This is a genomic window from Mesorhizobium sp. AR10, from assembly GCF_024746795.1.
GTDB lineage: Bacteria > Pseudomonadota > Alphaproteobacteria > Rhizobiales > Rhizobiaceae > Mesorhizobium.
This window is the reverse complement of the sequence record NZ_CP080524.1, coordinates 4,770,225-4,825,424: the sequence shown is the minus strand read 5'-3', so window position 1 is coordinate 4,825,424 and position 55,200 is coordinate 4,770,225. Positions and strand designations below refer to the sequence as shown.

58 protein-coding genes and 2 pseudogenes (2 of these 60 running past the window's edge) are annotated in these 55,200 nt (G+C 62.1%); 33 read left to right on the top strand and 27 right to left on the bottom strand.

Translation table 11 applies throughout. From position 1 onward, the window contains the following. Nucleotides 1-12, bottom strand: the 5' portion of a protein-coding gene (locus LHFGNBLO_RS26970) for a cystathionine beta-lyase (protein ID WP_258602324.1). 1,158 nt of this gene lie to the left of the window's left edge; only the first 12 of its 1,170 coding nucleotides appear in the window; it begins with the start codon at nt 10-12; the stop codon falls past the left edge of the window. Nucleotides 13-623: 611 nt separating this feature from the next. Here LHFGNBLO_RS26970 and LHFGNBLO_RS26965 point away from each other — a divergent pair. From LHFGNBLO_RS26965 to LHFGNBLO_RS26945, 5 genes are all read left to right on the top strand, one after another. After that, entirely contained in the window at nt 624-1,652 is a 1,029-nt protein-coding gene (locus LHFGNBLO_RS26965) for an amino acid ABC transporter substrate-binding protein (protein WP_258602323.1), read from the top strand. Between the two features lie 63 nt (nt 1,653-1,715). After that, nucleotides 1,716-2,903 carry an amino acid ABC transporter permease gene (locus LHFGNBLO_RS26960; RefSeq protein WP_258602322.1) on the top strand — a complete coding sequence of 396 codons (1,188 nt, stop codon included), beginning with the start codon at nt 1,716-1,718 and terminating at the stop codon, nt 2,901-2,903. Between the two features lie 4 nt (nt 2,904-2,907). Next, nucleotides 2,908-4,065, top strand: a complete 1,158-nt coding sequence (locus tag LHFGNBLO_RS26955; protein ID WP_258602321.1) for an amino acid ABC transporter permease — start codon at nt 2,908-2,910, stop codon at nt 4,063-4,065. 75 nt (nt 4,066-4,140) lie between these two features. Then, the gene (locus tag LHFGNBLO_RS26950; RefSeq protein ID WP_031252160.1) at nt 4,141-4,890 is read left to right on the top strand and encodes an amino acid ABC transporter ATP-binding protein; all 750 of its coding nucleotides are present in this window, start codon (nt 4,141-4,143) and stop codon (nt 4,888-4,890) included. 116 nt (nt 4,891-5,006) lie between these two features. Continuing rightward, nucleotides 5,007-5,675: a TIGR02117 family protein gene (locus LHFGNBLO_RS26945; protein WP_258602320.1), complete on the top strand. Its 669-nt coding sequence runs from the start codon at nt 5,007-5,009 to the stop codon at nt 5,673-5,675. On the opposite strand, the gene LHFGNBLO_RS26940 is transcribed toward LHFGNBLO_RS26945, so the two are convergent. Together LHFGNBLO_RS26940 and LHFGNBLO_RS26935 are read right to left on the bottom strand one after the other, a co-directional pair. Beyond that, entirely contained in the window at nt 5,666-6,889 is a 1,224-nt protein-coding gene (locus LHFGNBLO_RS26940; protein ID WP_258602319.1) for an FAD-dependent monooxygenase, read from the bottom strand. The genes LHFGNBLO_RS26945 and LHFGNBLO_RS26940 overlap by 10 nt on opposite strands. 19 nt (nt 6,890-6,908) lie before the next feature. Next, a complete protein-coding gene (locus LHFGNBLO_RS26935; protein WP_258602318.1) occupies nt 6,909-7,154 on the bottom strand; it encodes a zinc-finger domain-containing protein in 246 nt (81 codons plus the stop codon). Nucleotides 7,155-7,299: 145 nt separating this feature from the next. On the opposite strand from LHFGNBLO_RS26935, the gene LHFGNBLO_RS26930 reads away from it, so the two are divergent. Further along, nucleotides 7,300-9,501: an RNA degradosome polyphosphate kinase gene (locus tag LHFGNBLO_RS26930; RefSeq protein ID WP_258602317.1), complete on the top strand. Its 2,202-nt coding sequence runs from the start codon at nt 7,300-7,302 to the stop codon at nt 9,499-9,501. Continuing rightward, entirely contained in the window at nt 9,501-11,033 is a 1,533-nt protein-coding gene (gene ppx / locus LHFGNBLO_RS26925) for an exopolyphosphatase (RefSeq protein WP_258602316.1), read from the top strand. The genes LHFGNBLO_RS26930 and ppx overlap by 1 nt, the downstream gene beginning before the upstream one ends. 32 nt (nt 11,034-11,065) lie before the next feature. Here ppx and LHFGNBLO_RS26920 read toward each other — a convergent pair whose 3' ends face one another. The 3 genes from LHFGNBLO_RS26920 to fumC form a co-directional block, all read right to left on the bottom strand. Continuing rightward, the gene (locus LHFGNBLO_RS26920) at nt 11,066-11,488 is read right to left on the bottom strand and encodes a DoxX family protein (protein ID WP_258602315.1); all 423 of its coding nucleotides are present in this window, start codon (nt 11,486-11,488) and stop codon (nt 11,066-11,068) included. A gap of 249 nt (nt 11,489-11,737) precedes the next feature. Beyond that, on the bottom strand, nt 11,738-12,160 hold the full coding sequence (locus tag LHFGNBLO_RS26915) for a DoxX family protein (RefSeq protein ID WP_258602314.1): 423 nt from the start codon (nt 12,158-12,160) through the stop codon (nt 11,738-11,740). Between the two features lie 119 nt (nt 12,161-12,279). Further along, nucleotides 12,280-13,677, bottom strand: coding sequence for a class II fumarate hydratase (gene fumC / locus LHFGNBLO_RS26910; protein ID WP_258602313.1), 1,398 nt, complete (start codon nt 13,675-13,677; stop codon nt 12,280-12,282). A gap of 206 nt (nt 13,678-13,883) precedes the next feature. Between fumC and LHFGNBLO_RS26905 the strand changes: the two genes are divergently transcribed. Next, nucleotides 13,884-15,059, top strand: a complete 1,176-nt coding sequence (locus LHFGNBLO_RS26905; protein ID WP_258602312.1) for a GAF domain-containing sensor histidine kinase — start codon at nt 13,884-13,886, stop codon at nt 15,057-15,059. 157 nt (nt 15,060-15,216) lie between these two features. Here LHFGNBLO_RS26905 and LHFGNBLO_RS26900 read toward each other — a convergent pair. Then, a pseudogene (locus LHFGNBLO_RS26900) lies at nt 15,217-15,864 on the bottom strand (SDR family NAD(P)-dependent oxidoreductase); the annotation flags it as partial. Between the two features lie 122 nt (nt 15,865-15,986). Continuing rightward, the gene (betI, locus tag LHFGNBLO_RS26895) at nt 15,987-16,622 is read right to left on the bottom strand and encodes a choline-responsive transcriptional repressor BetI (protein ID WP_258602311.1); all 636 of its coding nucleotides are present in this window, start codon (nt 16,620-16,622) and stop codon (nt 15,987-15,989) included. An 82-nt stretch (nt 16,623-16,704) separates the two neighbouring features. On the opposite strand from betI, the gene choX reads away from it, so the two are divergent. Beyond that, nucleotides 16,705-17,643 (top strand): choline ABC transporter substrate-binding protein, encoded by a 939-nt coding sequence (gene choX, locus LHFGNBLO_RS26890; protein WP_258602310.1) that lies wholly within the window; start codon nt 16,705-16,707, stop codon nt 17,641-17,643. Further along, on the top strand, nt 17,640-18,467 hold the full coding sequence (locus LHFGNBLO_RS26885; RefSeq protein WP_258602309.1) for an alpha/beta fold hydrolase: 828 nt from the start codon (nt 17,640-17,642) through the stop codon (nt 18,465-18,467). The genes choX and LHFGNBLO_RS26885 overlap by 4 nt, the downstream gene beginning before the upstream one ends. A gap of 9 nt (nt 18,468-18,476) precedes the next feature. Here the strand turns inward: LHFGNBLO_RS26885 and LHFGNBLO_RS26880 are convergent, their stop codons facing one another. Next, complete coding sequence (locus LHFGNBLO_RS26880) at nt 18,477-19,277, bottom strand: NIPSNAP family protein (protein ID WP_258602308.1); 801 nt, start codon at nt 19,275-19,277, stop codon at nt 18,477-18,479. 148 nt (nt 19,278-19,425) lie between these two features. Between LHFGNBLO_RS26880 and LHFGNBLO_RS26875 the strand changes: the two genes are divergently transcribed. From LHFGNBLO_RS26875 to LHFGNBLO_RS26860, 4 genes are all read left to right on the top strand, one after another. Then, a complete protein-coding gene (locus tag LHFGNBLO_RS26875; protein ID WP_258602307.1) occupies nt 19,426-20,055 on the top strand; it encodes a TetR/AcrR family transcriptional regulator in 630 nt (209 codons plus the stop codon). Between the two features lie 177 nt (nt 20,056-20,232). Continuing rightward, nucleotides 20,233-20,562, top strand: a complete 330-nt coding sequence (locus LHFGNBLO_RS26870) for a PadR family transcriptional regulator (RefSeq protein WP_258602306.1) — start codon at nt 20,233-20,235, stop codon at nt 20,560-20,562. A 2-nt stretch (nt 20,563-20,564) separates the two neighbouring features. Beyond that, nucleotides 20,565-20,939, top strand: a complete 375-nt coding sequence (locus tag LHFGNBLO_RS26865; RefSeq protein ID WP_258602305.1) for a DUF1048 domain-containing protein — start codon at nt 20,565-20,567, stop codon at nt 20,937-20,939. Between the two features lie 96 nt (nt 20,940-21,035). Next, a complete protein-coding gene (locus LHFGNBLO_RS26860) occupies nt 21,036-22,169 on the top strand; it encodes a metallophosphoesterase (protein WP_258602304.1) in 1,134 nt (377 codons plus the stop codon). 59 nt (nt 22,170-22,228) lie between these two features. On the opposite strand, the gene LHFGNBLO_RS26855 is transcribed toward LHFGNBLO_RS26860, so the two are convergent. Beyond that, a complete protein-coding gene (locus tag LHFGNBLO_RS26855; RefSeq protein WP_258602303.1) occupies nt 22,229-22,408 on the bottom strand; it encodes a CsbD family protein in 180 nt (59 codons plus the stop codon). Between the two features lie 145 nt (nt 22,409-22,553). Between LHFGNBLO_RS26855 and LHFGNBLO_RS26850 the strand changes: the two genes are divergently transcribed. Together LHFGNBLO_RS26850 and LHFGNBLO_RS26845 are read left to right on the top strand one after the other, a co-directional pair. Further along, a complete protein-coding gene (locus tag LHFGNBLO_RS26850; protein ID WP_258602302.1) occupies nt 22,554-23,999 on the top strand; it encodes a patatin-like phospholipase family protein in 1,446 nt (481 codons plus the stop codon). Between the two features lie 21 nt (nt 24,000-24,020). Continuing rightward, nucleotides 24,021-24,680: a glutathione S-transferase family protein gene (locus LHFGNBLO_RS26845; RefSeq protein WP_258602301.1), complete on the top strand. Its 660-nt coding sequence runs from the start codon at nt 24,021-24,023 to the stop codon at nt 24,678-24,680. A 51-nt stretch (nt 24,681-24,731) separates the two neighbouring features. Here LHFGNBLO_RS26845 and LHFGNBLO_RS26840 read toward each other — a convergent pair whose 3' ends face one another. Next, nucleotides 24,732-25,361, bottom strand: coding sequence for a TetR/AcrR family transcriptional regulator (locus tag LHFGNBLO_RS26840; protein ID WP_258602300.1), 630 nt, complete (start codon nt 25,359-25,361; stop codon nt 24,732-24,734). 160 nt (nt 25,362-25,521) lie between these two features. On the opposite strand from LHFGNBLO_RS26840, the gene LHFGNBLO_RS26835 reads away from it, so the two are divergent. The 8 genes from LHFGNBLO_RS26835 to LHFGNBLO_RS26800 all read left to right on the top strand — a co-directional run bounded on the left by LHFGNBLO_RS26835 (nt 25,522) and on the right by LHFGNBLO_RS26800 (nt 30,112). Beyond that, nucleotides 25,522-26,508, top strand: coding sequence for an oxidoreductase (locus LHFGNBLO_RS26835; RefSeq protein ID WP_258602299.1), 987 nt, complete (start codon nt 25,522-25,524; stop codon nt 26,506-26,508). 25 nt (nt 26,509-26,533) lie between these two features. After that, a complete protein-coding gene (locus LHFGNBLO_RS26830; protein ID WP_258602298.1) occupies nt 26,534-27,124 on the top strand; it encodes a class I SAM-dependent methyltransferase in 591 nt (196 codons plus the stop codon). Between the two features lie 458 nt (nt 27,125-27,582). Further along, nucleotides 27,583-27,792 (top strand): cold-shock protein, encoded by a 210-nt coding sequence (locus LHFGNBLO_RS26825; protein WP_010915421.1) that lies wholly within the window; start codon nt 27,583-27,585, stop codon nt 27,790-27,792. Nucleotides 27,793-28,085: 293 nt separating this feature from the next. Next, nucleotides 28,086-28,313 (top strand): hypothetical protein, encoded by a 228-nt coding sequence (locus LHFGNBLO_RS26820; RefSeq protein WP_258602297.1) that lies wholly within the window; start codon nt 28,086-28,088, stop codon nt 28,311-28,313. Beyond that, on the top strand, nt 28,313-28,720 hold the full coding sequence (locus LHFGNBLO_RS26815) for a hypothetical protein (protein WP_258602296.1): 408 nt from the start codon (nt 28,313-28,315) through the stop codon (nt 28,718-28,720). Before LHFGNBLO_RS26820 ends, LHFGNBLO_RS26815 begins: the two co-directional genes overlap by 1 nt. A gap of 1 nt (nt 28,721) precedes the next feature. Continuing rightward, nucleotides 28,722-28,886, top strand: a complete 165-nt coding sequence (locus LHFGNBLO_RS26810) for a hypothetical protein (protein ID WP_258602295.1) — start codon at nt 28,722-28,724, stop codon at nt 28,884-28,886. A 95-nt stretch (nt 28,887-28,981) separates the two neighbouring features. Continuing rightward, the gene (locus LHFGNBLO_RS26805) at nt 28,982-29,281 is read left to right on the top strand and encodes a YkgJ family cysteine cluster protein (RefSeq protein ID WP_258609913.1); all 300 of its coding nucleotides are present in this window, start codon (nt 28,982-28,984) and stop codon (nt 29,279-29,281) included. Between the two features lie 219 nt (nt 29,282-29,500). Continuing rightward, the gene (locus LHFGNBLO_RS26800) at nt 29,501-30,112 is read left to right on the top strand and encodes a LysE family translocator (RefSeq protein ID WP_258602294.1); all 612 of its coding nucleotides are present in this window, start codon (nt 29,501-29,503) and stop codon (nt 30,110-30,112) included. 16 nt (nt 30,113-30,128) lie between these two features. Here LHFGNBLO_RS26800 and LHFGNBLO_RS26795 read toward each other — a convergent pair whose 3' ends face one another. Together LHFGNBLO_RS26795 and LHFGNBLO_RS26790 are read right to left on the bottom strand one after the other, a co-directional pair. After that, entirely contained in the window at nt 30,129-30,515 is a 387-nt protein-coding gene (locus LHFGNBLO_RS26795; protein ID WP_258602293.1) for a nuclear transport factor 2 family protein, read from the bottom strand. Between the two features lie 16 nt (nt 30,516-30,531). Continuing rightward, nucleotides 30,532-30,984, bottom strand: coding sequence for an OsmC family protein (locus tag LHFGNBLO_RS26790; protein WP_258602292.1), 453 nt, complete (start codon nt 30,982-30,984; stop codon nt 30,532-30,534). 133 nt (nt 30,985-31,117) lie between these two features. Between LHFGNBLO_RS26790 and LHFGNBLO_RS26785 the strand changes: the two genes are divergently transcribed. Further along, nucleotides 31,118-31,729, top strand: coding sequence for a TetR/AcrR family transcriptional regulator (locus LHFGNBLO_RS26785; RefSeq protein WP_258602291.1), 612 nt, complete (start codon nt 31,118-31,120; stop codon nt 31,727-31,729). A gap of 76 nt (nt 31,730-31,805) precedes the next feature. On the opposite strand, the gene groL is transcribed toward LHFGNBLO_RS26785, so the two are convergent. From groL to LHFGNBLO_RS26770, 3 genes are all read right to left on the bottom strand, one after another. After that, entirely contained in the window at nt 31,806-33,461 is a 1,656-nt protein-coding gene (groL, locus tag LHFGNBLO_RS26780) for a chaperonin GroEL (protein ID WP_258602290.1), read from the bottom strand. A gap of 63 nt (nt 33,462-33,524) precedes the next feature. Then, nucleotides 33,525-33,821 (bottom strand): co-chaperone GroES, encoded by a 297-nt coding sequence (gene groES / locus LHFGNBLO_RS26775; protein WP_006203049.1) that lies wholly within the window; start codon nt 33,819-33,821, stop codon nt 33,525-33,527. A gap of 260 nt (nt 33,822-34,081) precedes the next feature. Then, on the bottom strand, nt 34,082-34,708 hold the full coding sequence (locus tag LHFGNBLO_RS26770; RefSeq protein ID WP_258602289.1) for a TetR/AcrR family transcriptional regulator: 627 nt from the start codon (nt 34,706-34,708) through the stop codon (nt 34,082-34,084). Between the two features lie 125 nt (nt 34,709-34,833). Between LHFGNBLO_RS26770 and LHFGNBLO_RS26765 the strand changes: the two genes are divergently transcribed. From LHFGNBLO_RS26765 to LHFGNBLO_RS26750, 4 genes are all read left to right on the top strand, one after another. Next, nucleotides 34,834-36,027 carry an MFS transporter gene (locus LHFGNBLO_RS26765; RefSeq protein ID WP_258602288.1) on the top strand — a complete coding sequence of 398 codons (1,194 nt, stop codon included), beginning with the start codon at nt 34,834-34,836 and terminating at the stop codon, nt 36,025-36,027. 13 nt (nt 36,028-36,040) lie between these two features. Then, nucleotides 36,041-37,321: a D-arabinono-1,4-lactone oxidase gene (locus LHFGNBLO_RS26760; RefSeq protein WP_258602287.1), complete on the top strand. Its 1,281-nt coding sequence runs from the start codon at nt 36,041-36,043 to the stop codon at nt 37,319-37,321. Next, on the top strand, nt 37,318-38,457 hold the full coding sequence (locus LHFGNBLO_RS26755; RefSeq protein ID WP_258602286.1) for an alanine racemase: 1,140 nt from the start codon (nt 37,318-37,320) through the stop codon (nt 38,455-38,457). The genes LHFGNBLO_RS26760 and LHFGNBLO_RS26755 overlap by 4 nt, the downstream gene beginning before the upstream one ends. A gap of 63 nt (nt 38,458-38,520) precedes the next feature. After that, nucleotides 38,521-39,456 carry a helix-turn-helix domain-containing GNAT family N-acetyltransferase gene (locus LHFGNBLO_RS26750; protein ID WP_258602285.1) on the top strand — a complete coding sequence of 312 codons (936 nt, stop codon included), beginning with the start codon at nt 38,521-38,523 and terminating at the stop codon, nt 39,454-39,456. A 7-nt stretch (nt 39,457-39,463) separates the two neighbouring features. Here the strand turns inward: LHFGNBLO_RS26750 and LHFGNBLO_RS26745 are convergent, their stop codons facing one another. From LHFGNBLO_RS26745 to LHFGNBLO_RS26715, 7 genes are all read right to left on the bottom strand, one after another. Then, a complete protein-coding gene (locus tag LHFGNBLO_RS26745) occupies nt 39,464-40,153 on the bottom strand; it encodes a hypothetical protein (RefSeq protein WP_258602284.1) in 690 nt (229 codons plus the stop codon). A gap of 75 nt (nt 40,154-40,228) precedes the next feature. Next, nucleotides 40,229-41,062 carry an AraC family transcriptional regulator gene (locus tag LHFGNBLO_RS26740; protein ID WP_258602283.1) on the bottom strand — a complete coding sequence of 278 codons (834 nt, stop codon included), beginning with the start codon at nt 41,060-41,062 and terminating at the stop codon, nt 40,229-40,231. Nucleotides 41,063-41,178: 116 nt separating this feature from the next. Further along, nucleotides 41,179-42,198, bottom strand: coding sequence for a LacI family DNA-binding transcriptional regulator (locus LHFGNBLO_RS26735; protein WP_258602282.1), 1,020 nt, complete (start codon nt 42,196-42,198; stop codon nt 41,179-41,181). Nucleotides 42,199-42,267: 69 nt separating this feature from the next. Further along, complete coding sequence (locus LHFGNBLO_RS26730) at nt 42,268-43,377, bottom strand: ABC transporter ATP-binding protein (RefSeq protein WP_258602281.1); 1,110 nt, start codon at nt 43,375-43,377, stop codon at nt 42,268-42,270. A gap of 33 nt (nt 43,378-43,410) precedes the next feature. Next, entirely contained in the window at nt 43,411-44,292 is an 882-nt protein-coding gene (locus tag LHFGNBLO_RS26725; protein ID WP_258602280.1) for a carbohydrate ABC transporter permease, read from the bottom strand. Further along, nucleotides 44,285-45,211: a carbohydrate ABC transporter permease gene (locus LHFGNBLO_RS26720; protein WP_258602279.1), complete on the bottom strand. Its 927-nt coding sequence runs from the start codon at nt 45,209-45,211 to the stop codon at nt 44,285-44,287. The genes LHFGNBLO_RS26725 and LHFGNBLO_RS26720 overlap by 8 nt, the downstream gene beginning before the upstream one ends. Before the next feature lie 152 nt (nt 45,212-45,363). Next, nucleotides 45,364-46,665 (bottom strand): ABC transporter substrate-binding protein, encoded by a 1,302-nt coding sequence (locus tag LHFGNBLO_RS26715; RefSeq protein WP_258602278.1) that lies wholly within the window; start codon nt 46,663-46,665, stop codon nt 45,364-45,366. 486 nt (nt 46,666-47,151) lie between these two features. Here LHFGNBLO_RS26715 and LHFGNBLO_RS26710 point away from each other — a divergent pair, with 486 nt between their 5' ends. Then, nucleotides 47,152-47,382: a hypothetical protein gene (locus LHFGNBLO_RS26710; RefSeq protein ID WP_258602277.1), complete on the top strand. Its 231-nt coding sequence runs from the start codon at nt 47,152-47,154 to the stop codon at nt 47,380-47,382. 22 nt (nt 47,383-47,404) lie between these two features. After that, a complete protein-coding gene (locus tag LHFGNBLO_RS26705) occupies nt 47,405-47,725 on the top strand; it encodes a hypothetical protein (protein ID WP_258602276.1) in 321 nt (106 codons plus the stop codon). A 265-nt stretch (nt 47,726-47,990) separates the two neighbouring features. On the opposite strand, the gene mcrC is transcribed toward LHFGNBLO_RS26705, so the two are convergent. From mcrC to LHFGNBLO_RS26690, 3 genes are all read right to left on the bottom strand, one after another. Continuing rightward, nucleotides 47,991-49,076 carry a 5-methylcytosine-specific restriction endonuclease system specificity protein McrC gene (mcrC, locus tag LHFGNBLO_RS26700; RefSeq protein WP_258602275.1) on the bottom strand — a complete coding sequence of 362 codons (1,086 nt, stop codon included), beginning with the start codon at nt 49,074-49,076 and terminating at the stop codon, nt 47,991-47,993. A 62-nt stretch (nt 49,077-49,138) separates the two neighbouring features. Further along, nucleotides 49,139-51,400: an AAA family ATPase gene (locus LHFGNBLO_RS26695; protein WP_258602274.1), complete on the bottom strand. Its 2,262-nt coding sequence runs from the start codon at nt 51,398-51,400 to the stop codon at nt 49,139-49,141. A gap of 371 nt (nt 51,401-51,771) precedes the next feature. Beyond that, nucleotides 51,772-52,812, bottom strand: coding sequence for an aminopeptidase (locus LHFGNBLO_RS26690; protein ID WP_258609911.1), 1,041 nt, complete (start codon nt 52,810-52,812; stop codon nt 51,772-51,774). Between the two features lie 244 nt (nt 52,813-53,056). Here LHFGNBLO_RS26690 and LHFGNBLO_RS26685 point away from each other — a divergent pair. Together LHFGNBLO_RS26685 and LHFGNBLO_RS26680 are read left to right on the top strand one after the other, a co-directional pair. Beyond that, a pseudogene (locus tag LHFGNBLO_RS26685) lies at nt 53,057-53,330 on the top strand (ABC transporter substrate-binding protein); the annotation flags it as partial. Between the two features lie 287 nt (nt 53,331-53,617). Further along, the gene (locus LHFGNBLO_RS26680) at nt 53,618-54,235 is read left to right on the top strand and encodes a sce7726 family protein (RefSeq protein WP_258602272.1); all 618 of its coding nucleotides are present in this window, start codon (nt 53,618-53,620) and stop codon (nt 54,233-54,235) included. On the opposite strand, the gene LHFGNBLO_RS26675 is transcribed toward LHFGNBLO_RS26680, so the two are convergent. Beyond that, a protein-coding gene (locus LHFGNBLO_RS26675) for a beta family protein (RefSeq protein WP_258602271.1) crosses the window boundary here: on the bottom strand, nt 54,177-55,200 show its 3' portion. Its footprint extends 62 nt past the window's final position; 1,024 of the gene's 1,086 nt are visible here — the last part of the coding sequence; its start codon lies off the right edge, out of view; the stop codon is at nt 54,177-54,179. The genes LHFGNBLO_RS26680 and LHFGNBLO_RS26675 overlap by 59 nt on opposite strands.

Sequence of the window (55,200 nt, the reverse complement as noted above, 5' to 3'; positions counted from 1 at the left end):
GTCTTTTGCCATTATCTCTTCGCCCTGTGGTGAGGCGCTAGCCATAGTGCGGCGGCATTGGCCGCGCAACCGCCGGGCACTCGCCAGGCAACTGACTTCGGATGTGCCAATTTTGAGCGCGCTGCCGGACGACTTGAGAATCGGCACCGATTTTCGCTGGGGATCATGCGCAGAATCAAAGCGCTGCAGGTGCCCGGTGTCGCCAACCTGCACCCCGCCAGACACCGGACTTCGGCCGCAAGTCTGCTGGTCGAGCCAAAGGACAGGCCCCTGCCAATTCATCATGACAAAAGGCAGTAACGCAGAGTAATGCCGAGGTCGGATTTCACAGCCGCGGCCGGAACTTGCGCTGATCGGACGTTGCCAATTTTGTTTGCGCGGCTTGCTAATTTCCTGGCGCTCTTGTCTGCAATTCAGGCATTTGCGGCAATTGGTTTTCAAACTCTTTCGGTTTCGGTCATTTCCCTTGACCTCACAGGAATAATCGCCTTCGATGCAGTTCGTGAATGGGAGGCAGCGCGTCGGTTACGATGCGGGGTTCCGGTAATGGGCCGGAATGGGAGCTGCGTTCACACGGGAAAAAGATCAGGGTTTGCCTGAAAACAGAAAAGGGTCTGTGGGTCATGAAAAAAATTGCATTCGGCATTCTGGGAGCCGCCGCGTTCGGGTTGATAGCTTCGGCCGCGTCAGCGGCCACGCTCGACGACGTCAAGGCGAAGGGCTTCATTCAATGCGGCGTCTCGACCGGTCTGGCCGGCTTCTCGGCGCCGGACGACAAGGGTGACTGGCAAGGCATCGATGCGGATTTCTGCCGCGCGGTCGCGGCCGCCGTCTTCGGTGACGGCACCAAGGTCAAGTTCACGCCGCTCAGCGCCAAGGAACGCTTCACTGCGCTGCAGTCGGGCGAGGTCGACATCCTGTCGCGCAACACCACCTGGACCATCAATCGCGATACAGCACTCGGCCTGAACTTCATCGGCGTCACCTACTATGACGGCCAGGGCTTCATGATCAACGCCAAGAAGCTGCCGGGCGTGAATTCCGCACTACAGCTTTCGGGCGCGGCCGTCTGCGTGCAGAGCGGCACCACGACCGAGCTCAACCTCGCCGACTACTTCAAGGCGAACAAGATGGAGTACAACCCGGTCGTCTTCGAAAAGCTGGAAGAGGTCAACGCCGCCTATGATGCCGGCCGCTGCGACGTCTACACCACCGACCAGTCGGGTCTCTACGGCATCCGCCTGACGCTCGGAGCACCCGCCGACCACGTCGTGCTGCCCGAGATCATCTCCAAGGAGCCGCTCGGACCGGCCGTGCGCCAGGGCGACGACCAGTGGTACCACATCGTCAAGTGGACCTATTTCGCGCTGTTGCAGGCGGAGGAACTCGGCATCACCAAGGCCAACATCGATGAGATGAAGACCTCTGAAAGCCCCGAGATCAAGCGTGTGCTCGGCCAGGAAGCCGATACCAAGATCGGTACCGATCTCGGCGTCTCCAACGACTGGGTCGTCAACATCGTCAAGGCCGTCGGCAACTATGGCGAGATGTTCGAACGCAATGTCGGTTCGGGCAGCCCGCTCAAGATCGCGCGCGGCATCAACGCGCTGTGGACCAAGGGCGGTCTGCAATACGCTCCGCCGATCCGCTGATCGAAATGTGATCCGGGAGGCAGATGATCTGCCTCCCGGTTTCTCTTTCCAGGGGATAGTCGAATGGCATCGCAGGAAATTCTTCGCGAGGAGCCAAGCCGGGCTTCTTTCGTCAACGATCCGAAAGTCCGCGGCATATTCTTCCAGGTCGTGGTTGTCGTCTTGCTGGTGTCGGGCGTCTGGTGGATTGTCCAAAACACCATCGACAATCTGGCGCGGCTTCACATTGCATCGGGGTTCGGCTTCCTCAGGGGGCGTGCCGGCTTCGACATTTCCGACACCGCGATCGCCTATTCGTCGGATTCGACTTATGGCCGCGCCATCGTCGTCGGCTTCATCAACACCCTTATTGTTGCCGGCGTCGGTATCGTCACTGCGACCCTCATCGGCTTCATCCTCGGCATTGGCCGCCTGTCGCGCAACTGGCTGATCCGCAAGATCTGCATGGTCTATGTCGAGATCTTCCGCAACATACCGCCGCTGCTGGTCATCTTCTTCTGGTATTCCGGCGTGCTTGCCGTGCTTCCCATACCGCGCGAGAGCATCAACCTGCCGTTCGGCTCCTTCCTCAACCAGCGCGGCTTCTATTTTCCGCGCGCTGTCTGGGGCGATGGCTCCTGGTTGATCTTCGTCGCTTTGCTTGTCGGCATCGCCATGGCGTGGTTCGTCGCCCGCAAGGCGCGTCAGCGGCAGATGGCCACCGGCCAGCAATTCCCGGTGTTCTGGACATCAGTGGCGCTTGTCGTCGGGTTGCCGCTGCTTGCCTACGCGCTGAGCGGTTTCCCGCTGACCTTTGATTTTCCAAAACAATCGACCTTCAACCTGACCGGTGGCTTCCAGGTCAAGCCGGAGTTCCTGTCGCTCTATCTGGCGCTGTCCTGCTACACGGCGGCCTTCATCGCCGAGATCGTGCGCGCCGGCATCATGGGTGTCAGCAAGGGCCAGACCGAGGCAGCCGGAGCGCTCGGCTTGCGACCTGGATCGATCCTGCGGCTCGTCGTCGTTCCGCAAGCGATGCGCATCATCATTCCGCCGCTGACCAGCCAGTACCTCAACCTGACCAAGAACTCCTCGCTCGCCATTGCCATCGGCTATCCCGATCTGACGGCGACAGCCGGCACGGTGCTGAACCAGACCGGCCAGGCGATCGAGTGCGTGTTGATCATGATGGTCGTGTACTTGGCACTCAGCCTGCTGACCTCCGCGGTCATGAATGTGGTCAACGCCAAGATGGCGCTGGTGGAGAGGTAGGGCCATGCAGGAACACGATACCTCCTGGGTTCGCACCGAAATGGCGTTGGCGCAGACGCCCCCGGCCGGCGTGCGCGGTCCGGGTGCCTGGGTGCGCCAGAACCTGATCGGCTCGGTTGGCGACACCATCCTGACCGTCATCGGCATCGCGCTGGTGGTGATGATCCTGCCGCAAGTCATCAACTGGGCCTTCATCAACGCCCAGTGGACCGGAACCGACCGCACTTTCTGCGCCACGGTGGCGCAAGGCGGCATCCAGCCGGACGGATGGTCCGGTGCTTGCTGGGCCTTCGTCAACGCCAAGTTCGGCCAGTTCATGTTCGGCCGCTATCCGATCGAGGAGCGCTGGCGGCCGATCCTCGTCGCCATCCTGTTCGTGGCGTTGCTGGTGCCGCTGCTCATCCCGCGCGTGCCGCACAAGGGGTTGAACGCCCTCCTGTTCTTCCTGGCGATGCCGATCCTTGCCTTCGTCCTGCTGGTCGGCGGCATGTTCGGCCTGCCGCATGTCGAAACGCCGCTGTGGGGCGGCCTGCTGGTGACGCTCAGCCTGTCCTTCGTCGGCATTGCCGCGTCGCTGCCGATCGGCATCGTGTTGGCCCTCGGCAGGCGTTCGAAGATGCCGATCGTCAAGACGCTGTGCGTCGTCTTCATCGAGACGGTGCGTGGCATCCCGCTGATCACCGTTCTGTTCATGGCCAGCGTCATGCTGCCGCTGTTCCTGCCGGCCGGCGTGACCTTCGACAAGCTGCTGCGCGCGCTGATCGGCGTGTCGCTGTTTGCCGCCGCCTACATGGCCGAAGTGGTGCGCGGCGGCCTGCAGGCCATTCCCAAGGGCCAGTATGAGGGTGCCGATTCGCTCGGCCTCGGCTACTGGCAGAAGATGAACCTGATCGTGTTGCCGCAGGCGCTGAAGCTGGTCATTCCCGGCATCGTCAACACCTTCATCGGCATGTTCAAGGACACCAGCCTTGTCTACATCATCGGCATGTTCGACCTGCTCGGCGTGGTCAAGCTGAACTTTTCCGATGCCAACTGGGCGACGCCGCAGACGGCCAGGTCCGGCCTGATCTTCGCTGCCTTCGTCTTCTGGCTGTTCTGCTTCGGCATGTCGCGCTATTCAATGTACACGGAACGCCGGCTCGACACCGGCCACAAACGCTAAGAACAAAAAGGGGAACCTGCCATGGCCACAGAAAATGCCGTCAGCGCGGAAGAGATCAAGGTCAACGCCGCCAAGATGCACATCTCCGACACCGATGTCGCCATCGACATCATCGCCATGCACAAATGGTATGGCGAATTCCACGTGCTGAAGGACATCAACCTGAAGGTGATGCGCGGCGAGCGCATCGTCATCTGCGGCCCTTCGGGCTCCGGCAAGTCGACAATGATCCGCTGCATCAACCGGCTGGAAGAACACCAGAAGGGCAAGATCATCGTCGACGGCAAGGAACTGACCAACGATCTGAAGAAGATCGACGAAGTGCGCCGCGAGGTCGGCATGGTGTTCCAGCACTTCAACCTGTTCCCGCATCTGACCATCCTCGAGAACTGCACGCTGGCGCCGATCTGGGTGCGCAAGACGCCGAAGAAGCAGGCCGAGGAAATCGCCATGCACTTCCTCAAGCGCGTCAAGATCCCGGAGCAGGCCAACAAATATCCGGGACAGCTTTCCGGCGGCCAGCAGCAGCGCGTGGCGATCGCCCGCTCGCTGTGCATGAACCCGCGCATCATGCTGTTCGACGAGCCGACCTCGGCGCTCGATCCGGAAATGATCAAGGAAGTGCTGGAGACAATGGTTGGTCTGGCCGAAGAAGGCATGACCATGCTTTGCGTCACCCACGAAATGGGCTTTGCGCGCAAGGTCGCCAACCGCGTGATCTTCATGGATCAGGGCCAGATCGTCGAGCAGAACACGCCGGCCGAGTTCTTCGACCATCCGCGCCACGAGCGGACAAAACTGTTCCTGTCGCAGATCCTGCACTGATCGATCCGACGCAGATCAAGAGAGCACGGCCACACCATGGCCGGGCTCTTTTGCGTTTATGGTCGAAAGTAGGTCGACTCGCATCTCGCCGCCAACTGATCGCAGGATAGGTTCTCATGAGGAAACTCGGGCGCATCCTCGCTACGCTGGTCGTCGCGGTTGCGCTTGCTGCGACGCTCGGCACGCTGGTGCCGCGACCGCTGTGGCGGGCCGCAGCCGCGGCACCCGCCGGCACGCGCCACATACTGGTACTGAAAAATCCAATCCACACCGACATCGCCATTCCGGTCGATGACGACGTGCGCAAGCGCTTCCATTTCCTGGTCAACGCCGGCATTCCCGCCGACAGTCCGGAGGTCCGCTACATCGTCTTCGGCTGGGGCGGCCGTGCCTTCTATCTGGAGACGCCGACCTGGTCCGAGCTGAAGGCGGTGCCGGTGATCAAGGCGCTGACTCTCGACACCTCGGTGATGCATGTCGATGTCGCCGGCGAGATCCCCGAGCCGCGCCCCAACGTGACCGGCTTCGACATCGGCGAGGAGCGTTTTACGGCACTGCTCGATTTCATCGTGGCGAGTTTCCAGCAGGGCCCGAACGGCCCGATCCTTGTCCCGGATGCAGCCTATTCCAGGTTCGACCGCTTCTACGAAGCTAACGGCCATTTCAACGCGCTGGTCGGCTGCAACACCTGGACGGCGTCGGCACTGCGCGTCGCCGGCCTGCGCACCGGCTGGTGGAACCCGCTGCCGGCCTCGCTCGGCCTGTCGATGCGGCTTTACAATTGAGCCTCGGCGGGCTCCCAGCCATAGAGCCAGTCGAGATCGGCGGCGAGTTTTTCGGGCGAGCGCATCGTCAGGAACAGGTTGCGCGCGATCGCCACCGGTCCTGAAGCGTGCCAGGCGAGGCGGTTGACCGCACCGCGGCGGGCGACTTTTGCGACGCGCGGACGCCGCCCCTGCTCCCAGGCAGCAAGCGCGCGGGCAGTATCGGCCGGCGAGGCGGCGATGGCGCCGGCGAGGGTGACGGCATCCTCGATTGCCATCGCCGCGCCCTGCGCCGCAAACGGCGTCATCGCATGCGCCGCGTCGCCGATCAGCGCGATGCCGGCAGGGCTCGTCCAGGGTTGTTTCTGGTCGACCGTGTGGATGGGCCAGGCCGTCCACCGGCCGGCGTCCTCGACCAGCCGGGCCAATGCCGGCGCGGTGCCGCGCATGGCGCCGGCGAGGATCTTGGTGTCGGCATTGCCTGACCAGCCCTCGGCGATGCTTTCGCCCTTGGTGAAGGCGGCCAGGTTGAAGGCGGCGCCCTTGCTGACCGGGTAGGCGACCATATGGAAACCGGGATGCAGGAAGGTGGTCACACAGTTGGCGGCCCCTGCAGCGGCAAAGGCCGTCCCGGCAGTACTGTCTGCAGGGATCGTGGCGCGCCAGGCAAGCTCGCCGCAAAACCGGCTCCTGGTCGAAAGCCTGCCAAGTGCGCGGATCGCCGACCAGACGCCATCGGCGCCGATTAGTATGAAGCCCTCTGCCGTGACGATCTTGCCGGCGATTTCGGCCGTTGCAGTGACACCGTGCGGCCCTGTGGCGACGCTGCCAACGCTGGCGCCGGTGACAAGCTCGATCTGGGGCTGCTCGGCTGTGCGCGCCATCAGCGCGCTTTGCAGGTCGGCGCGGTGGGCGACGAGATAGGGCGCCTGCCAGCGCGTTTCGGCCGCTTGTCCCAGCGGCACCCGTGCCAACTCGCGCAATGTTCCTGCGTCCTTGAGCACAACCGCCTCCGGTCGCACCGCCGCCGGCAACAGCCGGTCGAGCACGCAGAGCTGGCGAAGCAGGCGCGTGGCATTGGGGGAAAGCTGGATGCCTGCGCCGGCGGCTTCGAGGCGCTGCGCTTGTTCGAAAAGCTTGACCGGATGACCGCGTTTGGCGAAGGCCAGTGCGGCTGTCAGCCCGGCAACACCCGCCCCGGCGATGACGACCTGCCGGGACCGCGCGTCGTTCATTGGGCTTGTCGTCTGGGAATCAGGCGGCCTGGTCGAGATAGAGGCAGCCCGGGGGCTGTGTTTCCGTCGCCTTCAGCTTCGGCGAATAGCGGTAAAGCGTCGAGCAGTAGGGGCAGACCTTCTCATTGTCGTCGCCCATGTCGAGAAACACATGCGGATGGTCGAAAGGCGGATTGGCGCCGGTGCACATGAATTCCTTGACGCCGATGTCGATCGCCGGATGGCCCGCATCGTTCTGGAAATGGGGAATGGAACCGCCTGCCATCGTCGTCTCCTTAACGCAAATCTCTTCTGCATCTGGATCATAACCCGTCTCTTTGCAAGATCGATGAAATGAAACTGTCGCAAAAGCCTGTCAGAGGATAAGTTAAGCCGGTTAACCGGCAGACGGTGCGGGAAGAGCAGGAATCATGAACGAACTGAAGCCGGTGCAGAGCGAATTCGTGAATGTCGAGGTGGCCCGCCCGGAAGGCGGCAACCCCGACCGCTTCGTCAACCGCGAGTTTTCCTGGTTGCAGTTCAACCGCCGCGTTCTCGAGGAATCGCTGAATCTCAACCATCCGCTGCTGGAGCGTGTCCGCTTCCTGTCGATATCGGCGGCCAATCTCGACGAATTCTTCATGGTCCGCGTCGCCGGTCTCGCCGGTCAGGTGCGCGAGGGCATCACGCTCAAAAGCCCGGACGGCCGCACGCCCGAGCAGCAGCTCGAACAGCTGCTGCGCGAGGTCGAGCGCCTGCAGGAGGACCAGCAGAAGAGCCTTTCGGCGCTGATGCTGCTGCTCAACAAGGAAGGCATCGAGAGCATCACCCGCGATGACCTGACCAAGGACGAGAAGACCTGGCTCGAGGACCATTTCCAGGAACAGGTATTTCCGGTGCTGACCCCGCTGTCGATCGACCCGGCGCATCCGTTCCCGTTCATTCCCAATCTCGGCTTCTCGATGGCGCTGCAACTGCGCCACCGCAAGAATGGCGAGGAGATGAGCGCGCTGCTGCGCCTGCCGGTGGCGCTGAAGCGCTTCATCCGCCTGCCGGACCGCAAGCACCATGTCCGCTTCATCCCGCTCGAAGAAGCGGTCGGCCTCTATATCGGCAAGCTGTTCCCAGGCTACGAGGTCAAGGGTTCCGGCACGTTCCGCATCATCCGCGACAGTGATATCGAGGTCGAGGAGGAGTCCGAGGATCTCGTGCGCCTGTTCGAGACGGCGCTGAAGCGGCGGCGCCGCGGTTCGGTCATCCGCATCGAATTCGACAGACTGATGCCGTCCGAATTGCGCGACTTCGTCGGCGGCGAACTTGGCGTGTCGTCAAGCCGCATAAGCGTTCTGACCGGTCCGCTGGCGCTCAGCCAGATTTCCGAGATCGTTGCCGTTGCCCGCGACGACCTGAAGTTCAGGCCCTACAACCCGCGCTTTCCCGAGCGCATCCGCGAGCATGGCGGCGATTGTTTCGCTGCCATCCGCGAGAAGGACATTGTCGTCCACCACCCCTACGAATCCTTCGACGTGGTGGTGCAGTTCCTGCGCCAGGCGATGGCCGATCCCGAAGTGGTGGCGATCAAGCAGACGCTCTACCGCACCTCCAATGACAGCCCGATCGTGCGCGCGCTGGTCGACGCCGCCGAGGCCGGCAAGTCGGTGACGGCACTGGTCGAGCTCAAGGCGCGCTTCGACGAGGAAGCCAACATCCGCTGGGCGCGCGACCTCGAACGCGCCGGCGTCCAGGTCGTGTTCGGCTTCCTCGAACTGAAGACCCACGCCAAGATGTCGCTGGTCGTGCGACGCGAGGACGGCAAGCTGCGCAACTACGTGCATCTCGGCACCGGCAACTACCATCCGGTCACCGCGCGCATCTACACCGACCTGTCCTTCTTCACCACCGATCCGACGATCGCCCGCGATGTCGCCCAGCTGTTCAACTTCATCACCGGCTATGCCGAGCCGACCGATGAAATGCGGCTGGCCATTTCGCCCTTCACGCTGAGAAGCCGCATTCTCAAGCACATTGCCGATGAGGTTGCCCACGCGCTCGAAGGCCGGCCGGCGCGCATCTGGATGAAGATGAATGCGCTCGTCGATCCGATCATCATCGACGCGCTCTATGACGCCAGTCGCGCCGGGGTCGAGATCGACCTCGTCGTGCGCGGCATCTGCTGCCTGAGGCCGCAGGTGCCTGGGCTGTCGGAAAACATCCGGGTGAAGTCGATCGTCGGCCGTTTCCTCGAACACAGCCGCATCTACTGTTTCGGCAACGGACATGGCCTGCCGTCGGACGGGGCGATCATCTACATCTCTTCGGCCGATTTGATGCCGCGCAATCTCGATCGCCGCGTCGAGACCATGGTGCCGATCACCAATCCAACTGTGCATGAACAGATCCTTGGCCAGATCATGCTGGGCAACATCATGGACAACCAGCAAAGTTTCGACGTATTGGCTGACGGAACCTCCCGGCGCGTGACGCTGGAGGAGGGTGAGGAACCGTTCAACGCGCAGGAATACTTCATGACCAATCCGAGCCTGTCCGGACGTGGCGATGCGCTGAAGTCGCATGCGCCCAAGCGCATCGCGCAGTTCAAGCGCCGCAAGAAAAACGCCGCAGCGTCCGGCTGATGATTTCAACGTCCCAGGGCCGGCTTCAGGACCGCCGACCGCTGTCCATCATCGATATCGGGTCTAACTCGATCCGTCTTGTCGTCTATGAAGGGCTGGCGCGTTCGCCGACCACGCTGTTCAACGAAAAGATGCTCGCCGGCCTCGGCCGCGGCATCGTTTCGACGGGAAAGCTCGACCCCGAGGCGGTAACGCGCTCGATGGAGGAGTTCCGGCGCTTCCGTGCGCTGTCGGACCAGGTCGGCGCCGAGCACATTTATGTGCTGGCGACCGCCGCCGCTCGCGAGGCGGTCAACGGCCCCGACTTCATCCACCGCGCCGAAGACGTGCTCAAGACCGAGATCCGGGTGCTGAGCGGCCGCCAGGAAGCGCATTATTCGGCGCTCGGCGTCATTTCCGGCTTCCATCCGGCCAACGGCATTGCCGGCGACCTTGGTGGCGGCAGCCTCGAACTGATCGACGTCAACGGTGAGGCGATCGGCGACGGCATCACGCTGCCGCTGGGCGGCCTGCGCTTGCAGGATATGGCCAAGAATTCGCTGGCCCAGGCGGCAAAGATCGCGCGCGAGGAACTGGCGCGGGCGAAGCTCTTGAAAGGCGGGCAGGGCAGGGCGTTCTATGCGGTCGGCGGCACCTGGCGAAATCTCGCCCGGCTGCACATGGAAATGAGCAACTATCCGCTCGGCGTCATGCACCACTACGAAATCTCAGCCGACAGTGCGGCGAACTTCCTCAAGCAGGTGGCGAAAGGCGAGATCGAGAAGGTCAAGGGGATCGAGGGCGTCTCCAAGAACCGCCGCTCGCTGCTGCCCTATGGCGCTATCGTGCTGCAGGAGATCATGGCGGCGATGCAGCCGTCGAAGATCATCGTCTCGGCGCTCGGCGTGCGCGAGGGGTTTCTCTATTCGCTGCTCGATGCGGCCGAGCAGAAGGCCGATCCGCTGATTTCGGCCTCGGAAGAACTAGCCCGACTGCGCTCGCGTTCGGTCACCCACGCGCATGAGCTTGTCGAGTGGACCGGCAAGGCGTTCGCCGCCTTCGGCATCGACGAGACCGAGGACGAGGCTCGCTACCGCCAGGCCGCCTGCCTGCTTGCCGATATCGGCTGGCGCGCCCATCCCGAGTATCGCGGCAAGCAGTCGCTCAACATCATCGCTCACGCCTCCTTCATCGGCGTCGATCATCCCGGCCGCGCCTTCCTGGCGCTTGTTGGTCTGTTTCGCCATGAGGGCGTATTCAACGAAGCCGTTCCGGAAATCCGCGGGCTGGCGACACCGCGCTACCTCGATCGCGCCCGCGTGTTGGCTGCACTGCTGCGTGTCGTCTACCTGCTGACGGCGGCAATGCCAGGCGTCATGCCCAGGCTGAAATGGGAAAGCCGCCCCAATGGCGCGCTTGCGCTGGTGCTGCCGGCGCCGCTGTCTGATCTCTATGGCGAGCGGCCGGCCGGAAGGCTGGCGCAACTGGCGCGGATCACCAACCGCCGGCTGGTGCTGGCGGTCGAGGGTGGCCCGAGCGTTTCGGTGAAGTAGAGCCTGGTTCGGTCAAAATAGCCCCGTTTCAGTCAAGTAACCTCAGACCCGATGCCGAAGGTGCGGCCGTCGATCGACCAGGCGCCGGCCCCTGCCATCGCCAGCGCCAGGAAACCACCAGCAATCGCGATGTCCTTCATCAGCATCTGCGAATGGAGGAAGATCAGCGTCGCATCGTCGCCACCCTGGCCGTAGTGGCCGATGAAGCCTGCTGCGATACAGAAAGCGGCGAGCAGCAGCGCCACGATCCGCGTCTGGAAGCCGACAAGGATGGCGAGCCCTGCGATCAGCTCGAACAGGCCGGTGCCCCAGGCGGCAAGCAACGGCAGCGGCAGGCCGAGGCCGGCGAAATAGTCTGATGTGCCGGAAATGTTGGCAAGCGCCTGGAAACCGGATGACACCAACAAAGCGGCGAGCAACAGGCGGGACAGCAGAAGCAGTGCGTTGCGGGGCATGGTCACCTCCCTTGCGGGTGGCCGGCTGGCCAGATCCCGGCATCCCCAGTCTACCAGAAACAGCGGGCTCGGACGCCTATGCGTGTCGCCCAAAAGTGCGCAGCGGTTTTGGGACAACGACATGCATCAAAACAAAGACCTAAAGTGCGTCAACTGAATCCGTTTCAACGCGACGCGCTTTAGACTGATAACGAAGAAGCGGCGCGGAAAATTCCGCGCCGCTTCTTTCATCGTTAGCTGGGAGATGGCTCAGCCGCGCTTGGCGTCGACCGAATAGGCGCCGGCGCCCGAGGAAGCCAGCACGATGAAGCCGCCTGTGATCGCCAGGTTCTTCAGGAAGCTGATCATCTGCATCTGGTCGGCCCAGCCGGTGTGGGCAACCAGGCCCGTGGCGAGGGTGAAGATCGCCAGCACCCAGGCAGTGATCCGCGTCTGAAAGCCGACCAGGATGGCAAGGCCGCCGAGCAGTTCGATGAGGCCGACGACAATGGCGGTTACGGTCGGCAGCGGCAGGCCGAGGCTACCGAAATAGCCAGCGGTGCCGGCAATGGCCGTGAGCTTGCCGAAACCGGAAAGCAGGAAGATGACCGCCAGCAGGATGCGGCCGAGGAGGATGGTGGTTGATGCGTTGGAAGCGGCGCCGGAACCGGCGATGGAAGTGTTGATGGACATGGTGACTCTCCGGGAGGTTGCAATACGTTCCCAGATAGAGCAGGGCGACTGTTCACCAAAGATGCCTATCCGGCGACAGTTCGTTCACCGGGATGACGTTTTTGTGATCGAGCGTGGTCTCAGCCGGGATGCGTCATGTCCTCCGGCCGCACCAGCCGCTCGTAGTCGGCCTCGCTGACCAAGCCGGTGGCCAGAGCTTCCTCGCGCAACGTCGTGCCCTTCTTGTGCGCGGTCTTGGCGATCTTGGCGGCGTTGTCGTAGCCGATGGTCGGCGCCAGCGCGGTCACCAGCATCAGCGAGCGATTCAATGCCTCACGTATGTTGTCTTCCCGCGCCTCGATGCCGACGACGCAATTGTCGGTGAAGGAAACCGAGGCGTCGGCCAGGAGCTGCACCGACTGCAGGAAATTATAGGCCATCAGCGGATTGTAGACGTTGAGCTCGAAATGACCCTGGCTGCCGGCGAAGGTCAGCGCCGCATTGTTGCCGAACACCTGCACGCAGACCTGCGTCATCGCCTCGCACTGCGTCGGGTTGACCTTGCCCGGCATGATCGACGAGCCCGGTTCGTTTTCCGGAAGCGACAATTCGCCAAGGCCCGAACGCGGGCCGGAGCCGAGGAAGCGGATGTCGTTGGCGATCTTGAACAGGGCCGCCGCGCAGGCGTTGATGGCGCCGTGCGAGAACACCATGGAATCATGTGCGGCCAGTGCCTCGAACTTGTTCGGCGCGGTGACGAAGCCTATGCCGGTGATATCGGCGATGCGTTCCGCCACCTTTTCGGCGAAGCCGACCGGCGCGTTGAGGCCGGTGCCGACGGCGGTGCCGCCCTGTGCCAGTTCCTGCAGGCCGGGCAACGTCATTTCGATGCGTTTGATCGACGAGGCGACCTGCGCGGCATAGCCCGAGAATTCCTGGCCCAGCGTCAGCGGCGTCGCATCCTGCGTATGGGTACGGCCGATCTTGATGATGTGGGCAAAAGCCTTGGTCTTGGCTTCAAGCGCCGCATGCAAATGCTTCAGCGCCGGCAGCAGGTCGTGCACGATACGCTCGGCGCAGGCGATGTGCATGGCCGTCGGATAGGTATCGTTCGACGACTGGCTCATATTGACGTGGTCGTTGGGATGCACCGGCTTCTTGGACCCCATGACGCCGCCCAGCATCTCGATCGCCCGGTTCGAGATGACCTCGTTGGCGTTCATGTTGGACTGCGTGCCCGAGCCGGTCTGCCAGACGACCAGTGGGAAATGCTCGTTGAGCTTGCCGTCGATGACCTCTTGCGATGCTTCGACGATGGCCTTGCCGACTGCCGGGTCGAGCCGCTTCAACTCCATATTGGCTTCGGCCGCCGCCCGCTTGACGATGCCCAGCGCACGCACGATCGACGCCGGCTGCTTTTCCCAACCGATCTTGAAATTGCCGAGCGAACGCTGCGCCTGCGCGCCCCAATAGCGGTCCGCAGCGACCTCGATAGGGCCGAATGTGTCGGTTTCGGTTCTGGTCTTGGCAGCGGTCACGGCTCTCTCCGACGATCGAATTCGGCAACGGCGTATCGCGTTGCACAATGGCCTTCAAGCAGAGATTGCAGCGGTAAAGGATGCAAATCGGTTAGATGGCGAGCGCCAAGGACGACCGTGGGGCAAAATGGCCCATTTTAGCTTGATGACAGATACTGGGCTGTCACATAGGGTGCCGCCAAACAGAACCTCGATCAGGGGCGGCCATGGCGCACGACTTCCAGCAAGACATCGACGCCATAGCACGCATCGATGCCGTTCCCACCATCCTCGATGTCGTCTGCCGCACCACCGGGATGGGGTTTGCGGCGGTCGCCCGCGTCACCGAAGACCGCTGGATCGTCTGCAGCGTCCTCGACAACATCGATTTCGGCCTGGCGCCGGGCGGCGAGCTGAAAGTTGAGACCACCATCTGCAATGAGATCCGTGCCAGCCATGAGGCCGTGGTTATCGACAGTGTCGCCGATGACGAGGTTTTTTGCGGTCACCACACGCCCGCGCAGTATGGATTTCAGAGCTATATCTCGATGCCGATCATCCGCAAGGACGGTCAGTTCTTTGGCACGTTGTGCGCCATCGACCCGCGCCCGGCGAGGCTGAAAAACCCTGAAATCATCGGCATGTTCAAGCTCTTTGCCGAACTGATCGCCGCGCATCTCGACGCGGCCGAGCTGCTGGATGCGGCCCGTGCCGAAACCTTGCAGGAGCGCACGCACAAGGAACTGCGGGAGCAGTTCATCGCCGTTCTCGGCCATGATTTGCGCAATCCGCTGGGATCGATCGCCTCGGGCGTCAACATTCTCAAGCGCCCCAGTGATGAAGCGAAACGCGCGCAGATCCTTGCCCTGATGGAAGGCAGCGTCGTGCGCATGAGCGGACTGATCGACAATGTGCTCGACTTTGCCCGCACCCGCATGGGCGCCGGGCTGGTGGTGAAGGCGGCGGCGCCGAAACCGATGGAGCCGGTGCTGGAGCAGGTGGTGTCCGAATTCCGCTCCGTTCATCCGGACCGCGTGATCGAAACCGAATTCGAAGCTGCGACCTCCATCGTCGCCGACCATCTGCGCCTTGCCAGGCTGTTCTCGAATCTGATCGGCAATGCGCTTAGTCACGGTGCCGCAGGCACGCCGGTCAGGGTGAGTGCCAAAATGGTCGATGGCGAACTCGTCTTCTCGGTGGCCAATTCCGGCAAGCCGATCCCCGCTGACATGATGGCCAATCTGTTCCAGCCTTTCGTGCGCGGCAAGACCACCAATGAGCAGGGTCTGGGCCTTGGCCTCTACATCGCTTCCGAGATTGCCAAGATGCATGGGGGAAACGTAGAGGCCGTCTCGACGCCGCAAGAGACGCGCTTTGTCTTTCGCATGCCGCTGAAGCGCTGATCGAGCGCAGCCGGCCTTTCAAGTCGGCCGGCGGCCGGCCGCCTCTCACCCCGCCGTATAGCCGCCATCGATGGCAAAGATGCCGCCGCTGGTGCCACGCGGCCTCGTCGCTGGCGAGGTAGACGGCGATCCCGGCGAGGTCGCTGGTCTGGCCGATGCGGCCGAGCGGGTAGCTGCGTTCGACATAGGCCTTCAACTCGGCTTGCGCCGCCGCCGGCAGGTTCTCGATCGACTTGCGCCGCATGGCGGTGTCGACCGTGCCCGGCGCGATGGCATTGACCCTGATGCGGCGCGGGCCAAGTTCGAACGCCAGCGACTTGGTCAGCGAATTCAGCGCGCCCTTGGACAGCGAATAGAGGCTCGACGGTCGCTTCGGGATCATCTTGTTGGCGAAATAGGACGAGATGTTGATCACCGAAGCGCCGCTTTGCGTGAGATGCGGCAACAGGCGCTGGGTGAGAAAGAACGCCGCCGTGACGTTGAGCGCGAAGGACTGCTGGAACTGCTCCTCGCCGACGGTCTCGAACGGCACGAGGAAGGCCACGCCGGCATTGTTGACCAGGATGTCGAGCGGTTGGCTGGATTTCCTTACCTGCTCGACCACGGCGTCTATCCCGGCTGAGGTCGAAAGGTCGGCCGACAGCGTCTCGGCACTGCCGAGTTGTTTGCGGGCGGCGTCGAGCTTTTTGGCATCGCGACCGACGATCAGCACATCCGCGCCCTCGCGCGAAAAGGCCCCGGCTATCGCCAGGCCGATCCCGTCCGATCCGCCCGTCACCAACGCCCGTTTTCGGTGAAGTCTCATGCGATCCTCGCGCGTTTCCCGCCATGCCATCAGCCGGTAAGGGCAACGCCGATCGGCAGGAGCGTCAAGGCGTGCGCCTATCGCACAGTATGAAACTTGGCCGGCAGGCCAGCCGCGCCCGGCTACGCGGTGGTTACAGGTTCCCGGATGGCCAGCCGCGCCGCGACGTGGTCCTTGACCTGGCGGATCGCCTGTTCGCGCGACACACTGCCCGGCTGCAGGGCGAGCCGCAGCCATAGCCCGTCAATCAGCGCCGAGACGCCAAGCGCGATGTCCTCGGCCTCGCTGGACGAGGCAAGGCCACGCAGGCCGGACAGCAGGTTCGAGCGCATGCGGGCGTGGATCACCTTCTGGATACGCGCCAGTTTCTCGTCGCGCGGCACCTCGGCGCCAAGCGAAAGCCACGCATGGCAGAGTGGAGGCTGGAACAGATGCGGCTCGAAATTGCCCTCGATCACCGCATTCAGGCGCTCCATCGGCGTCCGTGCCCGGCGAAGCCGCGCGATCACCGCATCGCGCAGGACGGCGTTGGCCTCGCGCATCGCGTGCTCGAACAATTCCTGCTTGCTGCGGAAATAATGGAGCACGATGCCCTTCGAGGCACCGGCATGGGCCGCCACCTTTTCCAGCGTCGCGCCGGCAATGCCCTCGCGTTGCAGCACTGCGAAGGCCGCCTGCCGCAGTTCCTTGCGGCGTATGTCACTGAGGCGCTTGAGTTTCACCGGATCGATCCATGTATCGAGAAACCACGTTGACATTTTCGTCCATCTAGATCAACAATTGACCAATGGGACAATAATTAGACCAAATGGTCAATATAACACGATGAGGAGAACCGAAATGTTGCGCATCTTTGCAAATGGCGTCTGTCTGGCCGCGCTGGTGCTGGCCTCCCACGCTGCCCAGGCGGGCGAGCCCGAGCAGTGCAGGGCGGTACGCATGGCCGAGCCCGGCTGGAACGACCTCGCTTTCACGACTGGGATCGCCAGCGTCCTGCTCGACGCCCTCGGCTATCAGCCGAAAAGCGATGTGCTCGGCCTCAACGTCATCTACGAGGGCATGAAGAACAAGGACCTGGACGCGTTCCTTGGCTATTGGGATCCCGCCAGCGTCGTCTATTACGAGCCTTACAAGAAGGATGGCTCGGTCGAAAATGTGCGCATCAATCTCGAAGGTGCCAAGTACACCTTCGCCGTGCCCACCTATGTCTGGGAGGCCGGGGTCAAGGACTTCTCCGACCTGCACAAATTCGCCGACAAGTTCGGGAAGAAGATGTACGGCATCGAGCCCGGATCGAACCAGCTGATGATGGATGCCATCGCCGATCCTTCGCTCGGCCTCGATGGCTGGCAGGTGGTCGAGTCGAGCGAAGCCGGCATGCTGTCTGAGGTCGGCTACCAGATGAAGGAGAAGCACTTCATCGTCTTCCAGGCCTGGGCGCCCCATCCGATGAACGCGATGTACGACTTCAAATATCTGACCGGCGGCGACAAGTTCTACGGCCCGAATTTCGGCGCCGCGACGGTGACCACGCAGGTGCGCAAGGGCTATCTGCAGGAGTGTCCGAACGTCGCGCAACTCCTCAAGAATCTCGTCTTCGACGTCGATTTCGAGAATGTCGGCATGGGCTATCTGATCAATGACGGCATGAAGCCTGAAGAGGCCGGACTGAAGGCGATCACCCAGAACAAGGGCCGCCTCGATGCCTGGCTCGCCGGCGTTACCACTTTCGACGGCAAGCCAGGCCTGGCTGCAGCGAAGGAAAAGCTCGGCCTGTGAATTCCGCTGGGCTGGAGGCCGGGCAGCAAGCCTGGGCAGGCCGCAAGCGGATGGTCGATGTCGGTGGGCTCGCCATGGCCTATGTCGAAATCCCCGGCGCCGAGCCGGCCCTGCTGCTGATCCATGGCTTTACCGACACCAGTCGCAGCTTTTCGCTGCTGGCGCCGTATCTGGCTGGACGCCGGCTGGTCATTCCGGACCTACGCGGCCACGGCGCCTCGCCAGCGGGAACGAACAGCTTCAGGCCGGCCGACTTCGCTGACGACATTGCCGGAATGATCGGGCAGTTGCGGCTTGATCAGCCAATTGTCATCGGCCATTCGCTTGGCGCCATGATCGCCATCGAGACAGCAGTCCGGAATAGCGGGCTGATCGGCGGTCTGGTGCTGCTGGCTGGTTCGCTGAAGCCCGGAATATTGCAGGATCATCCGATGGCGGTGGGTGTCCAGGCTTTGCGCGATCCGATTTCGCCGGATGACCCCTTCTATGCCTGGTGGCACGCGTGCCGACCCGGTGTGCCGCACTCGTTCATCGCCAAACTGGCCGAGGAGGCGTCGGCGATGCCTGCCGCTCGCTGGCGTTCGATCCTGGAGCAGATTCGCCGCTCAGATCTGACCAGCAGCGCACGGACCGTGCGGCAGGAGACGCTTATCATTGGCGGCGCCAGCGACCCGCTGTTCGGCGAGGCGCATCAGCAAGCGCTGTTGCGCGCTTTTCCCGATGCCGACTTCGTCTGTATTGAAAGCTGCGGCCACAATCCGCACTGGGAGGATCCGGCGCTCGTCGCCGCAGCCATCACCGGCAAATTCGGCGCAGCGACCTGACACGAGGGGCTATCTCAACAGCGACTGCGAAGTCGCCGACAGGCGCAGCGTTTCGGTCGGTTCGGCTATGCCCGATTGTGCCGCTTGCTGGAACGCCTGCCATGCCGGCGATGCGGCAAGGGCCGCCTCATGCCGGGCGTGCGCCTCGGCGCTGTCGAAACCGGTGACGCTGACGAAGACGCTTTCGCCCAATCGTACCGGCAGGCGGGGAAAGCTGTTTTCGGCATGTTCGGTGATGAAGGCGGCGCGCACGCGGGCGCCCAGCGCGGTCAGCACCGGGACCGCTCCGATTTGGAAATTCTCGGCGAACTCGGTCTCGGTGCCAGGCGGCAAATGATGAATCGTTAGGACAACAAGACCCCTCAACCGATTGTCCGTGCTTGTTTTTTCTTGGCCAACGTCTTCATGACCTGACGGTGGCAGCACTGCCCGTTGCGATCCTGACAGGTCGAAACCGGCGCCGGGCCATGCTGGCTTCAGCTGCAGCACATTGTCGGAATCGATCATCGTTTCGTTGGCGGCATTGCTGTAGGCGGCCCACACCGGCCCGTCATAGAAAGCGGTCAGTGCGTTTCTCCGCGCCTCCATGCCGTCGAAGCCGCGCATCCAGACGAACATGTCGGGACGGTCGAGGTCGCGGAACTGGCCGATGATGGTCATCCCGGCGTTTTCCTGGCCTTCGACCAGATGGGTGTCGAAGATACCGATAAGCGTGTCGCGCTTGCCGGGCTTGAGTGTGTATTGCCTGAGTTCGACGACAGGCGAGGCGTTGAGGTGGGATTTCGGCGGGGCTGTCAGGGGCAGATACACTAGCAATCTCCAAAACAGGGTGATCATCCGGTTTATAAAACAGACCGGTTGTCCTGTTTTGTCAATGTGGTATCTCTAGGAAATGTCAGCAGAGAACGATGTTCGTCCAAAATCGCGACGCCTGAAACGCACCAACGACCCTGAAGGCATGCGCAAAAAGGTGCTCGATGTCGCCGAGGAATCGTTTCAGGCGCGCGGCTATCACGCCTCCAGCCTCGGCGATCTGATGACGGCGGCTGACGTCACCGGCGGCGCGCTGCATCACCATTTCCCGACCAAGAAGGCGCTGGCGCTGGCGGTGATCGAGGAGCGGGTCGCCGCGGCGGTCGAGGAAACGTGGATTGCGCCGGTGCTGGCGGCGGGCTCGGCGCGCGAGGGCGTGCGCAGCGTGTTCGACGCGGTGGCGGCCGAGCTGGAACAGCAGGGTTTCGTTCGCGGCTGCCCGCTCAACAATCTGGCACATGAACTGTCGCTCGCTGATCCGGATTTCCGCCTTGCCCTTGCCGGGATCTTTTCGGGATGGCGTGAGGTGATCGCCGACAAGATCAGGGCCGACCAGCAAGCGGGCAGGGAACGGGATACCGATCCGGATCGCTTCGCAGCACTCGCGGTCGCGACCTATTCCGGCGCCATGTCGATGGCCAAGACGGCGCAGGACGCCGGCGCGCTGCGCGACTGCCTGGAGGAACTGGAGCGCGTGACCCGTTCAGCTCCGTCGTTCCAGGGCGGAACAAGAGCAAAGCGACGTCGCAGGGTGCTGCCGCGGCAAGGGGCTTGAGGCCGGATCGAACGGCGCTGGTCCGCCGGCCGGTTCTGGTGGGCTTGATTGGCGCGCCCGCCACCGACATCAGGAGTTCATCCGCTTCCTCAATGCAACGTGCTGCTTGACAGCCACTATTCAGCGTTGCTATATACCAGTAATCAGTAACGCTTAGTAGCCAACGGGAGATGTTGTGTGGGCAAGCAGATGACGGAGATGCTCAAGGGCACGCTGGAGGGCATCATCCTCGCGATCCTGTCCGTGCAGTCCGCGTACGGCTACGAGATCACGGCACGGTTGCGGGAGCAGGGCTTCTCCGACATCGCCGAAGGCACCGTCTACGCGCTGCTCGTCAGGAACGAGCAAAAGGGCCTGGTCGACGTGGAGAAGATACCGTCCCAGATGGGGCCGCCGCGCAAGGTGTATTCGCTCAACGCTCAGGGACGAGAATATCTCGAAGAGTTCTGGAGGACGTGGAGCTTCCTCGCAGAACGGCTCGAACAGCTCCACACGGAAAGGAAATAGATATGGCCACAGGATGGATCGAGCAGTTCACAGGGTCGATCGAGCAGAAGAGGCGCTACCGGCAGTACAAGGCGCGCACGCAACAGCTTCCCGCGAACTATCGCGCGGCGATCGATGCGCTGGATCGGTACCTGATGTACTTTGGGGCGATAACGAAAGGCGACACCCTGGTATCGATGCTGGAGGATCTCGCCGATCTCTTCGAGCAAAGCGCGGCGAACGAAACCCCGATCCGCGCGATCGTTGGGCAGGACCCTGTGGAGTTCGCCGAGGCGTTTCTCCGAAACTACTCGGAGGGTCAGTGGATCAACAAGGAGCGGAAACGGCTGACCGACGCCATTGATGGCGTCGCATCCTCATGTGCGCGTGCAAGTTGAAGGGCATGAACATGGCAGACTGCCTGCATCATGTCGACCGGCGGGCCGCGCAGGATAACTGGACGAACCGTCGCCAGCTGTGCTGAATTTCGCCTCATGATGAATCGTCGCCCGGCAAAATCGTTTTCCCGACGCAGCTTCCTGGCGCAGGCGGCGGGGTTTGCCGTGGCCGGCGCCGTCTCGCGCCCGGCGCTCGGTCAGACCGGACAGCGCATTCCACCGGTCGACGCCACCTTCCTGTTCATCGCCGATGTCCATGCCTGCCGCATGGCCAGCGGACTAAGCCCCAATTGCCAGCAGGAGGGGAAAACCGACGCTGCCTTGCTGCGCAATGTCGCCGCACTCAACGGTATCGGCGACAAGCAGTGGCCGGCCGAAATCGGCGGCGCCGCCACTGGCCTGCGCTCGGCTGGCAGCCCCATCGGCACGCCGCTCGGCCTCGTCGTCGGCGGCGACATGACCGACGATGGCGGCGGCCAGATCACCCAGCCCAGCGAGGGCACCCAGCTGCTGCAGTTCAGCCAGCGCTACCAGCAAGGTGTCGGTCCCGATCGCGTGCATATGCCGGTCTATGTCGGGCTCGGCAACCACGACCTCGACCAGAACGGTCCGCCGCCGCATGTCGACTGGTATCGCCGCGAATTGCGCGACTATGTCGAGGTCAACCACCGCGCCGGCGTGTTCTTCAAGCCGCCGGTGCCGGCGACCGACTACGACGTCGATACCGACTGCTATTCATGGGACTGGGGTGGCCTGCATCTCGTCCAGACGCACCGTTTCGCCGGCGACACCGGCCACGGCGCCGACAGCAGCCTGCCGTGGCTGAAACAGGATCTGGCGACCTATGCGGCGGACGGCCGTCCCGTCATCCTGTTCCAGCACTATGGCTGGGACACATTCTCGGTCGAACGCTGGGATCCGGCCAAGCGGACCTACGACGATGACGGCACCGGTGCGCCGCACTGGTGGGGCGAGGCGGACCGGCAGGCGCTGCTGGCGACGCTGAAGGGCTACAACGTCATTGCCGTCTTCCACGGCCACCAGCACGAGGTGCCGATGATCTATCGCCGCGACGGGCTCGACCTGTTCAAGCCAAAGGCCGCCTATATGGGCGGCTTCGCAGCCGCGCGGGTAACAAGCGACGCCATCGACGTGGTGCTGGGCGAGGCAACCGGCGACCATGGCGAGGTTGCCTTCACCAACGCCTTCAGCAAGAGCCTGAACACATGAAAAAGGCGGCTTGGGTGGCCGCCTTTTGCTGATCGTCAAAGGCGATCTTCGGTGCAGGATCAGAGCGCCTTCTTGACCTTGTCCTTCACGTCGCCATAGGCCTTCTGCACCTTGCCGGCGATCTTGTCGGCCGTGCCTTCGGCCTGGGTTTGCCGATTGCCGGTTGCCTTCCCGGCGGCTTCCTTGACCGAGCCCTTGACCTGCTTGGCCACGCCCGCGACCTGATCCTTGTTCACCATTTTCGCATCTCCTGGGGTTTCATTCTCCAGAGGCAAACGGGCCGGCGTGGCTTAGGTTCCACACGACCGCGCCCGGTTGCCTCTGGCGAGGCAATGCGGCTAGGTTCGGCGCGGGACCAGCGTACGGGGCCGTCGGGGGAGTTCGATGCATTTGCTGTTTCGCGTTGCCTTGGCGGTCGCGACCTCTCTGCTGACGGCCGGCTGCATCGCCGACGATGTCGGACCGATCAACGTCCCAACATCGGAGGTCGGCCAGCCGTCGCCGAACTTCATCCCCGATCCCGGCGACGACGGCTCGACCATTGTCGGCCTCGCCTTTTCCGGCGGTGGCACCCGCGCCGCGGGCTTTTCCTACGGGGTGCTGCGGGCGCTGGACGACATCGTCATCGACGAGCGGCCATACAGGCGCACGCTGGTCGACGACATCAGGATGATTTCCGGCGCCTCCGGTGGCGCCGTCGCTGCGGCCTATTTCGGTTACAAGGGCAAGGACGGCTACCAGGATTTTCGCGAACGCTTCCTGATCCAGAATGCGGAAGCCGACCTCAGGACATCGCTGTCGCTGTTCAATCTGGTGCGCGCCTACAATGGCGGCGTCAACGACCGCAGCGGCTTTGCCAAATGGCTGAACGACCATCTCTTCGATGGCGCCACCTTCGATGCCTTCCGCACGCCGGACCGGCCCATCGTCTGGATCAACGCATCCGATATCTACAACCGCACGCCGTTCCTGTTCAGCTACGACACGTTCGCGGCACTGTGCAGCGACCTCGACAAGGTGCGGCTTGCCGATGCGGTCGCGGCTTCCGCAGCGGTGCCCATCGTCTTCGCGCCGATCGTGGTCTCCGCCACCAAGCCGGATTGCGGTTACCACAAGCCGTTGTGGCTGAGCCGCGCGCTTGCCGACCGCAACGCTTCGCTCAGGCTGAGAGCCTACGCCAGCGCGCTCGATTCTTACCAGAACGCCGATCCGCTCGACTACGTGAAGCTGCTCGATGGCGGCTTGACCGACAATATCGGCATCACCGGCTTCGCGCTCGAGCGCTCCGCCGCCGGCACGCCCTACGGGCCGCTCTCGCCGTCGGCGGCCGTCCGCCTGACGACGCTGATCTTCATCGTCGCCGACGCCGGCAGCAACAGCGATGTGAGTTGGGCGAAATCACTGCACGGGCCAAAGGCTTCGGAGCTGTTCGACGCCGTGACCAGCACCACGCTTTCTGCCTCGGTGCGCGACGAATTCGACGCGCTGACGCTTGCCGTCTCGCAGTGGAAGGGGGAGCTGGTGCGCTACCGCTGCGCCTTGCCGGCCAAGACGGTGGCCGCCTATCGAGGCTCGACGGCCGGCTGGAACTGCCGTGACGTCCGGCTCGTGGTGCAGCATCTGTCTTTCGCCGACGTCGATGCGGCCAAGCAAATCAGGCTCAACGCCATCCCGACCCGGCTGAAGCTGCCGGTCGAGCAGGTCGACCTCACCATCGAGGCCGGACGCGAGGCGCTGCGTGTCAATGCCGACATTGCCAGCGCGGTTGTCGCCATCCGATCCCGCGCCGGTGTGACGCCGGCAGGGATTGCAACGGCGCAGGCAAATTGAAATCTTTTTGGGGAAACCACCTTGGCTGAATTCACGCTCTTCATCGGCAACAAATGCTTTTCGTCCTGGTCGCTGAGGCCATGGGTGGCGATGAAGCATCTCGAGATTCCGTTCGAGGAGAGCTTCGTTCGGCTGCGCACGCCTGAGACCTTTGCCAATCTGGCAAAAGTGTCGCCGACCGGGCTGGTGCCGGTGCTGAATCACAATGGCAAGATCGTCTGGGAAACCCTTGCCATCCTTGAATATCTGGCCGACCTGTTTCCCGAGAAGAAGCTGTGGCCGGCCGACATCGGCGCCCGCGCGCTTGCCCGCTCAGTTGCGACCGAGATGCATTCGGCCTTTCGCGAGGTCCGCTATGGCTGGCCGATGAATCTGCGCCGGCCGAAGGGCCACAAGCCGCTCGACGCCGAAGGCGAGGCGCAGCGGGCGCGTATCGAGGCGCTGTGGCGGCAATGCAGGGAACACTACGGCGAGGGCGGTCCGTTCCTGTTCGGGCATTTCACCGCGGCCGACGCCATGTATGCACCGATCGTCACCCGCTTCGACACCTATGGCGGCGCGCTGGCGCCGGATACACGCGCCTATGTCGATGCCGTGCTGGCGACGCCGGCGATGCGCCACTGGTATGCCGAAGCGGCGAAGGAGACCTGGCCGGAGCCAGGTCCCCACGAGCAGGACTGACCACAGGCGGGCTTCCATAAAAGCGATTCTGATTTTCGGGCTGCCGTGGTGTTATTTTGCCGAGGGTTCCGGCCACAGCGTTTCCAGCGTTTGCGGCAAGAGATCGCCAAGAAGGTAATCCGCGGTCGCGTTCGGCTCGATGCGGGCGAACTTGCCGTCGAGGGCAAGGTGCGCGAAGCCGTGCACGGTCGACCACACCGCCAGCAGCATGGCGCGCGCCGGCGCGTCGAGTTCCTCGTCGTCCGGCATGGCGCGCAAGGCGCGGATGGTCGGCGCGATGGCCGCCAGGGCCTGTTCGGAAGCAGCACCCAGCCTCTCATTGTCTGCCAACAAGAGGTCGTGCCGGAACATCAGGTGGAAGCGGCCGGGGAAGGTAAGCGCGAACCGGACATAGCCGACGCCCTGTTTTTTCAGGCGCTCGACCGGGCTGCCCGCCGATTTGCCGATGCTGATGTGGCGAACCAGTTCGAGGAAGCCGAGAATGGCGACTTCGGTGAGCAGCCCGGCGGAACTGCCGAAATGATGCGCCGGAGCGGCGGGCGACACATGCGCGCGTCGCGCCGCCTCGCGCAAGGTGAACCCTTCGAGGCCGCGCTCGGCAAGTATGGCGTCCGTCGCCTTGATCAGGGCATCCCGAAGGTCGCCGTGGTGATAGGCATCGCGTTCCGCTTCTACAGCCATTTCGCCCTTCCCATGTTCAATCTTTACATTGTACAGATTTCGGGTTAACGTGTCACTTGACAGTGTTAAGATAGATCGTTTCACGGCTAACCACGGAGACATCCCCATGTCTGCAACAATGCGCTTGTCTGCAACCCAGTCCCTGCCTGCAACCCAAGACTTGTCCGCAATCCATCGCGTCGCCGCCAACGACCCAATTGCGCCAGGCCGCTGGACAGCGGCCGATATCCCCGACCAGTCCGGGCGCACGATCGTCGTCACCGGAGCCAACAGCGGCCTTGGCTTCCAGACGGCGCTGGAGCTGGCGCGCCACGGCGCCCATGTCGTGATGACGGCGCGCGATGAGACCAAGGGCAGGGCGGCAAAGGCCAGGATCGAAGCCGAGCATGTCAGCGGATCACTCGAATTGCGGCGGCTCGACCTCGCCGATCTCGACGACGTGCGCCGCTTCGTTGCAACGATCATCGAAGACGGGCTGGCGGTTGACGTTCTGGTCAACAATGCCGGCGTCATGATGCCGCCGCGCACCCTGACCCGGCAGGGCCACGAACTGCAGTTTGGCGTCAACCATCTCGCGCATTTCGTGCTGACGGCGCTTCTGCTCGACCGCTTGGCGCAAAACAGCGACGGTCGGGTCGTCACCGTCAGTTCCGACCTGCACAAGCGCGGTCAGATCCATTTCGATGACCTTGCCGGCGCCCGGAATTATGGCCGGGTGTCGTTCTATGCCCAGTCGAAATTCGCCAATGTGCTGTTCGCCCTGGAACTCGACCGTCGCCTGAAGGCGGCAGGCCTGCCGGTGCGCAGCCTGCTCGCCCATCCCGGCTATTCCGCCACCAATCTGCAATTGAGCGGCCCAACCGGCATCCTCAAACTGTTCATGCGCTTCGGCAACCACTTCCTGGCGCAGGATGTGGCGATGGGCGCGCTCAACCAGCTCCATGCGGCAACCGCGCCCACAGTTAGCAGCGGGCAGTTCATCGGGCCGGATGGCAAGGGCGAAAAGAGCGGCTACCCGACGCTTGTCCAGCCGATCGCCGCGGCGCGCGATGCCGATCTGGCAAGGAGATTGTGGCAGCTTTCCGAGGATTTGACCGGCGTCCGCTTCGACCCCGCGAACCGGGCGGAGCCAGTCGATGGCCTCTGATGTCCTTCGCTTCTTGCGCGCCTGGATGCTCGATCCGCTGCGGGTGGCGTCCATTACCCCGTCCGGTGCCGCGCTGGCAAAGCTGATGGTCTCCGAAATCGCGCCCGGTACCGGATCGGTGATCGAGCTCGGGCCGGGGACGGGTGTCTTCACCCGTGCCTTGATCCGGCAAGGCGTCAGCGAGGAAAAACTGATCCTGATCGAGAAAGGCGCGGACTTCGCGGCCATGCTTCGCCAACGGTTTCCACGGGCGCGCTTGCTGTGCATCGATGCGGCTGAGATCGGCGATGCGATCGATGCGGGCGCGGCGCCGGCCGGCGCCGTCGTCAGCGGATTGCCGCTGCTGTCCATGCCGTTGAAGACGGTCACGGCCATCCTTGCCGGATCGTTTGCGCATCTGCGCGATGACGGCTGTTTCTACCAGTTCACCTACGGTCCGCGTTGTCCGATCCCCGGCAAGGTGCTGGAAGGGCTGGGGCTGGAGGCGACACGCATCGGGCGCACGCTGCGGAACATTCCGCCGGCCGCCGTCTATCGCATCTCCCGGCAGCCGGTACGTCACGAGCTGATCGCCGCTCGGCCCTTGGGCAGGAAGTGTCTCCGGGAAATGGCGTAGGCGGCGAGGTGTTCCCGCGGCCGGAAAGCCCCGCTCAAAACAAAACGCCCCTCGCACCTTTTATTGTGCGGGGGCGTCTTTTTGTCGTTAGCCTTTCCTGAGATTGCTCTCATGAATTGCTGACGGCACCTACAAAATGCACGGGCGCCGGAATGGTTCCCGGAATATTGCAATTTTTTTTGGACTGGCTGATGTCCCGTTTCGGCGCCCGCCACAAAAGTACCCCAGGATCCCCTGTGTCGAACAACCTTGTGTCGAATCCAGGCCGTGGCCAAACCAAAAATTGACAGGATGCCAAAAGAAGCGTAAAAGAATTTCGTCGATATTTGTTTGACCGACTTTTGTTATCCGCGCACGAATGCGCGCCTTTGACGAACTTCCCCATCAAAAATCGAGACAAAAATCGTTGTGCATTCGCACGACGATTAACGAATATTTGCCATGGAAAGGGTTCGTTTATGAGCACCGGCACAGTTAAATGGTTCAACGCCACCAAAGGTTTTGGTTTTATTCAGCCTGACGATGGTTCGGCAGACGTTTTTGTTCACATCTCGGCCGTCGAGCGCGCCGGAATGCGCGACATCGTCGAAGGCCAGAAGCTCGGCTACGAGATGGTCCGCGACAACAAGTCGGGCAAGATGTCCGCCGATCAGTTGAAGGCGGCCTAACACGGAATTCTGCCTTCCCGGTGACCACGGATGTACTGGCACTGGTGAATGGCGAATTCTGGCGCATGCGCGTTCATTCGGACGCGCGGCGCAGTGATGGAAGGTCAGGCAATGCCTGGCCTTTTTCATTTCTAATGCTTCAAAACGTTCAAAAGAGCGCCGCGCGTCCGCTTGAACGTGCTAAGGACGCTCCAGCAATCTGAATCCGACTGCCGTCTTGCTTTGTGCGTGGTCCTGGCCGAAAGACCGATCTCGCCACTTTTCGGCATCATGCTCCGAACGGGAGAAAGACCTTGACCGCCACTTCAAAGAAATCCCGCGACCAGGCCGAATCCATCTTCAGCAAGGCCCAGACCCAGTCGATGTCGCTCAACCGCATCACTTCCGAACAGGATGCCGTCAGCCAGGCCCGCGAGGCCAAGACCGCGCGGCTGCGCGAATTGCGTCTGGAAAAGGAAGCTGACGATATGGCTGCGGCTGCAGCACTTGCTGCCGTGCCGAAACGGGCGGGCAAACGCTGATGGCCACCAAACGCGTGCCGCAAAAGGCACTGGCTGCCGATTCGACCATTGCCGACGTCGTCAGCACCCTCGACAAGCCGATCGAGTATGTCCGGCGTGTGCTTGAAAAGCTGGAACGCTGCAAGCGCGCCCATGGCGATGCCCAGGTGCGGCTCGGCGTGCGCGGTCGCGCCGAGTGTCCGAACTATCTGATCGAATATATCCGCGAAAATGCCAAGACGCATGAGCGCGTCACCCATCAGGATGCCGCCTACAGCGGCAGCACGCATCGCGAACTGGCACCCCGGCACATCGAGGAGGCCAGGAACTGGTCGCCCGAGGAAATGAACATCACGGCGGTCTCGGCGCTGATCGGCCGCTTGCGCAACCCGAATGCGCCATCATCGCGTTTCTCTGACGAGGATTGACATGGCCATCAAGTTTTCCGCCAAGAACCAATCGGTAGCACCTGCCGCCGCCGCAAAGCCGGCCAAGCCCGCCGCCGCGCCGAAAGCCGACGAATCCACTGATGCCGCGACCGATCTGTTCAAGTCGCCGGCGCAAGCGCCGTCGCGCAAGACCAAGAAGAAATAGCAGCCTTGCCGCAGGACGCCGATCGTTTCTGGCCAGGGCCGGTTGCCCTGGCCGGCGATTTTTCGTCTCCGGCAGAGAGCGTCGACCTGGTTGCCATGTTCGACTGCCAGAGCTGCGGCGCCTGCTGTTCCTATTCGGCCGAGTGGCCGCGCTTCTCCACCGAGGATGACGCGCAGCTCGACCGGATTCCGGCAAAGCACGTGGCCGCCGACGAATCCGGCATGCGCTGTGATGGCGTGCGTTGCTCGGCGCTCACCGGTGAGGTCGGCAAAGTGACCGCCTGCGGCATCTATGAGATCCGCCCCGACGTCTGCCGTGCCTGCATGCCCGGCGGCGACGATTGCCTGATGGCGCGTCGCGCCCACGGGCTGCCGCTCACTAATCTCCCCCCTTGAGGGGGAGATGGCCGCGCAGCGGTCAGAGGGGGTCGTCTCACATAGAGCGCCGGCGTCGTTTTTTCGTCACGAAGGCGTCGGCGCTTCATGCGCCGCGACCCCCTCTGTCGCCTTCGGCGACATCTCCCCCTCAAGGGGGGAGATCAAGCGCTCCGCCGCTTGCCCTGTTTCACGTCCCCCGATACCTTGCCGGCCGGCAGGGCGCTGGAGGGAACCATCGTGAGCATCGAATTTCTGTTGACGTCGCTGATCGTCGTGGCTTCGCCCGGCACCGGCGTTCTCTACACGCTGAGCGCCGGCCTTTCGCGCGGGGCGCGAGCCAGCGTCATCGCCGCTTTCGGCTGCACGCTCGGCATCATCCCGCATATGGCCGCCGCCATCACCGGGCTGGCGGCGCTGCTGCACACCAGCGCGCTCGCCTTCGAGACGCTGAAATATCTGGGCGTTGCCTATCTGCTCTTCATGGCGTGGAACACGCTGAAGGAGAGGGGCGGCTTGAGCGTTGAGGAAAATGTCGCGCCGCGCTCGGCGGGCAAGGTGATCACCTCCGGCATCCTCATCAACATCCTCAATCCAAAACTGTCGATCTTCTTCTTTGCCTTCCTGCCGCAGTTCGTCAGCACCACCGAGCCGAACGCGCTGTCGAAGATGCTGGAACTCAGCACCGTCTTCATGCTTTTGACCTTCGTCGTCTTTGTCGGCTACGGCATCTTCGCCGCCTCGATCCGCAGCCATGTGGTGTCGCGGCCGATGGTGTTGACCTGGCTGCGCCGTACCTTCGCCGGCGCCTTCGTCATGCTCGGCGCAAAATTGGCGCTGACGGAGCGCTAGCGGCGGCCGGGCGCGACTATCCCTTCACGTAGCCCATCGCCTCGACGATCCGCCCGCCGGCGACACGCATCAGGTTGACGCCGCGGATGGAGTTGCCGTCGACCATGAAATAGCGCCAACGGATCGTCGCCCGTTCGCCGGCAACGAACGTCTCTTCGAGGTCGAAGCGCGTGCCGGGTTGCGTGGCGATCGCCGACCACAGTGCAACACAGGCTTCCCGGCCTGCATGGCGGGCGCCGTCCGGCGCCGGCACGGTGTTTTCGATGACGCAGTCGTCGGCCACCAGTTCGGCCAGTGCGGACGGATCGTGAAGCTGGAACACGTCGTTGAACCGCCGCATGATCTCGGCCGTCTGCATGGAGTGGTCGTCTGCATGAATGGTCACGGTGCTGTCCTGTTTCATCTGGTGGCTCCGGATTTCATATTTCGGCGAGGGCGGCGCTCGGGATGAGCTCAGCCTTGAGACTTATGTTGGAAACGCCGGCCAAAGCGCGGGAGACGAGGCATGTCGTCTTCGCCGCCTCCGCAAGGCGCTGGAATTCCTCGGGCTCGAGGCCAGGGACATCGGCTCGCGTTTCGAGCTCGATGCGGGTGATCGTCGGTCCGGCTGCCGTCGCGCCGAGATGCACCTTGGCGACGGTGCGGATGTGCACCGGGACATGGTCGGCGCTACCGAGTATGGCGCTCAGCGCCATTGAAAAGCAGCCGGCATGCGCCGCCGCGATCAGTTCCTCGGGATTTGTGCCGGGACCATTCTCGAAACGCGACGGGAAGGAATAGGCGCCTTCGAACACGCCGCTGCCGAGGAGCAGCCGGCCAGAGCCCTCTTTCAGCGTGCCTTGCCATTCGGCGGAGGCTTCACGAATTGTCATTGTCTGCACTCCGTTGGTTTGAGGAATCGATGGATCAGTCGTATAGAAATATGTAGACTGATCTACATATTATGTAGACCGATTGTCATATTCTGCGCAAGGCCTATAATGCTCGCTCCTGACAGAGGCTGACATGGCGAACGACACCCGCACCCGCATACTCGAGACGACGGCGCTGCTGCTCAAGCAGCGCGGCTATCACGGCACCTCGCTCAACGACATCTTGAGTGCCAGCGGCGCGCCGAGAGGGTCGTTGTACTTTCACTTTCCGGGCGGCAAGGACCAGTTGGTCCTCGAGGTGACCCGCGACAGCGTCGACAAGGTGACGCAAGGACTGGGCGAGGCGCTGGCCGCCGAGGCCGACCCGGCAGTGGCCGTCCACCATATCTACCAGGCGGTCGGGCGCATGCTGGAGGACAACCAGTTTTCGCTTGGCTGCCCTATCGCACCCGTTGTTCTGGATTCTCCGACCGATGTGCCGGAACTGGCCGAATTGTGCCGCTCTGCTTTCGAGCAGTGGATAGGCCTTCTGCAGGCGGCCTTCGTCGGGGCAGGGGTGCCCGAGCGCCGCGCGCGAACTCTGGCATTGCTTGTCGAATCGTCGCTGGAAGGGCTGATGGTGATCGCCCGCGCCACCCGCGACCGCGCCCCGGTGATGGCCGTGGCTGATGAAGTCGCCGCACTCATCGAAGGTGCCGTGCTTGCCGGAGGGGAAAGGCGGCAACGCGCCGACACAACCGCCTGAGGCCTACTGCTTCGGCTCAAAAACAAAAAGGGCGCCTTTCGGCGCCCTTTCCGTAAGTCTAGCGAGATCGGCTGGATTAGAAATCCATGCCGCCCATGCCGCCCATGCCGCCGCCGCCCATGCCGCCAGGCATGCCGCCGCCAGCCGACTCCTTCTTCGGAGCCTCCGCGATCATGGCTTCGGTGGTGACGAGCAGGCCGGCGACCGAGGCCGCGTCCTGGAGAGCGGTGCGAACGACCTTGACCGGATCGACGATACCCATGGCGATCATGTCGCCATATTCGCCGGTCTGGGCGTTGTAGCCGAAGGTCGCGCCCTTGTTCTCAAGGATCTTGCCGGCAACGATCGATGCTTCCGCACCGGCGTTCGCAGCGATCTGGCGGGCCGGAGCCTGCAGAGCGCGACGGACGATGTTGATGCCAGCGGTCTGGTCGGAATTGGCGCCAGTTGCCTTGATGTTCAGCGAAGCGCGCAAGAGAGCGACGCCGCCGCCGGGAACGATGCCTTCTTCGACGGCCGCGCGGGTCGCGTTGAGGGCGTCATCGACGCGGTCCTTCTTTTCCTTGACTTCGATCTCGGTCGCACCGCCGACGCGGATGACGGCAACGCCGCCCGCCAGCTTGGCGAGACGTTCCTGCAGCTTCTCCTTGTCGTAGTCCGAGGTGGTCTCCTCGATCTGCTGCTTGATCTGGGCAACGCGGCCCTGGATCTCAGCCTTCTTGCCGGCGCCGTCGACGATGGTGGTGTTCTCCTTGGAGATCGACACCTTCTTGGCGCGGCCGAGCATGTTGAGGCCGACATTCTCGAGCTTGATGCCGAGGTCTTCGGAAATGACCTGGCCACCGGTGAGGATGGCGATGTCTTCCAGCATGGCCTTGCGGCGATCACCGAAGCCCGGCGCCTTGACGGCGGCGATCTTCAGACCGCCACGCAGCTTGTTGACGACGAGCGTGGCCAGAGCCTCGCCTTCGACGTCTTCCGAGATGATGACCAGCGGCTTCGAGGTCTGCACGACAGCCTCGAGGATTGGCAGCATGGCCTGCAGGTTGGAGAGCTTCTTCTCGTGGAGAAGGATGTAGGCGTCTTCCAGATCCGCAACCATCTTGTCGGCGTTGGTGACGAAGTAGGGCGAGAGGTAGCCGCGGTCGAACTGCATGCCTTCGACGACTTCGAGTTCGGTCTCGGCGGTCTTGGCTTCCTCGACCGTGATGACGCCCTCATTGCCGACCTTCTGCATCGCTTCCGCGATCATCGAGCCAACCGAAGCATCGCCATTGCCGGCGATGGTGCCGACCTGGGCAACTTCTTCCGAGGTCTTGATCTTCTTGGCGTTCTTGATCAGCGTCGCGACGACGTCGGCAACGGCGAGGTCGATGCCACGCTTCAGGTCCATCGGGTTCATGCCGGCGGCAACCGCCTTGTGGCCTTCCTGGACGATCGACTGCGCCAGAACGGTCGCGGTCGTGGTGCCGTCGCCGGCGATGTCGTTGGTCTTCGAAGCAACTTCGCGGACCATCTGCGCGCCCATGTTCTCGAACTTGTCTTCAAGCTCGATTTCCTTGGCGACGGTGACGCCGTCCTTGGTGATGCGCGGGGCGCCGAACGACTTGTCGATGACGACGTTGCGACCCTTGGGGCCGAGCGTGACCTTCACCGCGTCGGCGAGGATGTTGACGCCGCGCAGCATGCGCTCGCGGGCGTCGCGGGAGAATTTTACGTCTTTGGCAGCCATGTTTTAGCTCCTGGCAGGGGCTCGGATTGAGCCCGAAAATTCAGTTGACGGTGAGGCCGAGATTCAGCCGATGATGCCCATGATGTCGGATTCCTTCATGATCAGAAGGTCTTCGCCATTGAGCTTGACTTCGGTGCCCGACCACTTGCCGAACAGGATGCGGTCGCCAGCCTTGACGTCCAGCGGGACGAGCTTGCCGGCTTCGTCGCGTGCGCCGGAACCAACGGCGATGATCTCGCCTTCCTGCGGCTTTTCCTTCGCCGTATCCGGGATGATGATCCCGCCGGCGGTCTTGGATTCGGATTCGACCCGGCGAACGACCACGCGGTCATGAAGCGGGCGGAACTTCGACTTTGCCATTTTTTCTTCCTCGATGAGAACGGTGAGAACAGTTCCTCCGTCCGGCGGCGCCGGACATGTGGTTAGCACTCACCATTGGCGAGTGCTAACGTGGCGGTGAAATAGGCTCCCGGCTGGCGAGAGTCAAGGCGCTCGGGAGCATCAATTGCACCAATCGCAGCCATGCCGCGCTCCGACACGGAACTTACCGGCACCTCGGTGATTCAAGGACCCAGAAGCGGGGCATCGCTCCACCATGGAAGCGCATTTGGGCCATCTCGTCAGAGGAACAGGCGCATCTGGGTGTGGATGATCGACCTGTAGTCCTCGATGGTCCGGCGGCCTTCCGTTTCGTCCTGGGTGAGTGCAAGACGCACGACGCCACCGGCAAGTTGAAAGAATAGGAAGACCACGCGTCCGAATTGCTCGCGCTTCTCCGGCTCGAGGAGAGGGCTGACATGGTCGCAGAACAGTTTCGCTTGCTGCCGGGTCTCTGTGATGTCGAGATGCTGCAGCGCCTTGTCGGCCTGGATCGCATTCTGCAAATCCTGGATGGCAGGGTCGCCGGCGACGCGCTCGCAATAGTCGTCGAGCAGGCGGTCGGCTGCCGCCATGACGTCGTCCAGCCCGCCGATGTCGGCGACGATAGCAATCAGCCGCGCGCGGCTGATTGCGGAGAACCGCTCATAGAGCATCGCCAGGATCGCCGATTTGTTGGGAAAATAATGATAGACGGTAGCGATCGGCCCGCCCGCCTGCATGCCGACTTCCTTCATGGTGACGGCGTCGATACCCTTCTCGCCGATCAGCCGCATGGTCGTCGACAGGATGGCGTCGATGCGCTCGCGGCTTCGCTCCTGCTTGGGCTTGCGCCTGGGCTCGGTCGCCGTTCGCCTTGCTTCTTCCATGTGCCGGTTCTCTCGCCACAGTCCAAATTTTGGTTGACAAGAAATGTGATCAAGTATCAGTTTCTGCAAATGCTGACAGGTTGTCAGATTTTTTACGATGCGGCAAGGACGCTGGGAGGGGACCTTTGACGTCAACACATGCTGAGCGCACCGACAATGGCGATTGGCTGGTCGGCAATCCGACCGGCGCCCAGCTTGCCTCGGCATTGTGGATCGGTTCGGTTGGCCTGCTCATCCTCGGCCTGCAACCCGTGCTGCTCGGCGCGCTCTACACCGAGGGACATGTCAGCGGCGACGAACTGGCGCTGGTCGCCACGGCGGAGATGATCATGATCGCCATCGGTTCGGCTGTTGTAGCGATGCTGCTTTCCGCTCGCAACATGCGCTGGAAAAGTGCCGTGCTGCTGATCCTGCTGGCACTGGCCAACTGGTGGACCGCCCATGCCACGCAGCAGCCGATGATGCTGATCGCCGCCCGTGCCGTGGCCGGGCTGGCCGAAGGCGGCATGGTGGCGATCGCCACGGAGCTGATCGCCCGTTCGCGGCGGGCCGAGCGCATTGGCGGCTATTTCGTCACCCTGCAGACGCTGGCGCAATGCGCGCTTGCCCTGCTGTTGGCGCTCTACGTCATCCCGAGCGCCGGATCGGCCGGTGGCTTCATCGTCCTTGCCCTTGTCTGCCTCGCCTCGACGGTCGTCGCCTGGAAGGTGCCGGCCGACTATGCCGACCTGCCCAAGCAGGAAGGACATTTCGGCAATGTGCTCACCGCAGGCTCGCTCGCCGCGCTTTTGAGCATATTCTGCTACTTCATGTTCTTCGGCGCGATCTGGGCTTTTCTCGAGCCGCTCGGTGCGCAATACGGCATCGACGCGCGCACCGTCGGCCTGATGGTTTCGGCCAGCCTCGCCGTCCAGGTCGTTGGCGCGATGACGGCGACCGTGCTCGAGGCGCGTATCGACTACCGCTTCGCCATCGCGGTGATCGGCGCGGTCGCTGTGGCCAGCTCCGCCGTTTTCGCTGGCGGACCCGGCCACGGCGCCTTCTGGGCTGCCGGGCTGAGTATGGGCTTCATCCTGCTGTTTGTCGTTCCCTACCAGATACGGCTGGCGATCACCGCCGACGAGACGCGCACGGCCGTGCTTCTTGTGCCGGCCGCGCAGCTCTTCGGTCTGGCGATAGGGCCGATCGCGGCATCGCTGCTTATCGACGGCAAGGATTTCCGGCCGGTGCCGGAGTTCGCCGCCGCCAGCGCCGCTGCCAGCGTCGCGCTGCTTGGCCTGTTCATCCTTGTGTCGCGCCGCCGCCGTGTGGTTGCCTGAGCGGGGAGGCTGCATGTCGAACAGCTGGAGCAACTGGTCTGGCTATGTCAGTGCCGAACCGCAGCTGATCGCCAGCCCGGCCGACGCCGGCGAACTTGGCGATTTCATACGCACGGCACCGAGCCCGGTGCGCGTCGTCGGCGCCGGGCATTCCTTCACGCCGCTGGTGAAGTCGCAAGGCACGATCCTGTCGATGGAGAGGTTCGAGGGACTGGTGTCGCATGATGCTCAGCGGAACCAGGCGCGTGTGCGGGCAGGGACACGGCTCGGCCCGCTCATGCACATCCTGCAAGGCATTGGCCAGGGCCTGCCCAACATGGGCGACATCGACCGCCAGGCGATCGGCGGCGCGCTGGGTACCGCGACCCATGGCTCGGGGCCGACGCTCGGCGCCTATCACACGCAGCTGGAGACGGTGCAGATCGTCGACGGGCTTGGCAAAGTCCGCGACGTCAATCGGGCAAGAGATCAGGAGATGATCCACGCCATCGGCGTCGCGCTCGGCGCCTTCGGCATCTTCACTGAAGTGACGCTGAACAACGTGCCGACCTACCGGCTGCGCCGCCGCAAATGGGTGCTGCCGATCGCCGACATGTTGCGCGATTTCGAGGTGATGATGGCCGCGCATCGGTCGGCCGAATTCTACTACATTCCGTTTTCCGGCTACGCGCAGTTCATTGCCAGCGACCTCAGTGACGCCGCACCCACCGCGCGGCCGCCTGAAGAAGACGAGGCTGGCTTAAGGACGCTGCGCAGGCTGCGCACCGCGCTTGCCTGGCTGCCGTCGCTGCGTGGCCGGCTGATCCGCTCGGCGATCGCCAAGCTGCCGGCAGAGGACTACGTGCAGGACTGGCTCAACGTCTATGCCAGCGACCGGCAGACGAGGTTCAACGAGATGGAATATCATCTGCCGTTCGAGGAAGGCCCGAAGGCGCTGGCAGAAATCATCGAACTGACGGAGAAGCACTTTCCCGAGGTCTATTTCCCGATGGAAGTGCGCACCGTCGCCCCCGACGAATTCTGGCTCTCGCCATTCTACAAGCGGCTCACCTGCTCGATCGCCATCCACCATGACGCGGCGAGCGATCCGCAGCCGTTCATGCGGGCGGCCGAGCCGATCTTCCGCAAATATGGTGGGCGACCGCACTGGGGCAAGATGCACAGCCTGAAGGCGGCGGAGCTGAAAAAGCTCTATCCGCGCTGGGATGACGCCATGGCGGTGCGCCGCGACATCGATCCCGAAAACCGCTTCGTGTCGCCTTACATGGCCGGCCTTTTCGGTATCGAACCATGAGCGCCTATTTTGCCACCCTGTCGGACGCACTGAAGGCCGCCGGCGTCTTCCAGCCTTGCCTGTTGCTCGATCTCGACAGGCTGGACCGCAACATCGCGCTGGTCAGGGAAGGACTGGCGCCTGGCCTTGCCGTGCGGCTGGTCGACAAGTCGCTTGGCTGCCTGCCGCTGCTTGCGCATATCGGCAAGGCGCTCGGCACTGTCAGCTTCATGACCTTCCATCCGCCGATCACGGCAGCGGTGCTGAAGGCGTTCCCCGATGCCGACATGCTGTTCGGCAAGCCGATACCGGTCGGCGCGGCAAAGGCAGTGCTGACGAAAAGCATTGCTGACTGGTCACGCGTCTGCTGGCTGATCGACACTGAGGAACGACTGGCGGAGTATGGCGTGCTGGCGAGCGAACTCGGCATCGAACTGCGTATCGCTTTCGAGATCGATGTTGGGCTGCATCGTGGCGGGTTTGCCAGCCCGGAGGCTTTGTCGAAGGCATTGAGCGCGCTGCCGGCTCGGCTGCATTGCGAAGGCATCATGGCTTACGAGGCGCATGCGCCGCTCATTCCTGGCCTGTTCGGCGGGCCGGCAAGGGCGTTGGCGAAGGCCTCAGCGCTGGCGGCTGCGTTTGTTGCCTGCCTCGGCGAAGACCAGCGCCGCATCCTCAACATCGGCGGCAGCAAGACCGCGCTGCTCCACCGTGGTGATATGGCCAACGAAGTGTCGATGGGCTCGGCCTTCGTGCTGCCCAGCGATTTCGACACGCCTGGCCTCGATTGCTTTCAGCCGGCAGCCTTCATCGCAACGCCGATCCTCAAAGTGGTCGAGCCCACGCTGCCGGGTCCGCCGGCTGTTTCCCGGACACTGCAGGCGCTGGGGCTGTTTCCGCGCAAGGGCTGCTATCTCTATGGCGGCAAATGGATGGCCGAACCGGTATTCCCAGCCGGCATGAAGACCAACAGCTTGCTCGGCCTGTCCTCCAACCAGCAATTCATGGGCTTGCCCGGCGATGTGAGCGCCAAGCCCGGCGACTACGCGTTCCTGCGTCCGACGCAGAGCGAGGCGGTGCTGCAGCAGTTCGGCTCGATCGCGGTGCTTTCCGGCGGGCGCATTGTGGAGTTCTGGCCGGCGCTGCCGATGGGGTGAGCATTGCAATATGCTTGACTTCGTCAAGTAAATAATTGATCCTGTCTGCGATAGGAGGATGCCATGACTCTTCATCATCAGCCCGCCAAAGATCGCATCGGTGCGGTGCGGGCCTTCAACCGGTTTTACACCCGCCAGATCGGGGTGCTCGATGAAGGGTGGCTGAAAAGCGCCTTCTCACTGACAGAGGCGCGGGTGCTCTACGAACTGGCGCATCGCGATGGCCTGACCGCCACCGATCTCACGCGCGATCTCGGCCTTGACGCGGGCTACGTCAGCCGGCTGCTGAAGAAGTTCGAGGAGCGCGGCTTGGTCGAGCGCGCCGCGACCGAGGCCGATGCAAGGCGCTCGTCGATCACGCTGACGCCGGCCGGCAGGAATGCCTTCGCGCCGCTCAACCGGGATTCGCACGACCAGGTCGCGGCCTTGCTCGATCGGCTGGCTGTGCCGGAACAGGAGCGGCTGGTCACGGCCATGCAGACGGTTCAGCGTCTGCTGGGCGAGGGTCCTGAGCCCAAAATTCCCTATATGCTGCGGCCTCTGCAGGTCGGAGACATCGGCTGGATCACGCGTCATCAGGGGATGCTCTACGCGCAGGAACATGGCTGGGACGAAACCTATGAGGCGCTGGTCGCCGAGATCCTCGGCGCCTTCGTCAAATCCTTCGACCTAAAATGGGAGCGCAGCTGGATCGCCGAGCGGGAAGGGGAGGTCGTCGGTTCGGTCTTCGTCGTGCGCAAGTCGGACGAGGTGGCGAAGCTTCGCCTGCTCTATGTCGAACCTTCGGCGCGCGGCCTCGGCATCGGCAAGCGGCTGGTCGAGGAATGCATCGGCTTCGCCCGCGCCAAGGGCTACAAGACGCTGACGTTGTGGACCAACGACATCCTTGTCTCAGCACGCCGCATCTACGAGGCGGCCGGCTTCAAGCTTGCCGAGGAGGAGCACCATCATTCCTTCGGCAAGGATCTGGTTGGCCAGACCTGGAACCTGCAGCTGTAGGCTTCCGCTAGTCCGTCGTTGGCTTTGAACGCGGCATGTAAGTCTGGACGATGAGGCTTTTGGTTGGCTGCCCGTCTCGGCCCGTGAGGACGAGATATAGTCCGCCCGGAAGAAGCGGCTTGTCGGTAATAGGCACGCCGTTATCCTCTGCCATTGCGCGGCGCGAGCCGAATTCGCTCTCGGCCAAGATCAGGTAGGCCTGCTCGATACACGATCCGGGAAAATAGGTGGCAGGATTGTAGCCCTGCATTCTTTTGAAAGTTGCAAGCAACTCGTCGCTGAGGAAATAGAACTGGTCCCGCATCAGCCCCCGCTCTACAGCATCGTCCGTAAGGATGCTGTAGAGCCGCTCCATCGTGGCAAGCTTCTCGCCGCCTTGTGCGTCCACCGGCAATGACAGGTCCGGGCGAGCATTGAAGCCCCGGTGCATCTCCCTATGACAGGCGCTACAAAGCGTTATGCCATTGCCTGTCTGAAATTGTGCGTCCGTGAGGAACGATTTGCGACAGATATGGTGGGCGGATAGGCGGCGGCGCGAATGGCAATCTACGCATCGATGTCCATCACGTTCCCGGATGAACTCACTCCACCGGCGCAGGCAGCGCTCGCGGGACAGCCCCCCTGCTAGGGCGGCCTGAAGCTTGCCCAGTTTGGTGATGATCGCTTCAAGATCGGGAACGTTGGCCGCTTGGTGCATCGCTCACTTCGTTCTGGTTCGCTGAAAGATATATCATGACCGGACTGATAATTGTCGCCGTCGAGTATTCCCGTTCTAGGACTTGACCGGGATCCAGATTTCCAGCCCGCCATTGCCGCTGCGCGGGTCGAATTCGGGCCCGTAGCGCTCGAACTCCGGCGCATCTGCGATCTCGTGGCCGGAAGCCGGCAGCCATTTGTTCCAGATCGTGTTGACCGTCCGGCGGATGGTCGAAATGTGCTCTCGATGCGAAAACACGGCGTATTTCTGCGCCGGCACGCGCACGCGGCTGAGCTCTTTGGGCAGGTCGGAAAAATCGGACACTTCGACGCCGGCGATGTAGTCGAAATTGCCGGAATCGTCGCCGTTGACACAGACGCCATAGGCAACGTCGCCGGTCTCGCCGGGAATGTTGCCGATATAGGGACCAAACCGCTGCCATTGCATCGGAATGGCGGCGCTGGTTTCGCAGCTGTAGCGCTCGCCGAGGCCGGCGATGAGGAAGGGACGGCTGATCTCGAAACGCGGCGGTTCGAGGTTGCTGAGAAAGGACTGGTCCATCTGGATCGGCTCCACGAGATCGAGATTGTCTAGGCTGCCTTGCGCGCGAACCAGTTCCGGCGTGGTGCCGAACTGGTCGCGGAAGGCACGGGTGAACGCCTCATGCGAGTTGTAGCCGGCATCGAGCGCGACCGAGAGAATGTCGGGTGCGCCAGCGGCAAGCTTGCGTGCAGCCTCGCTCAGCCGGCGCGCGCGCATGTAGCCCATCACAGACCGGCCGGTAGCAGCACCAAAGGCCCGCGTCACATGGAAACGCGACACGCCGCTGCTCTGCGCGACATCGTCGAGCGAGATCGCTTCCGGCAGATGGCTTTCGACAAACCACAGCGCCTTCTCGGTCGGGTTCATTTTCTCCTCGCATTGCCCGCATAATGCTGCCGCTTCCTGGCGCGGCCAGTTTGATCGAAATTGCGCTTGGCGCAAAATCAGGGCGGCTCGTATCTCGCCGCGATCCCCGTCAGGGTTCAGGAAATCGCCGGAGCCGCGCAAGAAGTCCGGGTGACAAGGGTCGATTTCAACCGGACGGAACGTGGCGCGGCGTGCAAACCGCCGATCCGTTCGACAAGCATCTGCGCGGCCTTGCGGCCAATCTCATCGCAGGGCTGCGCCAACAGGGTCAGCCGTGGTTCGAAGTAGTTCGCCCACTCGAAGTCGTCGAAGCCGGCGAGCGATATGTCTTGCGGTATCCTCAGGCCGGCATTGCGGATGGCGGCCACGGCGCCGATCGTCGTCTGGTTGTTTCCGGCAATGATACCGGTTGGCCGTTTTGTCAGGTTCAGCAGCGCCGTGGTCGAGTTTTGGGCAGCTTCAAAGGTCTGGTTCGATGGCTGCACCAACTCCGGATCGAAGACGATCCCGTGGCGCTTCAGGCCAAGCCTGTAGCCTTCGATGCGCTCCGTCGTGGTGCTGAAGCCGGCATGGCCGCCAATCATGCCGATCCGCCTGTGGCCGAACCCGGCCAGGTGCGAAACCAGATTGGCGACGGACTGCTTGTTCTCGACGCCGACATGATCGAAGGCCGACGCCGTAAACCGATCGACGAGCACGGTCGGGATACCGCTCCTTTCCAGGTAGCGGACGGTCGCGTTTTCAGGGTCGCCACAGGGGGCCAGGATGATGCCGTCGACCCTTCGCTCCTGCAGCGCCTGAACGACGGCCAGTTCATGGCCAGGCTCGTCGCGGGTATCGGCGAGGAAGACCAGCAGGCCGAGGCGGGCGCACTCATTCTCGATGGCGCAAATGATGTCGCTGAAATAGGGATTGGTTATCGCCGAAACGGCGATGCCGACATAGTTGCTGACCTTGCGCGCCAGCGACCGTGCCAGCGCGTTCGGCTGATACCCCGTCGCGGCGATAGCCTCGTTGACGAGAGCGGTTTTCTCCGGGCTGACCAGGCGCGTGCCATTGATGACGTGCGACACGGTGGAGGTGGACACTCCGGCGCGGCGGGCGACGTCGCTGATCGTTGCAGTCGCTCTCGCCATCCCTTTACCCTCGATACGGCACCCGCCTGCCGGACAACGGTCCCCAGTCGCCGGTCCGCAGCCGACTATTCATTGTTGTCGGGCATAATCAATGAGGTTTTCGCCGCTGTCGCCGTCGAAGTAGTGGACGTGGTCCATATCGATCGAAAACAGCCGGCTTTCCCCAAGCTTGGAACGGTCGCTGGGCGGCAGCCGCGCGATGCACCTGTGATCGCCGATGCTGAGGTCCAGAAGAATCTCATGACCGAGATGCTGGACCACATCGACATTGAACGCGATCGAATCGGTCTTTGGGGCGGCCCCGGGCGGCAGGATGCTGAAATGCTCCGGCCGCACGCCCAGCGTAACCACCTTTCCCTGCTGACCGGCAAGTGCCGCGCGCCGGCACTCCGGAACCGCGATCCGCAACCCGCAGGCCTGGTCCGAGAGGGCGTTGCCATCGTAGGCCAGGCGCAGGAAGTTCATCGCGGGCGATCCGATGAAGCCGGCAACGAACTGGTTGGCCGGCTGGTTGTAGACTTCGAGCGGTGCTGCCGCCTGCTGGATCTTGCCGCCATTCATGACCACGATCTTGCTGCCCATGGTCATGGCTTCCGCCTGGTCGTGCGTGACGTAGACGGTCGTGGTCCCGATCTCCTGATGCATCTTGGTCAGAAAGCTGCGCGCCTCGATGCGCATCTTCGCGTCGAGGTTGGAGAGAGGTTCGTCCATGAGGAACACGCCCGGGCGGCGAACCAGCGCGCGCCCAAGCGCAACACGCTGCCGCTGGCCGCCGGAAAGCGCCTTGGGCAACCTGTCGAGCAGGTCGTCGATGCGCAGCCGCTGCGCCACTTGCCGTATCTGCGTTTCAATTTCGGCTTTCGGGGTTTTCCGGATCTTCATGCCGAAGGCGATGTTGTCGCGAACTGTCATGTGCGGAAACAGCGCATAGGACTGGAACACCATGGCAATGTCGCGGTCTTTCGGCGGCAGCGTGGTAACGTCACGCGCGCCGATGCGCAGCGTGCCGCCGGTGATCGATTCCAGCCCGGCGATCATGTTCAGCGTCGTCGTCTTGCCGCAGCCGGACGGGCCCACCAGTACGGTGAATTCGCCATCCGCTATGTCGAGGTTCAGCCCGGAAAGCACCGGCACCATCGCATAGCGCTTCTCGACATCCCTCAGGGACACTTCAGCCATTACAAATTCCTTGTTGCAAGAAGCCCATGGACATCAGCCCTTCACGGCGCCCGAGAGATTACCGCCCGAGATCTGCCGGTACGTGAGGATGAACAGCAGGACGATCGGCAGTTGCGAGATGACGAGACCCGCGGCCGGCAGGTTGAAGACGGCGAGGTAGCGGTCGCTATTCAGTTTCAGCATGCCGACCGTCACCGGAAAATTGTCCTCGCTGTTGAGGAACACCAGCCCGAACACGAACTCCTTCCAGATGGCGATGAAGTTCAGCGTGTAGCCGACGAGAATGCCGGGAACCGACAGCGGCAGGATCACCTTCCAGAAAACCTGGAAGTCGGTCGCACCCTCGACATAGGCGGCCTTCTCGATTTCCGGCGGAATTGTCGTCATGAAGCCGCGCAGGATCAGCACCTGCAGGGGCATTCCATAGACGCCGTGAACGATGATCAGGCCGATCTTGGTATCCAGCAGGTGGAATGTGCGCAGCGTGTCGTAGAGCGGGATCAGCACCGTCTGCTGCGGCAGCATGAGGCCGGTCAGCAACAGGCCGAAGATCCACTTGCGCCCCGGAACGTTCATGCGGCTGAGCGCAAAGGCCGGGACCAGCGCCAGCGTCACCGCAAGCGCCGAACCGGCCGTCGCATAGAGCAGGCTGTTCCGCAAAAGCGTGCCGAACCCGAGCCCGAACCAGACATCGATGTAGGGCTGGATGGTCGGCGATTTCGGCAAGGCGAAGGGCCCTGCCAGGAATTCGGCGTTCGACTTGATCGATGTCATCACGATCAGAGCCAGCGGTCCGAGCCATACGGCCGCCAGGATCAGCATCAGCGCGGTCGCGGCGAGCTTGGGCAGAATCGCAACGAGGCGGCTGCGGCCGGTGACGATCATGGCTGCGGCGTTCATGGTCGTGTCAGACATCGAAAGCACCCTTCAGGACCTTGCCGAGCAGGACAGCCGCCAGCGACCCGGCGATCACCAGGATGACGACGCTGAGTGCCGCGCCGTAGCCGAAACGGGAATTCCAGAAGCTCTCCATGTAGACGAGATAGCCAAGCACGTTGGTCATGCCGAACGGCGCGCCCTTGGTCAGCACTGCGATCAGGTCGAAGGCGCGCAGCGATTCGAACAGCGTGAGCATGACGATGATCGCCGTGACGGGACGCAGCTGGGGCAGGGCAACGCTGCGGATCATGCGCCAATGTCCCGCGCCCTCGATGCGTGCGGCGTCGAATGTTTCCTTCGGAACGTCGCCGAGGCCGGCGAAATAGAAGATCATCGGCATGCCGGTGAAAGCCCAGCCCGAAATCACCGCCAGCGTGTAGAGCGCGATGCGGTAGTCGCCGAACCATTCATGCACCAGGAAGCCGAGCCCGACCGACCGCAGCAAGGTGTCGAAGGCGCCGAATACCGGATTGAGGATCAAGAGGAACATCAGGCCGACCGCGATCAGCGACATGGTCACCGGAAAGAAGACGATCGTGCGCAGCAGCGATGGGGCAAACACCAGGCGCGCCTTCATCACATAGGCGATCAGGAACCCGAGCGAGACCGGAAAAACCAGCGAAACGACCAGCCACTTGGCGTTGTTGAACAGCGCTATGTAGAAATAATTGTCATGGAGCAGGTAGGCGTAGTTGGCGAAGCCGACGAATTTCTTCTGCGGCGCCATGCCGTTCCATTCGAAGAAACTGAGGTAGATCGTGTAGAGGATCGGGTAGCCGATGAAGCAGGCGAACACCAGCAGCGGCACGGCGACGCCGAACACGGTTACGAACACATGCTGGCGGGCGTAGCCGACGATGGCGCCGTCATCGAAGCGCCTTGCGCTGCTGGCCATGGGTATCGCGCCTTTCGATTGATTGGGGAAATGGCTGTGCCGGCATCCGGCTCACCTGCAAGCGGTTCCGCCAAGCGGCGGTGCGCCGAAGTGCACCGCCGCCGGGGAGGACGCGGGAGAAGGGCGTTGCGCCTCTCCCGCTCGGTCATCGCCTAGGACTTCTTGACGCGCGCTGCCTCGTCCTCGGTCAGCTTCATCGCGTCTTCCGGCGACATGGCGCCGGCCAGAACGCCCTGGACGCCGTCGAGGAATTTGTCCGAGATCGCCGGCGGCGTGGCATGGTCGACATGCATGAAGGTGAAGGAGCCGGATTCGGCCATTGCCTTGCCGAGGCGCTGCTCCATCTCGCTCAGACTCGACAGGTTGGAATTGACGTTCGACGGGAACGGCTTGTCGATCTCGAGCTTCTTGCTCATCGCTTCGTCGGACACCATCCAGTCCAGGAACTCCGCCGCGGCGTCCTTGTTGGGGCTGTTTTCGTGGATCATGATCGTGTCTTCGGCGAAGATCGACATGATCGGCTTCTTGCCCGGAAATGCCGGCATCGGGAAGAAATCCATCGGTACGACGCAGCACTGCGGCTGGTCGCCACGGAAGCGGCCGAGATTGAACGAGCCTTGATACCAGTGCAGGCCCTGGCCCTGCGTCCACGGCACCATGGCAGGTCCGAGATCGATCGAGTTGAACGACGGCTCGAACATGCCGTCCTGGGCCAGCTTCTGCATCATGGCCGTGACATCGACGGCACGCGGGTCGGTCCACGGAATGGTGCCGTTGATCAGCCCGTCATAGACGTCGAGACCATGCTTGTTGACGAGGATGGCCGACCACATGAACTGCCAGGGCCACTTCTTCTGGTTGGCCAGCATGAAGGCGGCGAGGCCGGCTTCCTTGCCTTTCTGCGCGTTGGCCATCAGTTCGTCCCAGGTGGTCGGAACCTTGAGGCCAAGCTTCTCGTAGATGTCCTTGCGGTACCAGACCACTGAGGCGCACATTTCCGTCGGCACGAAATGCTTCTTGCCGTTGTAGACGGACAGCGTCACGCCGGCCGGGTTCAGTTTCTTGTCCCACCCATATTTCTCGTAGTAGGGCGTCAGATCGGCGGAGAAGCCGTTGTCGACGATTTCCTTGCCGCGTCCGCCTTCCCAGGAATAGAAAAGGTCCGGCGGATTGCTCGAAGACAGTTCGATGGTCTGCTTGGTCTTGTAGGTCTCGCCGTCGACGCTGGCGCCGGTGACATGGACCCGATCGCCGTTCTTCTTGTTCCATTCGTCGATCAGCCAATTGGCATAGACCTCCGAAGATGGCCATGGCGCCCGGTAGAAATACCTGAGTTCGGCTGGCGCGGCCCGCGCCGCCTTGATTCCTGAGGCGGCCGCCACGGCGGTCGCGCCAAGTGCCGCCGAAGCCCTCATGAAGGTGCGGCGAGACAGTCCATTCTGCTTGATGTTCATCACTTCCTCCCGGTTCAATCTGACAATGACAGGCAGCACCAAGCCGCCACGAAGCGCGGGCGCGACGTGTGCCGACAGTGACTGTTGCTGACCCTCCGAAGGCGATTTTGGCGGTGCGTTTCTACTTCGCCAAATTCGTCACGGAGATTGAATTAATCCAATCGAAGCGCTTGCGCAAGCGCTTCGATGATCAATTTTCATCTTTTTCTGTCGCTGCCTCCAAGACTGCCTACGAAATCCGCACTATCATATTGTCAGTTTGCAAGCGCGCTTCTGCCGAATGGCGGACGAGACGGTGGGGGCTTGAGGGCCCTGCCGAGCTCGACGCCGGCGGTCGAGCGGCTGAACGGCTTCAAGGACGGCGTCAAGGAGAACGCCAGGATCCAGGTCGTAGCCGAACAGGCTGTGCACTGACGGTCTCATCGGTATCGGCGGAGCCGCGAATCTGTGCTAAGCCGCCGCCCAACCAACCAAAGGACGACAGCTGTGAGCGAATTGACCGTGGCCGAGGCGACCGAAAATATCTATGCCTCGCTGCGGGCCGACAATGCCGACATCGACGCACATATCGCGACGCTCAAGGCAGCACTGACACGAGAGGGTATGAAACAGGCGGTGTTCGATCCGACCAAATTGGCGCAGAACAACCGCCAGGGCCGCAAGTTGATGCAGGCTTATTTTCGGCAGCGCGGCGTGAGCGTGAGGTTTTCGGAGTAGTAGAACCGCGCGGGCCGACTGGGTGCCGGACAAAGCCGAGACCGCCTTCGCCGCCATGCTGCCAGCCGATATCAATGTGCTCTATGCCTCCAAGGACATGATGGCAGCCGGGACGCTGCTCGCCGCCATGGGCGCGGGCAAGGACGTCAAGATCATCGGCACCGACGGCCTGCCAGGCCCGGCCGGCGGCATCGAGGCGGTGGCCAAAGGGCGACTGGGTCGCAACCTTCACCTACCCAACGGGCGTCAAGGAAGCGATCGAGATGTCGAAAAAGATCCTGCTCGATTGCGCCACTTCAGTGGAGCCGACTGTGACGGTGGAGACGACAGCGATCGCGGCTGAGAATGCCAAGCAGCTGATGGGGAAGTGAGGGGCGATTAGAGCCCGGCACTGAGGATGATACGCAAGGCCCCGGAAGGGGCCTTATTTGTTTTGGGGGCAAAGCTGGTCCTACGAAGAATGGCAGCTTCGTGCCTATGTCGGCGGTAGCGTTACATTGGCCTAGAAGCAGGACGATCTGGCAAAAAACCTCCTAGGCTGGAAATCTGCCTCATTTCAATCGTTGGCGGAGATCCCGTCCAATCCCTAGAAGCCGCCCTGTTTTCGTTCAATGTCGCCCAGACGACTCTAAGCCAAGCCAACTCTTGTGCGCTTGCGGTATGAGTTCCATGAGTCGATCGAACACGGCCGATGTTGGCTGGGCCAGGTCTACGGTCACAAACCTGATCCGATGCCCTTGAATCCTGACACTCTCATCAAGACTGCCATCTACAACGGGATGCAGAAACATCCCCTCCGCCGTCAGCGACAGCGGGTCATCGGCCCGCTCCTGGCTCCGCAGATAAGTGTACAGCTGATAGATATAGCCGCTCTTGAAAACAGCGTCACGATACTGTGATTGCGCCAGTACCGACGTGAACTTGGTGTCGATGACGACCCTATGCGCTGTCTCTCTGTTCTCAAGAATGATGTCCGACACCATGCCGGGAAACAGCTCCTCTGCCTGGCACGTGAGGAAGTCGATCTGCCACGGTAAGGCCTTGCCCTGCTGAACAGTCCAGCCCCAATGACGGAGCTCAATTTTGTAGAAGTTTCCGACCGCCTTCTCGAACAGCTTCCTGACAAGAACCTCGTCCTTGTCCACTCTGGACATGGCGTTTCCACCAGCATCTTCGGTAGGCAGGACGAGGTCAAATACCAGCTTTGCCAGCGTTACCATCAGCAGGTCATCGGCATCATGCCGCCCGAGGCGGTCGGCGCTGAGAGCAGCGCGCGAGGGCTTGATACCACCGACCCCTTGCCGTCCCAGATCGCCCGCAAGCCGCGAGCAATTATGCCTGAGCTGCCCATCGTTTATCCTAGGCGAGAGAGCGTCCAGCGCTGCCCTCACCAGACGGTTGCGCGGCGTATCATATGTGAACTCTTCGAACCGGCACGCCACCATGCCTTTGCCGAGCAGGTCCTGCGAAAAGGTGGCCAGCACGTCTATCCTACCACGCACGCGCGTCAGGGCTTCCTTCCGGCTCTGATAACCACGGCTCAGATTGCGCCGCATTCGACGGTCGACGGCATAGCAAAGAATGCGGGCTATCAGCGACGGAAAGTCCGGCGCCTCTTCAACTTCCGCCGCATACTGCCCGTGGAACCTCGCAAGGTTTGATGCATACAGAAACAGCGTCCAGATATTGCGCACGGGGATGCTGCTGATCAGGCGGCTTTGAGGTAAGGTCGATGCCTCAGCGGCCCCCCCTTGCATCAAAGGCCTGCAAGCAGTTTCTGCTGGGCAGATGCGACCTTTTCGGGCGCATCGAACCAGTACTCTTGGAGCAGCGGTACGATCTCGCTGCTCACAACCTCCGAGAACCATTTCCGCGCATCGCCCGCCAGAGCGGCAGCAGGCGTCACATAGCTATGGCCGATGCGGTATTGCTCTCCCAGCGACCTGTCCTGCCCGATCTCCTGATTGAGAGCATTCATGCGCTCCTCAATCAATGCAACGACACCCTGATCGAGGTTACATTTTCCTATGCACCATTCACGCCAGAGTCCATTAAGCTGAGGCTCAAGATCGACGAAAGCAAAGCGGCGGCGCAAAGCAAGGTCGACAAGAGCAAGCGATCTGTCTGCTACGTTCATCGTCCCGATGACGTAGAGGTTGCGCGGCACGTAGACGCGTTCACCCGGCGTCCGCCGGTAGGCTAGCTCCATCGCCTCCTCGCGATAGCGCTTCGTGTCTTCAAGAAGCGTCAGTACTTCGCCAAATATCTGCGCCGGGTTGCCGCGATTGATCTCTTCGATGACGAGAACAAAGGGCCGGTCCGGTTCAGCCTTTGCTGCGTCAACGATCTCTAGAAACACGCCGTCCACGAGGGCTAGCTTGCCATCGCCAGAAGGACGCCAGCCACGAATGAAATCCTCATAAGAGAGGGACGGGTGGAACTGCATAACGCGCAAGCGCTCGCGCGTGACTTTCGGATCCTTCGAGCCCAGCAACGCGTAGGCAAGCCGCCTGGCAAGCCAGGTCTTGCCGGTGCCCGGCGGCCCCTGCAACACAAGATTGCGCTTGCTCTCTACGCGGCCAAGGATCCGGTCAATCTCTTTCCTGCCGAGAAAGCAGCCGTCCGCAAGGATATTGTCGACGGTGTAAGTTGGCGATGCCGCCTCTTCCTCGGTTTCAACCGCATCCTCTTCGAACAATTCATCGAGGGTGTTCATCGCCTGCTCCGGACCGTACTTCTTGGCAAAGTAAGGCTGCCTGATCCAGAAATCATAATCCTGACGGGCACCGGCAAACGCGAAGGCGATCAGCCGGCGTGCCAGTTCATCGTTGGAGTCGGCTTCGACTAGCGTGACGCGATAGGTATAGAAGAACCAGTCGCGGGGCGGATCAAGCACCTGCCAATCGACCTTGACCGTCTTACCGTCACCCATGTTCTTCGTGATCGTCCCTGTCGCTTTGATGCGCATGCAGGACACGGATTGGCCGCGATTGTCGAAGGGCAGATGGTGCTTGCGCACGAATGATGACTTAATGGCGATCTTGTCGCCCGCTTTCATACGCTGAACTTCGTTGGTGAACTTGTCGTGGAACCCGTTCTGCCAGATGCCTTCGGCAAAAAAGCGCTGCGTCTGGTCATCCGTTCCGCCCCAGGTTGCTCCCACGAACCAGAAGCTCCTGTCGGGATCAGAAAGTAGTTCGTGACCGGCGGAGGTATCCGGCGCGGGCTCATCCTCGCTCTCTTCACCGGTGGCGGCGAACTGCTTGCGGACCTCCTTGAAAACCTCCAGCGCCTGCGTATTGGTCAGGGTCGTGACCTCTCCTTCCGGGGTCAGCGCCCATACGCCGCGTTTGCTGCCATCGATCAGCCCCGCCCGTGACAGGTAATAGCGCGCCCAGCCCACCTTATTCTCGAATTTGGATTGTCCGCCCTTCGTGACGGCGACGATATCTTCCTCAGGAACTTCGTGATTGGATTTTATCCACTCGTACACCTGTTCAGGTGCGCCTCTCCCTCCTAATGATTGAAGAGCTGAAAGTACGGGGCCGAAGTACCGTACAAATCGGGGTCCTCCTGGATCATCCTCATCGGCATCCATTTCTATCCCAAGCTCGGCCGGCGCCGTTTTCGCCCACGCGAAAACTGCTTGCTGCTGCTCATGCAAAAACGCTTGAGGGTCATCCACCGGGATATTGAGATTCTTGACCGCAGCCATGAAACCCGCAAGGGACTCGCCTTCGAGCCGCCCGGTCTCAAGATTATCCTTGTTGACGACAATCGATGAGATCAGTGGCCAACCCCGGTCATGTGAAATCTGCACAAGCTGGTCGAGTTGAAGCGGCAATGGCCGCCGGGCCTCCTTCCATTCGACATTGCTGGCAGCAGCAACATCGCCATAAGTGACAAACTGCCCTTGCTGGGCACTGTTCAGAATGGCTTTATAGCTCTTATTTATATTAAGGCTCATCGAATTCCCCCGCAGATTCCGATAGTTTTGATTCCCCGTGGCGTAGAGCAAGGGAACGCTCTTTTCTATTTTTATCTACGCAAATATTCCATCACCGTGCTTCATCGGAACCGGCAACACGGAGCGAAAGCGTAGGGCATACCCACAGAATCCCACAAACAGCAGAACAGCAAGCTCATGATACCTTGGTGTTACCCCATCTAATGAGCAAAAGCTGGGCCGACAATCTGTGGCAAATGATATGAATGAGGCCTATGGGCGTCGCCGACAGGTTTCGACCTTCGAGAGGCAGCGCCCCATCAGCAGATCGTTCGCTCGGGTGCCAACTGTCTGCTTTCAAAGCTTCCTGGCCAAAGGCCGCCCAGTCCGCTCCCGGCCCACATCTGACATCGGAGCATTGCCGGGTCCCGTGCTTGTTCAAGTCAACCACACCTATCCGCAGCCTTCAGCGCTTCGGCACGGGAAGGTTTGTGCAAATCCGCAATCCGTCGAACAGAAGCGTAAAACCTTGGATAGTCGCCGGAACACAAGTCGAACAAGCGGAGAAAGGCCGGAACCTGTTCGCCGTAGACAGCAGTCGCGGCGAGCTTTGCGTTGTTGATCGGGGCATCGAACCAGGCGTCATATCTCCGGTATCCGGCCCCGCTGATATCGCGCATCTGCCGGTAGCGCATCCGCAGTCTGTCGATCGTGGCTGCTTTGGCCGCCGCCATCTGCTCCGGGGTGCGGGAACTTTCATAGACCCGCCTCAACTCGTCCCGGGTTTTCGAGACCAGTCCGAGAAAATCGGCGCTGCGCTTGCGATCGACTTCGTAGCGGCGCAATCCGGCCCGGTCGCCAGCGGCGCGGAGCCACTTCCTTACGCCGGTGGTTTCGACGGCAACCGCGAAAGCCTCATTGAATGCGGAATCGTCATCCACATAGATGCGCTGATGCGCCAATTCATGAAAAACAAGGCTTGCGAGATACGTGTCGTCCTGACGGAGCATGGTGCTGAGCAGCGGGTCACTGGACCAGCCCAACGTGGAATAGGCGGTGACGCCCGAGACATAGACGTCCAGCCCCTGTCTCTGAAGCTCGACCGCGCTCTCAGTCGCGGATTTGCGAGCAAAGTAACCCCGGTATGGAACGCAGCCAAAAACCGGAAAGCACCATGTTCGTGGCGTGAGCGAGAATTGCGGCGCCGCAAAAACGGCCCAGGTCACGGCGTCCCGATGGATGTCGACATAGCTGCGGTAGCTGTTGTTTTCGGGCAGTGCCAGCTCATCTGTCGCAAACCGTCGTATGGCGCTTGCCGACGTCAACTTGGCGCGCAATGCCTCAGGCGTCGAAGGATCACGGATGAGTTTCCCGACATTCCTCCGCGCGGCCATGATCTGCACGTGACCCTCCAGCGACTGCGCGTAGTAGGAAATGCTCGTGCAGCCGGTCACCCCGGACGCCATGATCACCGCGGCAAGCATTCGAAGAACGCGCTTCACTGTTTGCCCACCGCTTGATCATCTCCCAATGCAGCAAATGTCTCGATCTCCGCTCTCAAACAGGCGCACCAATTTTCGTCAAGGTCTGCTGGGGCAGCGGGTTAGACTTTCGACTTTGGCAGGGTTGGCAATGCGGCCATTCGCCTACGATTGACGGAAGTCCGCCGCAGGCGGAGGAGGGAGATACGGACTGTCCATTGGGATGCCGTGTTCCCCCAATCTGCCGGTGATGGCCGCCGGCGCGCTGCTCGCTGCCAAAGGCGCCGGCAAGGTCGTCAGGATCATCGGCACCGACGGCCTGCCGGGCCCGGCCGGTGGCATCGAGGCGGTGGCCAAAGGGCGACTGGACCGCGACCTTCACCTACCCGACCGGAGCCAAGGAAGCGATCGAGATGTCGAAAAAGATCCTGCTCGACTGCGCGACCTCGGTGGACGAGACGGTAACGGTGGAAACGACCGCGATTACGGCTGAGAACGCCAAGCAGCTGATGGGGAAGTGAGGGGCTAGAGTTCGCCACTGAGGTTGAGATGGCAAGGCCCCGAGAGGGGCCTTGTTTGTTTTGGGACAAGGCTGGTTTTGCGGGAAAGGCCGTTTTGAGCCAAAGGACACCTTGTCCCGCGGACGGTGAATGGCCCGCTTCGCGCCCGAAGTCGGTCGTTCCAGCCGGCTTTCCGACCACCAGGAGCGGGCATCGCCGGTGACACGCTTGAGAAATGTCAGGTGAGTCAGAATGCCACCTTGGCTTGGAGCAAAACATCCGGCAGAAAGTAACCTGAGGGGATAACGATGCCGGTCATGACGAAGTTGGGAACGACAGACGCAGACATTCGCTCTGCGCTACACGCCAAACGATTGCGTCGCGCCAAATCTCATCCCGATACACTCGTGATCGACGAACTTGGCCTCGCGCATGCCAGGAGCCGCATCGACGTGGCCGTCATCAACGGCTGCATCCACGGCTATGAAATCAAGAGCGCCAAGGACAATCTCGACCGGTTCGCGGCCCAGATCGATATCTACCGTCAGACGCTACAAAAGCTAACACTCGTCACCGCGCCGAAGCATGTGGCAGGCATCATGAGTCACGCTCCCGAATGGTGCGGCGTGATCGCGGCCGAGCGGGGACCAAGAGGCGGCATCAACTTCCAAGTGCTGCGAAACGCCGCCGCCAATCCCGAGATCGATCCGGTCATGATGTCGCATCTGCTCTGGCGTGACGAAGTCATCGAACTCCTGGGCCAGGCTGGATTTGCGCCGAAAGACCTCCGCCGGCCGAGAAAGCAGCTTTACGAGATGCTGTGCGAAGCCATGACCCTTCGCGAAATCACCGCTTCCATCCGCGCCTTCATGGCGCAGCGCCAGACGTGGAGAGATCGTCCAGCACGTGCATCACGTGATGGTTGATTGCTACGTCCTTCCATCGCGTGAGATTGCTCGGCGGAGCTTTCTTGATAGCGCATTTGCCGATGTAGTCATCTCCGTAGCTATAGTCATTCCCTTTGAAGACGCCTGACGCCACGAGCACCGCACAATGCTCGTGCATCTGCCCTTCATTGCCCCGAAACGCACCACCTTTGCGGATCCACCAGGACTTACCTGTAGTGTAAACAATCTTTCCCGCCGATTTGATTTTGCGCATGTCCTGCGGGGTGAAGTCCGGATGGACGATCGTATAGTCTCCGTAGTTCGGTCGTCTCATGCCCGACGGCAATTTTGAGAGAAGCGTCTGGAAGAATAGCCAGTCGTGACGTGGCAGCTCATCCTGCCCTTTCGCAACACCCTTAAACGTTTCCGGAATTGCTGTGCCCACGAGCACGAAGTTGCGAAACCGGTTGAGGTCACCCAGCCGGCGCAAGGCAGCAATCAGCGCGATCGAGAATGAATCGTAGGGCTCAAAGTTTGGCTCACCGAGATCGATAATGAGATCGACTTCGTCCTCATTGACCCCAAGCGATCTACACATTGCAACAACACGGGCAAACGCATCCTTCTTCATCAGGTCTTCGAGCCGTACGGCAATGGCGACGCCTTGCCCGTCTTGCCCGATGATTGTGGCAACGGAATTCTGAAAACGACTTTCGGCATCAAGCCGGATCGAGGGCACGGCCCTGGCGTCGGACTTCCGCAAGCCGTCAAACACGTAAGTAAGAATGTCACGCCCGTCATTCATTACACCGTCGACAATGCTTGGATGGACCCCGATCCACGCCGGTCTGTTGCCCCATTTCTTCTCATAGCGGGCGACAAAAGGATGGACGTGCTCATGGATCGTCTTTTTCGGTTGCCAGGAATCAAAATCGAATTCGCGCTCCGGAATCGTGATGTATGGGACAACCCGTTCTTGCGCTTTTGCAGCCAGGCGCATCAAA

Coding starts and splice junctions, on each gene's coding strand:
- LHFGNBLO_RS26965 (WP_258602323.1), top strand. CDS start 624: ATGAAAAAAATTGCATTCGGCATTCTGGGAGCCGCCGCGTTCGGGTTG.
- LHFGNBLO_RS26960 (WP_258602322.1), top strand. CDS start 1,716: ATGGCATCGCAGGAAATTCTTCGCGAGGAGCCAAGCCGGGCTTCTTTC.
- LHFGNBLO_RS26955 (WP_258602321.1), top strand. CDS start 2,908: ATGCAGGAACACGATACCTCCTGGGTTCGCACCGAAATGGCGTTGGCG.
- LHFGNBLO_RS26950 (WP_031252160.1), top strand. CDS start 4,141: ATGCACATCTCCGACACCGATGTCGCCATCGACATCATCGCCATGCAC.
- LHFGNBLO_RS26945 (WP_258602320.1), top strand. CDS start 5,007: ATGAGGAAACTCGGGCGCATCCTCGCTACGCTGGTCGTCGCGGTTGCG.
- LHFGNBLO_RS26940 (WP_258602319.1), bottom strand. CDS start 6,889: ATGAACGACGCGCGGTCCCGGCAGGTCGTCATCGCCGGGGCGGGTGTT.
- LHFGNBLO_RS26935 (WP_258602318.1), bottom strand. CDS start 7,154: ATGGCAGGCGGTTCCATTCCCCATTTCCAGAACGATGCGGGCCATCCG.
- LHFGNBLO_RS26930 (WP_258602317.1), top strand. CDS start 7,300: ATGAACGAACTGAAGCCGGTGCAGAGCGAATTCGTGAATGTCGAGGTG.
- ppx (WP_258602316.1), top strand. CDS start 9,501: ATGATTTCAACGTCCCAGGGCCGGCTTCAGGACCGCCGACCGCTGTCC.
- LHFGNBLO_RS26920 (WP_258602315.1), bottom strand. CDS start 11,488: ATGCCCCGCAACGCACTGCTTCTGCTGTCCCGCCTGTTGCTCGCCGCT.
- LHFGNBLO_RS26915 (WP_258602314.1), bottom strand. CDS start 12,160: ATGTCCATCAACACTTCCATCGCCGGTTCCGGCGCCGCTTCCAACGCA.
- LHFGNBLO_RS26905 (WP_258602312.1), top strand. CDS start 13,884: ATGGCGCACGACTTCCAGCAAGACATCGACGCCATAGCACGCATCGAT.
- betI (WP_258602311.1), bottom strand. CDS start 16,622: ATGTCAACGTGGTTTCTCGATACATGGATCGATCCGGTGAAACTCAAG.
- choX (WP_258602310.1), top strand. CDS start 16,705: ATGTTGCGCATCTTTGCAAATGGCGTCTGTCTGGCCGCGCTGGTGCTG.
- LHFGNBLO_RS26875 (WP_258602307.1), top strand. CDS start 19,426: ATGCGCAAAAAGGTGCTCGATGTCGCCGAGGAATCGTTTCAGGCGCGC.
- LHFGNBLO_RS26865 (WP_258602305.1), top strand. CDS start 20,565: ATGGCCACAGGATGGATCGAGCAGTTCACAGGGTCGATCGAGCAGAAG.
- LHFGNBLO_RS26860 (WP_258602304.1), top strand. CDS start 21,036: ATGATGAATCGTCGCCCGGCAAAATCGTTTTCCCGACGCAGCTTCCTG.
- LHFGNBLO_RS26855 (WP_258602303.1), bottom strand. CDS start 22,408: ATGGTGAACAAGGATCAGGTCGCGGGCGTGGCCAAGCAGGTCAAGGGC.
- LHFGNBLO_RS26850 (WP_258602302.1), top strand. CDS start 22,554: ATGCATTTGCTGTTTCGCGTTGCCTTGGCGGTCGCGACCTCTCTGCTG.
- LHFGNBLO_RS26840 (WP_258602300.1), bottom strand. CDS start 25,361: ATGGCTGTAGAAGCGGAACGCGATGCCTATCACCACGGCGACCTTCGG.
- LHFGNBLO_RS26830 (WP_258602298.1), top strand. CDS start 26,534: ATGCTCGATCCGCTGCGGGTGGCGTCCATTACCCCGTCCGGTGCCGCG.
- LHFGNBLO_RS26825 (WP_010915421.1), top strand. CDS start 27,583: ATGAGCACCGGCACAGTTAAATGGTTCAACGCCACCAAAGGTTTTGGT.
- LHFGNBLO_RS26815 (WP_258602296.1), top strand. CDS start 28,313: ATGGCCACCAAACGCGTGCCGCAAAAGGCACTGGCTGCCGATTCGACC.
- LHFGNBLO_RS26810 (WP_258602295.1), top strand. CDS start 28,722: ATGGCCATCAAGTTTTCCGCCAAGAACCAATCGGTAGCACCTGCCGCC.
- LHFGNBLO_RS26805 (WP_258609913.1), top strand. CDS start 28,982: ATGTTCGACTGCCAGAGCTGCGGCGCCTGCTGTTCCTATTCGGCCGAG.
- LHFGNBLO_RS26795 (WP_258602293.1), bottom strand. CDS start 30,515: ATGAAACAGGACAGCACCGTGACCATTCATGCAGACGACCACTCCATG.
- LHFGNBLO_RS26790 (WP_258602292.1), bottom strand. CDS start 30,984: ATGACAATTCGTGAAGCCTCCGCCGAATGGCAAGGCACGCTGAAAGAG.
- LHFGNBLO_RS26785 (WP_258602291.1), top strand. CDS start 31,118: ATGGCGAACGACACCCGCACCCGCATACTCGAGACGACGGCGCTGCTG.
- groL (WP_258602290.1), bottom strand. CDS start 33,461: ATGGCTGCCAAAGACGTAAAATTCTCCCGCGACGCCCGCGAGCGCATG.
- groES (WP_006203049.1), bottom strand. CDS start 33,821: ATGGCAAAGTCGAAGTTCCGCCCGCTTCATGACCGCGTGGTCGTTCGC.
- LHFGNBLO_RS26770 (WP_258602289.1), bottom strand. CDS start 34,708: ATGGAAGAAGCAAGGCGAACGGCGACCGAGCCCAGGCGCAAGCCCAAG.
- LHFGNBLO_RS26760 (WP_258602287.1), top strand. CDS start 36,041: ATGTCGAACAGCTGGAGCAACTGGTCTGGCTATGTCAGTGCCGAACCG.
- LHFGNBLO_RS26755 (WP_258602286.1), top strand. CDS start 37,318: ATGAGCGCCTATTTTGCCACCCTGTCGGACGCACTGAAGGCCGCCGGC.
- LHFGNBLO_RS26750 (WP_258602285.1), top strand. CDS start 38,521: ATGACTCTTCATCATCAGCCCGCCAAAGATCGCATCGGTGCGGTGCGG.
- LHFGNBLO_RS26745 (WP_258602284.1), bottom strand. CDS start 40,153: ATGCACCAAGCGGCCAACGTTCCCGATCTTGAAGCGATCATCACCAAA.
- LHFGNBLO_RS26740 (WP_258602283.1), bottom strand. CDS start 41,062: ATGAACCCGACCGAGAAGGCGCTGTGGTTTGTCGAAAGCCATCTGCCG.
- LHFGNBLO_RS26735 (WP_258602282.1), bottom strand. CDS start 42,198: ATGGCGAGAGCGACTGCAACGATCAGCGACGTCGCCCGCCGCGCCGGA.
- LHFGNBLO_RS26730 (WP_258602281.1), bottom strand. CDS start 43,377: ATGGCTGAAGTGTCCCTGAGGGATGTCGAGAAGCGCTATGCGATGGTG.
- LHFGNBLO_RS26725 (WP_258602280.1), bottom strand. CDS start 44,292: ATGTCTGACACGACCATGAACGCCGCAGCCATGATCGTCACCGGCCGC.
- LHFGNBLO_RS26720 (WP_258602279.1), bottom strand. CDS start 45,211: ATGGCCAGCAGCGCAAGGCGCTTCGATGACGGCGCCATCGTCGGCTAC.
- LHFGNBLO_RS26715 (WP_258602278.1), bottom strand. CDS start 46,665: ATGAACATCAAGCAGAATGGACTGTCTCGCCGCACCTTCATGAGGGCT.
- LHFGNBLO_RS26690 (WP_258609911.1), bottom strand. CDS start 52,812: ATGCTTGCCGCGGTGATCATGGCGTCCGGGGTGACCGGCTGCACGAGC.
- LHFGNBLO_RS26680 (WP_258602272.1), top strand. CDS start 53,618: ATGCCGGTCATGACGAAGTTGGGAACGACAGACGCAGACATTCGCTCT.